27 protein-coding genes and 1 pseudogene are annotated in these 40652 nt (G+C 42.1%); 12 read left to right on the top strand and 16 right to left on the bottom strand.

Annotated elements, in window-relative coordinates:
* Window positions 1-710 precede the first annotated feature (710 nt).
* The 7 genes from mutT to pilB all read right to left on the bottom strand — a co-directional run bounded on the left by mutT (window position 711) and on the right by pilB (window position 6779).
* Window positions 711-1097, bottom strand: coding sequence for an 8-oxo-dGTP diphosphatase MutT (mutT, locus tag Q4557_RS07905; protein ID WP_303411933.1), 387 nt, complete (start codon window positions 1095-1097; stop codon window positions 711-713).
* Window positions 1098-1126: 29 nt separating this feature from the next.
* Window positions 1127-1336, bottom strand: a complete 210-nt coding sequence (gene yacG / locus Q4557_RS07900; protein ID WP_102440041.1) for a DNA gyrase inhibitor YacG — start codon at window positions 1334-1336, stop codon at window positions 1127-1129.
* A gap of 40 nt (window positions 1337-1376) precedes the next feature.
* Entirely contained in the window at window positions 1377-2114 is a 738-nt protein-coding gene (gene zapD, locus Q4557_RS07895) for a cell division protein ZapD (protein WP_102475434.1), read from the bottom strand.
* An 8-nt stretch (window positions 2115-2122) separates the two neighbouring features.
* On the bottom strand, window positions 2123-2728 hold the full coding sequence (gene coaE / locus Q4557_RS07890) for a dephospho-CoA kinase (RefSeq protein WP_303411929.1): 606 nt from the start codon (window positions 2726-2728) through the stop codon (window positions 2123-2125).
* A gap of 31 nt (window positions 2729-2759) precedes the next feature.
* The gene (locus Q4557_RS07885) at window positions 2760-3686 is read right to left on the bottom strand and encodes an A24 family peptidase (protein ID WP_102475436.1); all 927 of its coding nucleotides are present in this window, start codon (window positions 3684-3686) and stop codon (window positions 2760-2762) included.
* A 45-nt stretch (window positions 3687-3731) separates the two neighbouring features.
* Window positions 3732-4994: a type II secretion system F family protein gene (locus Q4557_RS07880; RefSeq protein WP_102475437.1), complete on the bottom strand. Its 1263-nt coding sequence runs from the start codon at window positions 4992-4994 to the stop codon at window positions 3732-3734.
* Window positions 4995-5066: 72 nt separating this feature from the next.
* Window positions 5067-6779, bottom strand: a complete 1713-nt coding sequence (pilB, locus tag Q4557_RS07875) for a type IV-A pilus assembly ATPase PilB (RefSeq protein ID WP_102475438.1) — start codon at window positions 6777-6779, stop codon at window positions 5067-5069.
* Between the two features lie 403 nt (window positions 6780-7182).
* On the opposite strand from pilB, the gene Q4557_RS07870 reads away from it, so the two are divergent.
* The gene (locus Q4557_RS07870; protein ID WP_303411925.1) at window positions 7183-8547 is read left to right on the top strand and encodes an O-antigen ligase; all 1365 of its coding nucleotides are present in this window, start codon (window positions 7183-7185) and stop codon (window positions 8545-8547) included.
* 74 nt (window positions 8548-8621) lie between these two features.
* Window positions 8622-9799: pseudogene (locus Q4557_RS07865) on the top strand (IS3 family transposase).
* A gap of 159 nt (window positions 9800-9958) precedes the next feature.
* On the opposite strand, the gene Q4557_RS07860 reads toward Q4557_RS07865, so the two are convergent.
* On the bottom strand, window positions 9959-10411 hold the full coding sequence (locus tag Q4557_RS07860; RefSeq protein WP_303411923.1) for a pilin: 453 nt from the start codon (window positions 10409-10411) through the stop codon (window positions 9959-9961).
* 1089 nt (window positions 10412-11500) lie between these two features.
* Window positions 11501-12379, bottom strand: a complete 879-nt coding sequence (gene nadC, locus Q4557_RS07855) for a carboxylating nicotinate-nucleotide diphosphorylase (RefSeq protein WP_102440033.1) — start codon at window positions 12377-12379, stop codon at window positions 11501-11503.
* Between the two features lie 321 nt (window positions 12380-12700).
* Between nadC and ampD the strand changes: the two genes are divergently transcribed.
* The 8 genes from ampD to Q4557_RS07815 all read left to right on the top strand — a co-directional run bounded on the left by ampD (window position 12701) and on the right by Q4557_RS07815 (window position 28551).
* The gene (ampD, locus tag Q4557_RS07850; RefSeq protein WP_102440050.1) at window positions 12701-13255 is read left to right on the top strand and encodes a 1,6-anhydro-N-acetylmuramyl-L-alanine amidase AmpD; all 555 of its coding nucleotides are present in this window, start codon (window positions 12701-12703) and stop codon (window positions 13253-13255) included.
* A gap of 50 nt (window positions 13256-13305) precedes the next feature.
* A complete protein-coding gene (ampE, locus tag Q4557_RS07845) occupies window positions 13306-14157 on the top strand; it encodes a beta-lactamase regulator AmpE (protein ID WP_102440032.1) in 852 nt (283 codons plus the stop codon).
* 360 nt (window positions 14158-14517) lie between these two features.
* Window positions 14518-15270: a pyruvate dehydrogenase complex transcriptional repressor PdhR gene (gene pdhR / locus Q4557_RS07840; RefSeq protein ID WP_076538482.1), complete on the top strand. Its 753-nt coding sequence runs from the start codon at window positions 14518-14520 to the stop codon at window positions 15268-15270.
* 76 nt (window positions 15271-15346) lie between these two features.
* A complete protein-coding gene (gene aceE / locus Q4557_RS07835) occupies window positions 15347-18010 on the top strand; it encodes a pyruvate dehydrogenase (acetyl-transferring), homodimeric type (protein WP_102440031.1) in 2664 nt (887 codons plus the stop codon).
* Window positions 18011-18021: 11 nt separating this feature from the next.
* Window positions 18022-20004: a dihydrolipoyllysine-residue acetyltransferase gene (gene aceF / locus Q4557_RS07830; protein WP_303411918.1), complete on the top strand. Its 1983-nt coding sequence runs from the start codon at window positions 18022-18024 to the stop codon at window positions 20002-20004.
* 158 nt (window positions 20005-20162) lie between these two features.
* Window positions 20163-21593 carry a dihydrolipoyl dehydrogenase gene (gene lpdA, locus Q4557_RS07825; RefSeq protein ID WP_102440029.1) on the top strand — a complete coding sequence of 477 codons (1431 nt, stop codon included), beginning with the start codon at window positions 20163-20165 and terminating at the stop codon, window positions 21591-21593.
* A gap of 194 nt (window positions 21594-21787) precedes the next feature.
* A complete protein-coding gene (locus Q4557_RS07820; protein ID WP_303411916.1) occupies window positions 21788-26230 on the top strand; it encodes an EAL domain-containing protein in 4443 nt (1480 codons plus the stop codon).
* A 107-nt stretch (window positions 26231-26337) separates the two neighbouring features.
* Window positions 26338-28551, top strand: coding sequence for a patatin-like phospholipase family protein (locus Q4557_RS07815; RefSeq protein WP_102440027.1), 2214 nt, complete (start codon window positions 26338-26340; stop codon window positions 28549-28551).
* An 82-nt stretch (window positions 28552-28633) separates the two neighbouring features.
* Here Q4557_RS07815 and hxpB read toward each other — a convergent pair whose 3' ends face one another.
* Window positions 28634-29296 carry a hexitol phosphatase HxpB gene (gene hxpB, locus Q4557_RS07810; protein ID WP_303411912.1) on the bottom strand — a complete coding sequence of 221 codons (663 nt, stop codon included), beginning with the start codon at window positions 29294-29296 and terminating at the stop codon, window positions 28634-28636.
* 436 nt (window positions 29297-29732) lie between these two features.
* On the opposite strand from hxpB, the gene acnB reads away from it, so the two are divergent.
* On the top strand, window positions 29733-32330 hold the full coding sequence (gene acnB, locus Q4557_RS07805) for a bifunctional aconitate hydratase 2/2-methylisocitrate dehydratase (RefSeq protein ID WP_303411910.1): 2598 nt from the start codon (window positions 29733-29735) through the stop codon (window positions 32328-32330).
* 138 nt (window positions 32331-32468) lie between these two features.
* Here the strand turns inward: acnB and Q4557_RS07800 are convergent, their stop codons facing one another.
* The 6 genes from Q4557_RS07800 to priA form a co-directional block, all read right to left on the bottom strand.
* On the bottom strand, window positions 32469-32861 hold the full coding sequence (locus Q4557_RS07800; protein WP_076538497.1) for a gamma-butyrobetaine hydroxylase-like domain-containing protein: 393 nt from the start codon (window positions 32859-32861) through the stop codon (window positions 32469-32471).
* A gap of 174 nt (window positions 32862-33035) precedes the next feature.
* Window positions 33036-34361 (bottom strand): ATP-dependent protease ATPase subunit HslU, encoded by a 1326-nt coding sequence (gene hslU, locus Q4557_RS07795; RefSeq protein WP_102440020.1) that lies wholly within the window; start codon window positions 34359-34361, stop codon window positions 33036-33038.
* Between the two features lie 22 nt (window positions 34362-34383).
* Window positions 34384-34908, bottom strand: coding sequence for an ATP-dependent protease subunit HslV (gene hslV / locus Q4557_RS07790; protein ID WP_076538501.1), 525 nt, complete (start codon window positions 34906-34908; stop codon window positions 34384-34386).
* Window positions 34909-35083: 175 nt separating this feature from the next.
* Window positions 35084-35668 (bottom strand): SPOR domain-containing protein, encoded by a 585-nt coding sequence (locus tag Q4557_RS07785; RefSeq protein ID WP_102440019.1) that lies wholly within the window; start codon window positions 35666-35668, stop codon window positions 35084-35086.
* Window positions 35669-37414 (bottom strand): arginine--tRNA ligase, encoded by a 1746-nt coding sequence (gene argS / locus Q4557_RS07780; protein ID WP_102440018.1) that lies wholly within the window; start codon window positions 37412-37414, stop codon window positions 35669-35671.
* A gap of 154 nt (window positions 37415-37568) precedes the next feature.
* A complete protein-coding gene (priA, locus tag Q4557_RS07775; RefSeq protein WP_303411903.1) occupies window positions 37569-39764 on the bottom strand; it encodes a primosomal protein N' in 2196 nt (731 codons plus the stop codon).
* 77 nt (window positions 39765-39841) lie between these two features.
* Between priA and Q4557_RS07770 the strand changes: the two genes are divergently transcribed.
* Complete coding sequence (locus tag Q4557_RS07770) at window positions 39842-40606, top strand: FimV/HubP family polar landmark protein (protein ID WP_303411901.1); 765 nt, start codon at window positions 39842-39844, stop codon at window positions 40604-40606.
* Window positions 40607-40652: the final 46 nt, after the last annotated feature.

The following is a 40652-nucleotide window of genomic DNA, read 5'->3' as shown; positions in this document are numbered from 1 at the left end:
CTCGTAAGAGAGTCGATAAAGCCCTGACTTAACAGTCAGGGCTTTTTTCGTATTGGGGCAAAAAGAATAAATCCTAACGCTGATATCTTGAGTTATTAGCTGCTAGATAATATCGTAAGTGGTGAGTGGTGAGTGGTGAGTGGTGAGTGGTGAGTGGTGAGTGGTGAGTGGTGAGTGGTGAGTGGTGAGTGTGGACGAATGCCCATGTGAAAGTAGGTCATCGCCAAGCGCCTAATATCTCTCGTAAGAGAGTCGATAAAGCCCTGACTTAACAGTCAGGGCTTTTTTCGTTTGGGGCAAAAGAATAAATCCTAACGCTGATAACTTGAGTTATTAGCTGCAACATATCAGCGTGAGCGATGAGTGTGGACGAATCCCCATGTAACAGTAGGGGGTAATGTCTGTGGTTATAAAGCAACACTTTATACAAACATGAAACGCGAAATACTTATCCGCAGCTAAATAGCGCCAAGCGCTTAATCTGGATTAAGAAGGCTATTGTTGTTCGCTTTTAGGATAATAGTGAACATGAGTTAGTGGCTGATATCTATTATGATTTTTTTGCTATATACAATTGTTAGTGGTGTCTGTGAATTACATAGCTAGAGCAGCTAAAGGATTGTGGTTTCACTGTTGTTTAGAATAATTGATTAAAGCACTCATTAACATAGTGCTTTATATACTTTCTAATAGCGATGGAACTGTTGCTGTTACGCGAGTAACCTCTTAAGGATGGGGATATTAGCTTCAGGGAATTCAAAATTGGCTAGATTAGTTTTATCAACCCATTCAATTTGTTGGCCTTCAACACCTGTAGCTGTACCTGTAAAGTCTTTTACTAGGTGGATCTGAAGAAGTACTTGTTTATCAGGATAGTCGTGTGAAATGACCATAAAAGGTTCAGTTGTGTTAACTGTTAAATTTACTTCTTCTTTAAGCTCTCTAATTAACGCTTCTGAGACCGTTTCATTCGCTTCTACCTTACCACCAGGGAATTCCCATTTATTACCTTGGTGCAGGTGTGCTAGCCTTTTAGCTAACAAAACTTGTTGTTGGTCATTGATAATTATGCCGACGGCAACATTGACTCTTTTCATGAGAATGCTCTTTTGGATAGAGGAGGTGATTAGTGTTTAAAGAAGTCGCCTTCGTCAAAACCTTCAGAATCTAACATTTCATGGTCAAACTCAGGCTTGACAGGAATAGCATGTTTTTCGCTGGCCCAATCGCCGAGGTCGATTAATTTGCAACGTTCACTGCAAAATGGTTTGAATTTAGATTCTTGACTCCACTCTACTTGAGTCTGGCAGATTGGGCATTTAACTGAAATAGACATAAGATTCCTCGCTGTAAAATTCTTGGTGATATTAAAGAATTTAGTTGCAAGTAGCCAGTTTGAATTTTACTTTTTTGTCAGTATGTTTTTGGTTGTCAAAATTGACAAAATGAATGGCATAGCGATTTTTGTGACCACTAATTGTGGGGTAACAACCTTCTTTGCTTTTGATTTTTACTCGAACAAGTGTCAGAGGGTGTGGACTGTTTCCTTGCAAGAAACCTTGTTCAGCTTCAGCGCTTCTAAATTCTGCAGTACTTCTCGTTAAATCGAGGAGTATTTTAATGGGTTCTAAAATGGGCAGGTAATGGGCTATCCATGTTTTTAAATCTTGCTGTCTTTCATCCCATGGTTTTGATAACCAGAAATGCAGTTGCGGTAAGTCGAAATTACAACAAGCACCTGGCATACCAAATCGTTGTTTTAGTGCGGCAATAAATCTGTCTTGCTTTAAATGGCAACCTATTCTTTCGTTGGTTTGTAGCGGTGCTTTTGCTTGAATCAGCTGATCAATAATACGTTGGATTTGAATTTTATTAACATGAGGTAAAGCATGCCACTTTTCTAACAAGATAAGTTGTTTGTCGATATCTTTTAAGATGTCGGAACGATAGTCACAGCGATCTGTTAGTTCTGATAATGAAAATAATGGGTAAAAACAATGATGTTGATGATCTGATTTTAAGTGCAGCTCGAGTTGATCTGCTAAATACTCAAGGCGTAAGTAGCTTCTAGTTTTTTCGTTTAATGGTTGCTCATAAATCAGGTCATCATTCATTATTATTATTATCTTGCAGATGCTTTATCTAAATATTGCTGATGTAATAACTGAACAGTGTGACGAAGTGCTTCAGGTGTCTGGGTATTATCAATGATAGCGTCAGCTTTTTGTAATCTTTGCTCTCTATCTATCTGACTATTAATTATTTGTTCAACTTGGGTTGAATCAACACCATCTCGCTTAGCTGTTCTTGCTATTTGTTGGTGTGGTGGAATATCCACCACTAAAGTTGTATTGACTAACCTATCTAACCCATTCTCAAATAGCAAGGGTACAACCATAATTACATATATTGATTTAGCATCTGCTACTGCCTGAAGCATTTGCTGGCGTATCATGGGATGTAACAGATTATTGAGCCATAATCTCTGTTCGGGCTGATTGAATACCTTTTCACGCAGCGCAGGGCGATTAAGTTCGCCAGTGTCGAGTAATACACTGGCGCCAAAATGCTGCTGTATTTGTTGTAAGCCTGCTGAGCCTTTGGCGACCACTTGCCGGGCAATGATATCGGCATCAACGAGTTCGATGTCTAAATCTGCAAATAAGTTTGCCACGGTGGTTTTACCTGAACCAATACCACCAGTTAGGCCAACAATGAAGTTACTCATAATTTTTTCTCACACAGGATTTTTTGGTGGTCTATAAAGTACTGAGGTACCAATTTATGATGTCTTGTCCCCAGATTAATGCTACCCAGCCAGCAATGGCAATATAAGGCCCAAATGGAATTGGTTTGTCTTTGGCTAACTTTTTAAAAATGATTAGGGTGATACCCACAATAGCACCGACTAATGATGATAGTAAGATGATAAGGGGTAAATACTGCCAGCCAAGCCAAGCGCCAAATACGGCTAATAATTTGAAGTCACCATATCCCATGCCTTCTTTGCCTGTTGCCAGCTTAAATAACCAAAAAACTGACCACAAACTTAAATAACCTGCCGCAGCGCCAATAATGGCATCGGTAGGGCTGGTAAATACGCCATTGAGGTTAATGATTAAGCCTAACCACAAAATAGGTAGTGTGAGTTGATCTGGCAGCAGCATTTCATCTAAGTCGATACCAGTAAGGGCAACTAGCACAAAGGTTAATATGGAGGCGAATAAAAACTGCCATGTTGGGCCAAAATGCCAAGCTAAGGTGGCAATGAGGGCTCCGGTAATAAATTCAACGATGGGATAGCGGGGGCTAATTGCCGTGTTACAACTGGCGCACTTGCCTTTAAGTAGTATCCAACCCAAAACCGGTAAATTATGCCAAGCCTTAATGTTAGTTTTACATTTGGGGCAGGCAGAATTTGGCACCACTAAATTGTATTTTTTAGGGAAGTGGTCAATGGGCTTAGTGAATCTTTTTTCACCTATCTCTTTTACTATGTCAGGGTGATATTCAGATAAGTAATAATTACATTCAGACTGCCATTCGCGCTTCATCATTACCGGAAAACGATGAATGACAACATTTAAAAAGCTGCCAATGGTGGCAGCAAAAATAAAGCTAATCAGCATAAACAGCCAAGGATATTGGCTCATGCTAGCGGTAAAGGTTTCGATAAATTCGGTCATTTTATTCTTATTTTAATTTTAATTTTACATTATTACATTGTGGTATTAACCAACAACATTACCCATTTCAAATATTGGCAAGTACATACCGATAATTAAGCCGCCGACGATAGTACCAATAACTACCATCATCATGGGCTCAATCAGGCTTGATAAACCATCAACAGCATCATCAACTTGCATTTCATAGATGTTGGCGACTTTATTGAGCATTTCATCTAGGCCGCCAGACTCTTCACCGATCATCACCATTTGAATGAGCATGTCAGGGAATAAACCTGTGGTGCGCATAGCCACATTCATTTGCATGCCTGCCATCACTTCTTGGCGGACTTTTAATAAGGCTTTTTTATAAACTGCATTGCCGGAGGCGCCTGCAGCAGATTCTAAGCCATCAATAAGGGGAACACCGGCGGCAAACGTGGTGGCTAAGGTGCGGGCAAAACGTGACATGGCCGCTTTATGTAAAATGTCACCAATAACGGGAATTTTTAGCAGCAATTCATCCACTCGGTCACGGAATGCTTGTGAGTTTCGATGGGCTCGTTTAAACAAGTAAATCCCAACGATTATGGCAATGGCAAAATAATACCAAGAACTTTGCAACCACTCTGAGATGTTAATAATCAATTGAGTGAATGCAGGTAATTCAGCGCCAAAACCATTAAAAATCTCTTCGAACTGTGGCACTACAAATAATAATAATAAAACCGTTACTGCAATTGCAACAATGACTACTGCCGCAGGGTAGAACATGGCTTTTTTAATTTTTGATTTTAATTGTTCAGCTTTTTCTCGATAGGTGGCAATCCTGTCAAACACCGCATCTAGTGAACCTGAGTGTTCTCCTGCAGCGACTAAATCCACATAAAGGTCATCAAAATACTGTCGGTGTGGTCTTAATGCATCGGATAATGGTATGCCTGATTGAACGTCAGTAACAATTGTGCCAAGTAGCTCTCGCACTTTGGCCTTTTCATGGCCACGGCCAAGTAGTTCAATGGTAGTCACTAGCGGTACACCTGCTGACAGCATAGTGGCAATCTGGCGGGTGATCATGGCAATATCCATTGCAGTGATCTTTTTCTCAGACTTAAATAAAGAGGCTGACTTTTTTCTGACCCCTTTGGGGGTGACGCCTTGGGCTTTTAAAACACTGCGAATTTCAGCAATACTACTGCCACGTAATTCTCCTGAAGTACGTTGACCATCACGATTGACACCTTTCCATTCAAAAGTGAACACCTTAGGTTGGTGCTTGATATCTTTTTTGCTCTTTTGCTTTCTTCTTAGGGTTGCAGTTGCCATCAAGCAAATCCTTTTTGTTTTTATTTGACAATTCTGTTGTTAAGCAATTTTTTATAAAACTGCTTGGTTGCTTTAGTTAAAACTGGTAACACGATTCACTTCGGCAATGCTAGTAATGCCTTGGGTGACTTTAAGTAAGCCTGAGAGTCTTAAATCACGCATACCATTGGCCTTGGCCTGTTTGGCTATTTGCAGTGAGTTGCCGCCTTCCATAATGGTTCTGGCAATCTCATCGGTCATTTTCATCACTTCATATATACCCACACGGCCTTTATAACCGCCAGAGCAATGCTCACAGCCGACAGGTTTATAAACCGTAAAGTTAGAACTTATATTTTCGTCAGTAAAGCCTAGGCGTTTTAATTCTGCCTCGGGCACATCTTCAGGTGCTTTGCATTCAGGGCATAGGCGTCTGGCAAGGCGCTGAGCAATAATCAGGTTCACCGAACTGGCGATGTTGTAACCCGGTACGCCCATATTTATTAGGCGAGTTAAGGTTTCGGCAGCTGAGTTAGTATGCAAGGTGGATAACACCAAGTGACCAGTTTGGGCAGCTTTAATGGCAATTTCGGCGGTTTCTAAATCACGGATTTCACCCACCATGACCACATCAGGGTCTTGACGTAAAAATGAGCGTAATGCAGATGCGAAGGTTAAGCCGGCTTTTAGATTAATGTGAACCTGATTAACGCCTTCTAAGTTAATCTCTACCGGATCTTCAGCGGTGGAGATATTACGTTCTTCAGTATTGAGGATATTAAGGCCAGTATATAGGGATACGGTTTTACCAGAACCCGTTGGGCCTGTTACTAATATCATTCCCTGAGGTTTGGCGAGCATTTGCTCATAAAGCTCACGTTGGTCATCGTCATAACCGAGCTTTTCAATGCCTAATTGCGCTGAAGATGAGTCCAAAATACGCATTACAATTTTTTCGCCCCAAATAGTGGGCAGGGTGCTGACACGAAAATCGATTGATTTGGTGCGTGACAGTTTCATTTTTATGCGGCCATCTTGGGGCACGCGGCGCTCGGCAATATCAAGCTTTGACATCACCTTTAAGCGAGCGGATAGCCTGTTAGAAAGATTAACCGGTGGTTCAGATACTTCGTGCAAAATACCGTCGATGCGAAAACGAATGCGATAGCGCTTTTCATAGGGCTCAAAATGTAAATCAGAGGCGCCTTTACGAATAGCGTCAGTAAGGATTTTATTAATATAAATGACTATTGGGGCATCATCACTGCTTTCAGCTTCTGGTTCTTCATTGCGTTTATCATTGTCAGAGACCTCAATGCCTGCTAGTGCTTGTTCATCCATACCATCTAGGCTTAAGCCTGATATATCATCTTCAAGGACTTTTTCTAGGGCTATATGTAATTTGTCGTCTTCAACAATAATGGCTTCAGCGTGTAAACCGAGACTGAATTGAAAGTCTTCTAGGGCGGCAATGTTAGTTGGATCAGAAGTGGCGATATATATGCGATTACTGCGCTTAAATAACGGCAGGCAGCGATGATTAGCGATGAGTTTTTTATTGATTATGTCTTCGGGGATATTGGCTAAATCAAACTCAGCTAAATCTAATAGTGGCGAGCCATACTCTTCATAACACAATTCAGCAATTGCTCTGGCGGATATGACTTTTGAATCAACTAAGGTTGTTACCAATGAATGTTTAGATTTACGGGATTGAGTAATAGCAGAAGATACCTGCTCATCAGATAATATCCCTTTACGGATAAACAAGGTTGATAAACCAAGATGTAAGCCGTTAGATGGCATGGAGGCTCCAGTTGAAACTAAGTATTAAATGATAACGTCTTTTTCAGAATTTGTCATAAATTAGAAGATTAAAAATATATCAATTTCAACAATAAATAGATATCTGTAAGAATAATATTTTTATTCCTATTTTAAGTGAATATTTCATTTGTGAATGACTTGCGTTAACAACCTGTTTAAACTGCGTTACCGGTCGATTGGGGCTGCCTGTTGTGAAGTGTCTGTATTTTATAGATAATTCAATTTGTATTTACTTATGGGTGTTTATAAATTGAAATTTTTACAATGGATAATGTTGCTCAAGTAATGCTGGGCAGGATATTAATTTTGGCAAAACATGTGAGTCAACAATGGATAATGAATTGAACTTCCAAAGTTTGAATGTTCAAGGGGTGGTTAGCTGATGTACATTCAATTAAAAACTTATTCTAAATTGGTATTCATTAGCTTTGTATGCGTATTACTTCTTGGAACTGTATTTGCGGGTGATTTTACACCTTTTGTTGGTGTCGATAGTCAATACGATATAAAACGCATGCTGGTAGTGTTTTTTATATGTTTGTCCTCTCTTGGTTTGTGTTTCGTTAAAGAAGTCGAATTCATCAGAGTATCTAAAGTAACAGCATCTTTTTTGGGGATATTTCTTTCATTAGCTATTTTATCTGCTTTGTACAGTAAGCATCCATTTTGGGGGATGCTTGAAATTGCCAATATGGGATTATTGTTGTGTGCATTCTTAATTTTTACTACCAGCATTAAAGCCCTTAATAGAGAAAAGTTTTTTTTAGGTCTTTACCTTTGTGCTTTACTATTCTCTATATTTACATTTATTAAATATATTTTATTTTTACTGTTTTCGTATGCTGATGCGCAAAGTTTTGACATTCATGGCCTAATTTCTGGCTATGCTAATGTTCGTTTTTTTAACCAATTACAAGTGATGGTTATACCACTGCTTTTTTTACCGTATTTTTGTCAAAATTTAACTAAGTTCAAGCGGTTTTCATTCATTGTTTTATCGTTACATTGGCTAGTATTGCTACAGACGCAAGCGCGCGGTGGCATGCTATCCCTAATCCTTGCATCTAGTTTGATCGCATTTTTTTTATCGCAACATACTCGTCAACAATTTATCTCAATTGTACTTAAAACAATCATGGCTGGAGTAGTTTTATGGCTAGTATTTATCATTGCTATCCCTCATTGGTTAATGGAGAGTTCAAATTTTCAATTAAGAACGACTAGTTCAGGGCGGGTAGATTTATGGCTTTATATTCTAACTCATATTCCTGAAAGCCTTTGGCTTGGGTTTGGGCCTATGAGCTTTACGTGGGCAGAAGCAAAACCACTACCGCATGCACATCCACATAATCTTATTATGCAAATATTATATGAGTACGGTGCTATATCATGTGTAGCATTTACGGCTTGGTGTGTTAATCGGTTATACAGCAGATTAGATTCTATACAGCAACAGACAATTCCAGGGATTACCCCTATAGTATTTGCCGTATTATCCGGTCTTATATGTTCGTTATTTAGCGGTGTAGCTGTGATGCCATTTGCACAGTTAGCTTTAGTCTTTCTAGTTGCAATACTGGCACAGTTTGATTCATGTCATGTTTATAAGGCTGCATTACATACTAGAGTTGTGTTGTTTGTTTCAGTTGTTCTTATGGGCAGTTTACTTTTTATGACGTATAAAAGTGATGAATTATTGTCAGCGTTATTTCCTAGGATATGGGTCAACGGGTTGATTAGTTACTAACTAAGGTTGTTCTGGTCTAATTCCATCGGACACTTAATTTTGAGACAGTATGGTCAATAAATTAAGAGGTCTATATGAGTCAAAAAAAATCACATAAGAGTTATCCGCAAGCATATAAAGATGAAGCCGTCTTGATGGTGCTAGAGCAAGGTTATAGCGTTGCTGATGCAGCAAAGTCTCTTGGGGTTAGCACCAGTTTGCTTTACAACTGGAAGGAAAAATACCAAGCCCTACAACAAGGTATCGCTTTAGAAGAGTCAGAACGTGATGAGTTGAAGAGATTGCGTAGAGAAAACAAAGAATTACGCATGGAGAAAGAAATCCTAAAAATACCCAAGGGGCACACCGAGGCAAGTGCCTTCTTTGCGAGAGAAATGAAGTAAAATTTCGCTTCATCAAACAGCAATCAAACCTGTTTCCTGTAGCACTGTTATGTCGAGTAATGAGTGTGAGTAAGTCAGGCTATTACGATTGGCATAAACGCCCTGCACACGTGATAAGCCTTGAAACACTGAAGCTTTATCGCCTTGTTCGACAGCTATTTAAGCAAAGTAGAGGCAGCTTAGGGAATCGTGAAATGGTGAAGAAGTTGCGCAAGGAAGGCTACCAGGTTGGTCGCTATCTCGTTCGTAAAATTATGCATCGCCTTCGACTCAAAGCTACCCAGCGACGAGCTTACAAGGTGACGACACAGCGAAAACACTCTGATGCCGTGGCTGATAATCTGTTAAACATGAACTTTAACCCAGTATCCGCAAATCAGGTTTGGGCAGGTGACGTGACCTATTTAAAGACAGGTGAAGGCTGGATGTATTTGGCAGTTGTAATGGATTTATATTCACGCCGGATCGTTGGATGGCACATAGACAAGCGTATGACCACGGATTTGATATCTAAGGCATTAATGAAAGCTTACAATCTGCGCCAACCGGCCAGAGGGCTGGTATTTCACAGTGACCGAGGATCACAGTATACCAGCAAGCAATTCGGCAAGCTGCTTTCTAGCTATGGTATTCGAGCTAGTATGGGGGATGTCGGTGCGTGTTGGGATAATGCAGTCGTTGAACGTTTCTTTGGTAGTTTGAAACACGATTGGTTTTTTAAAGTTTCTCAACCAACAAGGGAGTTTATGAAGCAAGATGTGACTGCTTACATGAAATATTACAACTTGGAGCGACTTCATTCTGCTAATGGTGATCTGTCACCTGTAGAGTTTGAACATTCTCAACTAAAAGTGTCCAATTTGAGTTGACCAGTACAGTCGCAGTTATTATCTGAATTTAGGGCTTTATAATTGAGAAATAAAAAATCCAATAACCATGGTTATTGGATTTTTTAACATAGATTGGCCCGCTAATTCATTTTTGTAGATGAGAAGTTAAAATGAATTAAGGCTTTCGATGAAAACTTATTAAGAAGCAGTACATTTGCCTGGTAAATATGTTGCATCAAGATCTGAACTACAGCTCCAAACACCATCAGAATTTCTTGTTAGAGTAATGTTCTTAGTATTAAATTTACCAACATTACCACCACCGGTGGTACAAGAAATTTTAGCACCATCACCACTGGTATTAGGTGGGGTGAGCGCAACTGTACTACAATATGTAGTGCTCCCGCCTACACCGATGAAGCCAGCGGCATCTCTTGTAACTGTTGCGGTTTTACCTTCATTTATCGCTTGCTCAAAACCAACCTTACCTGCAGATATTTCACTTAAAGCTGATGCTGCTTGTGAACGTACTGTGTAATCTTGATAAGCAGGCAATGCGATTGCTGCAAGAATACCGATAATCGCGACTACGATCATTAATTCAATAAGAGTAAAACCCTTAGCGTTTTTGATTTGGTTAATGCTTTTCATTTTTATCTCTCTCTTATGATGCTTAAGTGTTGCGTCGGGTTTGTTGTCATCCTTGAATCTCATAACAGTTAAAGGCCCTTAATTGTTATGAGTGGTGTCCTAGTCACCACAACCTGTCGGCATTAATTTACTAGTGTTGTTTTGCATTACAGTCTACTGGGCAGAACTTACGGTTTAACTAGCTTGGCCCAATTGACTGTGATAACTGTTAAAAACTACAAAGGGTTTTAAATGAATGATTTCATCAAGAACAATCAAGCCGTTCTTGTAAAACGGATCAGTAAAACCAATATGTCCAACTAAATACCTCGAAAGCAGAATAGGCTAGTCATTAACAAATTGCTATCTAATCTGTAACTAGGGTCAACAAAGTGCTGCAAGGTCAGTTTGTTAACAAAATGTTTGATTTATCATTGTTCTTTTAAAAATCATTTTTCGCTCACTCAATGTTACATTTGTAACATGTTGAAAAGCTGATTATTAAAAGTTAAATCTGATACTTCATTCATCCAAGCTAAACGTTAGTATAAAGTTGCTGAAAATGGAATAGCTTGTGGCGAGTTTTTTAACTAAAAAGATAAAAAGGTTGTTTTAAGCTGCTGTTTGTAATGATTTTGCAGCACATTATTGACACTTTTAGTCGGTTATTTAGTCAATTTGACTTTGGTTGTTGTTTGTCAAAAAAATGACACCATAGAGAATGTAAGGTTATAGCGCTTGGTTTATGTAGGTATTTAAGCCCTGGTGGTAAGGTTATTTGAGCTTTTAAGGGAGGTTATTTAAGCCCTTAGGGGGAGATAGTTGTCAAAGGTCAAAAGGTCAAAAGGTCAAAAGGTCAAAAGGTCAAAAGGTCAAAAGTGGGTATCAGTTTAATCTTTGTGGCTATTGATTCAAGCTACAGGGCTTATAGTAAGGCTACAATTGTTGTAAGGCTGCCATTGCGCTATCTATTTAGTCAGCCTTATTTAGCTAAGCTTTTAGTGCGAGCAAAAAAACCAGCTATAAATAGCTGGTTTTGATTGTTATTAGCGATTACTGACTTATCTTGCTATTTAACCGGGCTAATGATTTATCAAGCTCAGCTTAACATTAGTTTTTAAAGCGTAAGGATAAATCCAAGGCTTTAACGTGCTTAGTGAGTGCGCCAACTGAGATGTAGTCAACACCGGTTCTGGCAAAGTCTGCAATGGTGTCGATGGTGACATTACCGGATACTTCCAGCTTTGCGCCTTTACCTTGATCTAAATAGCTGGAATTAAGCGCTACTGCTTCTACCATCATGGTGACATCAAAATTATCGAGCATGATGATGTCAGAACCTGCTTCTAACGCTTGGGTTAGCTCGGCGATTGATTCTACTTCCACTTCAACTGGTTTGTCAGCGGCTACTTGTCGGGCTGTTTTTATTGCAAGTTCGATATTGCCGCAGGCCATAATGTGGTTTTCTTTAATTAAGAAGGCATCAAACAAACCAATGCGATGGTTTTTACCGCCACCACAAGCGACGGCATATTTTTGCGCGGTGCGCAGGCCGGGAATGGTTTTGCGGGTATCGAGCAGTTTAGTGTGGGTATCAGCTAACTTGTTAACATAAAGCTTAGTGAGACTGGCAACACCAGATAAGGTTTGGATGAAGTTCATCGCGGTGCGTTCACCGGTTAAGATGGCTCTTGCTGGGCCTGATAATTCACATAACACCTGGTTGGGAACCAATAAGTCGCCATCATCCACATGCCAATGCAAGGCTACATCACCGCCGAGCTGATTAAATACTTGTTCTGCCCATGCTTTTCCGCAAAAAACGCCTTCTTCACGGGTGATTAACACCGCTTCAGCATGTTTATCTGCTGGAATAAGTTGCGCGGTAATATCGGCATTAAGCATATCTTGCGGGGTTTGGGCTGGCGTATGGCCTAGGTCTTCATCAAGTGCAGCTTTAACGGCATGACGGATGTCATTTTCAATCATGTGAATGTCCTTGAAATTACAACTAAATTGAGTTGCTTGGGCCAACTCAATGTTTAAAAAATGAGAAACAATATGCCTATTACTTTATCACAGTTGTTAATTTAAAATATAGCAGTCAAACTGTTACTGTGTTGGCTGCTAGGGCAATATTATTTTAAGGTTTTACAGCGACGAGCCTTGGTGCTTTTTTATCTTTTATCGCAGGTATTTGTTGCTTGCTTTTTGGGCACTGATAATGGTGACTTACTGATGGTTACTTGAGATGCAAACTGCAGCCACGCTGGCATGGTTAATTCATTACTTGAGATTTTATTATTAATTATGGATACACAATTGAAATCAGGCTGGCATCAAGGTGCACGACTATGCCCATCACCGCATTTTAACCCGCGCCCTAATAATGAGGTTAGCGGCTTAGTTATTCATAATATTAGTTTGCCTGCAGGTTGTTATGGCTTGCCGCACATTGATGGTTTATTTCAGGGCTGTTTAGCGGTGGATGCAGATCCAAGTTTTGCTGATATTGCCGGGCTTGAAGTGTCGGCACACTTTTTAATTCGCCGCGATGGTGAGTTAGTGCAGTATGTTAGCTGTGATGACCGAGCGTGGCATGCTGGGGTTTCGTGTTTTAATGGTCGAGAAGGTTGTAATGATTTTACCATTGGCATTGAAATGGAAGGCACAGATAGCGACCCTTATACCGATGCGCAATATCGCGAATTAGTGCAATTAACCTTGGTGTTGTTTGCGCAATATCCTATGCTTAATCAAGCAAATATCGTCGGACATTGTGATATTGCTCCTGGACGCAAAACCGATCCTGGTGATAGTTTTGATTGGCAAAGATATTTAACTGCATTAACGGCTAAGTCATGATGTTAGTGTTACTTTAATCCAATATTTTTTAGATTGTTTGCAGAGGTCCCATGGCACTATTTTCATTGTTAATTGCAATTATGGTTGAGCGCTTAAAGCTGTTACCCGCACATTGGCAATTTGATGATTTACTTTCTAAATACCAGCAATTATTTTGGAAAGATAAAGCATTAGATTCTGCTGGCTGGGTTGCCTTTGTGGTGCTACTGCCAGCAATGACACTGTTTTTGGTGCTGCTGTTACTAGATGGTGTTTTTTTCGATGTGATCACCTTATTGATCTGGATGCTGGTTTCGATTGTGTGCTTTAGCCACCAAAGTTTACGGGCGGCATTTAAAAAATATATGCTGGCGGCTTGTCGCGGCGATGTTCAAGCCTGTTATCACCATGCAGAAAAGCTCGATTGCAGTGAATGTTTAGATGCGGTTGATGAAAAAGACTTAGGTCAGCAGATTGGTAAAACCGTGGCTTGGGTTAATTATCGCTATTATGGCGCGGTGGCATTATATCTGATTTGTTTTGGCCCTGTTGGCGCAGTGCTTTATTGTTCGGTGCGTTTTTATCAGCAATACAATCAGCAGCAGCAATTGGATATGCCATTTATTGATCAATTATTATTTTTATTCGATTGGTTACCGAGCCGAGTATTTAGCTTTGGGTTTGTATTAAGTGGTCACTTTGCTGCAGGTATTTCACAGTGGCGGAAGCAGGTTTTTAACCCTAATAATAGCGCCAAAAATATTGTTACCTATACCGCTTTAGCCGCTGAAGTGATGCCTGAGCAAAGCGATGCCCCTGTTTGCGCACAGCCCACATTGGCACTGCTTGCATTGAGCAAAAGAAACTTTATTTTACTGGTTACGGTATTATCGGTGCTGACTATATTTGGTTTGGTTAGCTAATAAGTTTTAATTGCGGTGATGGGCGGCCTGAGCCGCCGAAATAATGATCATAAGTTAAAACAGTGTTTTTATAAATTGTGCTGTGTAAAACGGATTTTTATAGCTACAATCTAAGCTTAAAATGAGTTTGTTATAGCGATAATAAGGCAATCAATGCTTTAGCGCGATAACACCGAGATGGTCAAACCTCTTAGACGTTTTTTTTCGTTATGCTCTTGCTCAAAGTGCGTAGCGATGTTTGAAACCTTCAATTAACACCCATTCAACGCTCGTCTAACTAGACATCAATTGTTTGATTTGATAAAGTGCGCTATATCATATAAATTGGTAAGACCAATTGACAACGGAGCCGAGCCCCAAATGGCTTATAGCAAAATAACTCAGCCTAAAATTTCAGATGTGATCATGGAGCAATTAGAGCGCATGATCCTCGAAGGAAGTTTACAGCCTGGGCAAAAATTACCGCCTGAGCGCGAGCTTGCTTTGCAATTTGAAGTGTCACGCCCTTCATTACGTGAAGCGATTCAAAAGTTAGAAGCCAAAGGCTTACTAATGCGCCGCCAAGGTGGCGGAACCTACGTTAAAGAACAACTTTGGCAAAGTCTTGCCGATCCTATCGTTGAATTAATGCATAACGACTCAGAAAGTCAGTACGACTTACTGGAGTTTCGTCATGCCACTGAAGGCATGATGGCTTATTTTGCTGCGCTGCGTGGTAATGATGCCGATATGCAAAGCATTAAACGTTCAATTAACGAAGTTGAAGCGGCTGTTGATGTAGAAGCGCAGGCTGATGCCATTGTGCGTTTTTACCGTGCGGTAGCCGAAGCGTCACACAATGTGGCGATGTTACACCTTGTACTCAGTTTAACCCCTGTGCTGCACAAAAACGTGGCACAAAATTTAGAGCTTTTAAGCCGTCGCGAAGAAGCATCTACCATGGCGAATGAACATAGGCGAGCACTGCTTGCTGCCATTATTCGTCGTGATCCTGAAGCGGCACGTGAAGCCTCGAACGAACATTTAAGTTATATCGAGGAAGTCATGTTGTCAGTGAGGGAAGAAGACAGTCGGTTACAGCGTAGCTTGCGCCGCTTAAAAAGTGGTGTTTGATACCGATTTATAATCAAACGCATTATAAATATACCGAAACACATTAATTATCTGTATCTAGAGAAAGGACAGCGACATGTCTGAAGGTATTCTACAAGACTTAGATCCATTAGAAACTCAAGAATGGGTTGATTCACTGCAAGCCGTATTAGAGCAAGAAGGCCCTGAACGTGCACATTATCTACTTGAACAATTAATCGATAAAGCGCGCCGCAATGGTACACATTTACCATATAAAGCGACCACTGCTTATTTGAATACGATTCCATCTGGCCAAGAGCCACATATGCCTGGTAATCAGGAAATGGAACGCCGCATTCGTGCTATCGTTCGTTGGAATGCACTTGCAATGGTATTACGTGGTTCTAAGAAAGATTTAGAGCTAGGTGGTCACATTTCAAGTTTTGCTTCTAGTGCGACTATTTATGATGTGTGTTTTAACCACTTCTTCCGCGCTCCAAATGAAAAAGACGGCGGCGATTTAGTTTATTATCAAGGGCATATTGCACCTGGTATTTATTCTCGTTCTTTCCTTGAAGGCCGCATCACTGAAGACCAAATGAATAATTTCCGTCAAGAAGTTGATGGTAAAGGTTTGTCTTCATACCCGCATCCCAAGTTAATGCCTGATTACTGGCAGTTCCCGACAGTATCTATGGGCTTAGGTCCTATTCAAGCGATTTATCAAGCACGTTTCCTTAAGTATTTGACTGACCGTGGTATTAAAGATTGCTCTGAGCAAACGGTTTACTGTTTCTTAGGTGATGGTGAGTGTGATGAGCCTGAAACATTAGGTGCAATTGGGCTTGCAGCTCGTGAAGAATTAGATAATTTATGTTTTATTGTTAACTGTAACTTACAGCGTCTTGATGGCCCTGTACGTGGTAACGGTAAGATTATCCAAGAGCTTGAAGGCGAGTTCCGCGGCGCAGGATGGGAAGCTGTTAAAGTGATTTGGGGTCGCTACTGGGATCCATTACTTGCACGTGATACTAGCGGCAAGTTATTACAGTTAATGGAAGAAACCGTAGATGGTGAGTACCAGAACTGTAAAGCTAAAGGTGGCGCATACACTCGTGAGCATTTCTTTGGCAAATACCCTGAAACCGCTGAAATGGTGGCTAACATGTCAGATGATGACATTTGGCGTTTAAACCGTGGTGGCCATGATCCAGTTAAGATTTATGCTGCGCTGCAACATGCTAAAAACACTAAAGGCCGTCCTACAGTAATCCTTGCTAAAACAGTTAAAGGTTACGGAATGGGCGATGCGGGCGAAGGTAAAAACATTGCCCATAACGTGAAGAAAATGGGCATTGAATCGCTTAAATACTTCCGCGATCGTTTTAATATCCCGATTAGCGATGATCAGTTAGAAGACATTCCTTACTATCATCCAGGTGCTGATTCTGAAGAAGTTAAATACTTAAAAGAGCGCCGTGCTGCCCTTCATGGTGCTATGCCGAAGCGTCTTGAGAAGTTCTCTAAAGATATTGAAGTGCCGCCATTAAAGATCTTTGATTCAGTACTTAAAGGCTCAAATGGTCGTGAAATCTCAAGCACTATGTCATTTGTGCGTATTTTAACGGCATTGCTTAAAGACAAGAAAATCGGCAAGCAAATCGTACCGATCATTCCTGATGAAGCGCGTACCTTTGGTATGGAAGGTTTATTCCGTCAAGTGGGTATTTACGCTCATGAAGGGCAAAAATACGAGCCACAAGATTCTGATCAAGTTGCTTACTACCGTGAAGATAAAACCGGTCAAGTATTGCAAGAAGGGATTAACGAGTTAGGTGCAATGTCATCTTGGGTTGCTGCGGCAACCAGTTACTCAGTTAACGATACCCCAATGATCCCGTTCTACATCTACTACTCAATGTTTGGTTTCCAACGTATTGGTGACATGGCATGGGCTGCTGGTGATATGCGTGCTCGCGGCTTTATGGTCGGTGGTACTTCAGGTCGCACAACCCTAAACGGTGAAGGCTTGCAGCATCAAGATGGTCATAGCCATGTATTAGCTAACACGATTCCTAACTGTATTTCTTATGACCCGACTTATGGTTATGAAATCGCAGTGATTGTACAAGACGGTATTCGCCGCATGTATGGCGAGCAAGAAGACGTGTTCTACTACTTGACTACCATGAACGAAAACTATGAGCAGCTTGCGATGCCAGAAGGCAGCGAAGAAGGTATCGTTAAAGGTATTTATAAGCTTGAAACTCTTAAAGGTTCAGGTAAAGGCTCTGTACAGTTAATGGGTAGCGGCACGATTTTAGAGCAAGTACGTAAAGCGGCTGTGGCATTATCGAAAGACTTCGGTATTACTGCTGACGTTTACAGCGTGACTAGCTTCAATGAGCTAACCCGTGATGGTCAGGCTGCAGAGCGTTACAACATGCTGCACCCAACTGAAACGCCTAAAGTGCCTTATATTTCTGAAGTGTTATCAAGTGATGCGCCAGCTATTGTAGCAACGGATTACATGAAGATTTATGGTGAGCAATTACGTGCTTACATTCCAACTGATTATAAAGTACTAGGTACTGACGGCTTTGGCCGCAGTGATAGCCGTGAAAACTTACGTCACCATTTTGAAGTTGACGCTAAGTTCATTGTCATCGCGTCATTAAAAGCCCTTGTTGACCGTAAAGAGTTACCTGTAGAAGTGCTAACGAAAGCTATCACTGAATACGGTATCGACGTTGATAAGATCAATCCACAGTTCGCATAGGGAGAAACAAAATGGCTGAATTAAAAGAAGTTTTGGTTCCTAACCTTGATACTGATGCTGTGCAGGTTATTGAGATCTGTGCTGAGATTGGTGAAGTGCTTGAAAAAGAAGCATCAATCATCACAGTTGAAACGGATAAAGCGACTATGGATATTCCAGCACCCTTTGCTGGGAAATTAGTTGAGCTGAAAGTGGCTGTGGGCGATAGCGTTTCTGAAGGCTCGCTAATTGCGGTACTTTCTGTAGAAGCGGCTGGCGATGCGCCAGCGCCTGCAGCTGAAGTGGCTGCACCGGTAGCGGCGCCTGTTCAAGCCGCTGCTGCTCAAACCGCGGCTCCAGTAGCAGAAGCGCCAGCAACCGTTGCGGGTGGCACTGAAGTTATTGAAGTGCATGTGCCTGATATTGGTGATGCTGATAATGTTGATATTATCGAAGTGTTAGTGAGTGTGGGTGAAACCATTGAAGCTGACACAGGGCTTATTACCTTAGAAACTGATAAAGCAACCATGGAAGTGCCTGCGCCAACCGCAGGTGTGGTGAAAGAACTTAAAGTGAACGTTGGCGACAAGGTTTCACAAGGCTCTTTAGTGCTGATGCTTGAAGTAGGCACTAGTGCTAGTGCGCCTGTTGCTGAAGCAGTATCAGCGCCTGCAGCTAGCTCTGCTCCTGCAACATCGGTTGTTGAAGTTAAAGAAGTTGCAGTACCAGATATTGGTGATGCCTCTGATGTAGATGTGATTGAAGTGCTAGTTGCTGTTGGCGATATGCTTGACGTGGATACAGGTTTAATTACCTTAGAAACCGATAAAGCCACCATGGAAGTACCAGCGCCATTTGCCGGAAAACTGGTTGGTTTAACGGTTAATGTTGGCGATAAAGTATCTCAAGGTAGCATTATTGCTACGGTTGAGACGCAATCAACCGCACCTGCAGCTCCATTGCAAGCCGCTCCGGCAGCTAGTGCTCCTGCAGTTACTGCAGCAACACCAGCACCAGTTACCGCTGCGCCAGCAAGTAAGCCGCCTGTGCCGCATCATCCAAGTGCTGGTAGCCAACCTAAAACCGGTGCTGTACATGCATCACCTGCAGTTCGCCGCTTAGCGCGCGAATTTGGCGCTGATTTAACCCAAGTGAAAGGCTCTGGCCGTAAAGGACGTATTCTGAAAGAAGACGTTCAAGCCTTCATTAAATATGAACTTAGCCGACCTAAAGCGAGTGCTGCCACAGCGGTTGCTGGTGGCGCGGGTGGCTTGAATGTGATTGCAGCGCCTAAAGTTGATTTCAGTAAGTTTGGTGAAGTGGAAGAAGTGCCATTAAGCCGTATCCAGAAAATCTCTGGGCCTAACTTGCATCGTAACTGGGTGACGATTCCACATGTGACTCAATTTGATGAAGCTGATATCACTGAATTAGAAGCATTCCGTAAACAACAAAATACACTTGCAGCTAAGAAGAAAGCGGATTACAAAATTACTCCGTTAGTATTTATGATGAAAGCCGTGGCGAAAACACTGGCAGAATTCCCTGTATTTAACTCAAGTTTAAGCCCTGATGGCGAGTCGTTAATCCAGAAGAAATATTTCCATATTGGTGTAGCGGTTGATACGCCAAACGGATTAATGGTGCCAGTGGTTCGTGATGTCGATAAGAAAGGCATTGTAGAGCTTTCTCGTGAGTTAACGGATATTTCAATTCGTGCCCGTGATGGCAAGCTGAAGTCAGCAGACATGCAAGGTAGCTGTTTTACTATCTCTAGTTTAGGTGGCATTGGTGGTACAGCATTTACCCCAATCGTTAACTATCCTGATGTGGCTATTCTTGGGGTATCAAAATCAGAAATGAAGCCGAAGTGGAATGGCACTGATTTTGAACCTAAGTTGATGTTGCCACTATCGTTATCATACGACCACCGTGTGATTGATGGGGCAATGGCTGCCAGATTTAGCGTGACATTATCAAGCATTCTTAGCGATATTCGTACGCTAATTTTGTAAACAAAAAGGCTGCTCATATTGAGCGGCCTTTTTATTCTTATCACTAGGATTGTGATCAGTATCAAACAAAGGGTAAAATGCGGCCACCTTACAAGATTTGACCACATTTTGCAGTTTGGACGGTTTTTCCGCCAACGATAGATAAAATAGAGGAAAACATGAGTAACGAAATCAAAACTCAGGTAGTAGTACTAGGTGCCGGCCCAGCAGGTTATTCAGCAGCTTTCCGCGCTGCAGATTTAGGTCTAGAGACTGTGATTGTAGAACGTTTTAGCACCCTTGGTGGTGTATGTTTGAACGTGGGTTGTATCCCATCAAAAGCACTTTTACACGTCTCTAAAGTCATTGAAGAAGCTAAAGCCGTTGCCGATCACGGTGTTGTTTTTGGTGAGCCTAAAATTGATTTAGACAAGTTACGCGGCTTTAAAGAAAAAGTAGTAGGTCAACTGACTGGCGGTTTAGGCGGAATGTCTAAAATGCGTAAAGTTGATGTGGTAAATGGTTTAGGTAAATTCACTAGCCCAAATACAATGGAAGTGACAGCTGAAGATGGCACTGTAACAGTGGTTAACTTTGACAATGCCATTATTGCAGCGGGTTCTCGTCCAATTAAACTGCCATTTATCCCACATGAAGACCCACGTATTTGGGATTCAACTGATGCTTTAGAACTGAAAGAAGTTCCTGAAAAGTTATTAGTGATGGGCGGCGGTATTATCGGCCTAGAAATGGGTACGGTTTACTCGTCTTTAGGTAGCCAAATTGACGTAGTTGAAATGTTCGACCAAGTTATTCCTGCTGCTGATAAAGATATCGTTCGAATTTATACTAAAAAGATTAAGAAGAAGTTTAACTTAATCTTAGAAACCAAAGTAACTGCAGTTGAAGCGAAAGAAGACGGCATTTATGTTTCTATGGAAGGTAAGAAAGCCCCATCTGAGCCAGTTCGTTACGACGCAGTATTAGTTGCTATTGGTCGTACACCAAACGGAAAAGGCCTAGACGCTGAAAAAGCTGGCGTAAATGTAGATGAGCGTGGCTTTATCAATGTTGATAAGCAAATGCGTACTAACGTACCTAATATCTTCGCTATCGGTGATATCGTTGGCCAACCAATGCTTGCGCACAAAGGTGTGCATGAAGGTCATGTTGCTGCTGAAGTTATTTCTGGTCTTAAGCACTTCTTTGACCCTAAAGTTATTCCTTCAATTGCATACACAGACCCTGAAGTCGCGTGGGTTGGTCTTACTGAGAAAGAAGCCAAAGAGCAGGGCGTAGCCTATGAAACTGCATCATTCCCATGGGCTGCAAGTGGCCGCGCAATTGCTTCTGATGCAAGTGACGGTATGACCAAGCTCATCTTCGATAAAGAAACTCATCGCGTTATCGGTGGTGCTATCGTTGGTGTTAATGGCGGTGAATTACTTGGCGAAATCGGCCTAGCAATTGAAATGGGTTGTGATGCTGAAGATTTAGCCTTAACCATCCATGCTCACCCAACGTTACATGAATCTGTAGGTCTTGCGGCTGAAGTTTATGAAGGTTCAATTACTGATTTGCCAAACCCGAAGGCAAAAAAGAAAAAGTAACATGTAGTTATTTGTAGCAATTTGTATCAAAGCACCTTTCGAGGTGCTTTTTTTTGCTCTAAATTTACTTTTAGGTGATATATTCAAATATAGTATTAAATTTAATTGTTTTTGTTGTTGCAGGCATAAAGCCATTTAGGTTCACATAGAAGCGCTTAGCATAATAAAATCAATAAAAGAGTAACCCAGTCATAATGATAAAAGGCATTAAATCGTTTCTCACCTTGGTCGTTCTTACCCTTAGTTGCAGCTTTCCAAGCGTGGCTGACGATCTTGTCCAACGTTTATTTAATATCAAAGATGGCCTGGTTAATTACACTATCAATGACATTGCATTTGATGATTATGGCTATGTTTGGCTGGCAACTGAGCAGGGAGTATTTCGTGTTAGCGATACTGTTACCCGCCGCATTGATCAACCTGATAGTGATAATGCATTAGCTGCAGAAAACATTCATCTTATCGCTAAGGTGACTTCTCAGCGCCTTCTAGTCGCTTCTGGCACATCGCTTTACCTCTACGATATTAAACTCAATCGTTTTTCAGATGACATTATTGCCGGCCTCATAACTAGTGATGATTCTATTGTTGACGAAACACGTCTAGATAATGGTAACTTAATTCTGCTTACCCGTTTAGGTCAGGTGCTTGAGTTTGATGTGAATTCATTGTCAATCTCAGCGCTAACAGCCCAAGAATTGGATAAGACATTGCAATGGAATAGTGTTAATCAGCTAAGTGATGGCCGCTATATTTACTCATCCGCCTATGAAGTTGTGATAAAAAATGCCTGGGGCGAATTGATAAAACAAGTTAAGCGACCTATAGATAATATGTTGATTAAAAAGCTATTTGTAGATGCTGAACAGCGTATTTGGATCTTAAGTAACAAAGGCTTATATGAGCTAACCCTTCAAAGCTATCGGATGACTGCTACCACAGCGCTTCCTTTTGATATTCGTGGCGCGGTTGAAGGTAGTCGTGGTCATTTGTGGCTTAATACCAGAAGTGGGCTATTTTCATGGGATAAGCAATCATCGAAGGCAATTTCATATAAAGAGGAATTAAAAAATGATGCTGACGTTGATTATATCGACGATATGGCTGTTGATGACGATGGTTTAATTTGGCTTGGCGGCGCAGGCGAAGGTTTAGCGTTACTGGCAATAGCTCCTGAATTTTTATTGGAAAGTTACACTCATTCATCAACTTATCAAATTGAAGATGACATGATTTGGAGTATTTATGCCGAGCAAGATAAAGTTTGGCTCGGCGGTGATGGTGGCTTGACCATTGTTGATAAATCAACCAAGACTTCAAAATATCTTATCCCTGCAGGCTTTGAAGCGAGAGATTCAATTTACGGCGTTAATGAGCTTGATAATCAGCATATTGTGGTAACAACAACCAGTGGACTGTTTGTCATTAATAAACAAACTGATCAGCAAGTTGATTTTAGCCATTTTGCTGCATCAAGTGACTCGCTAAAAGGTAAATTATTATTTAACTCCTATGCAGACCCACTGTTTAGCGGCAGGGTTTGGTGGGGAGCAGATAATGATGTTTACTATTGGCAGCCAGGGTTAGACAATATCGTCACTGTGTCACCGACAGAGCATATTCTTCTATCCCACTCAGTGAACATTCGAAGTTTTTTCCGTGAAAATCATGATCGTCTGTGGATCGGTGGCGCAGGTCTATTTGGCTATATAGATAGCAATAATAATGTCACTTCATTAAACGCAGCGTTAGGCATTAACCACAAGGATATTATGATTACTAATATCCACCAAGTTGATAATACAACCCTGTGGTTAGGGACTCGCCAAAATGGGGTCATTGTTTTTGACACCCAAACCCATGAGATTTCATCCATGAGTGACTATTGGCATGTTGATTGCCCGACGATTTACTTTATCGAGCAAACTGAAAAAGATCATTTGGTTGGCTGCAGCTCTTCGGTCATTAGACAAAATAAACAGACAAAAGCCATTGATGTATTTTTTACTAGCGATGGATTTATTGGTAATGAGTTTAATGAGTCAGCAGCTTATTATGACCCTAATGCAGGCTTATATATTGGCGGCCCTAATGGGGCGATGTTAGTTGATATTGATAAGCTTGCACCTCGAGTAAGTAATGATGATATCGCCCTTGAGTCCATTGCGATTTACTATGAGGACAATACAGAGTATCACTTGATACCTGAATCCTTTAACTTAGTGCGCCCTGGGGCTAACTTAATCAGTTTTCAAATAACCACTTTCGACTACGTGAATGAAACGCCAATCAGCTTAAAGTACCGTTTGCTTCATGAGCATAATAGCTTAGATAGCCAGTATATTTATCTGCAAGGCCAAACTCAGATTAATATTGCTGACTTAAAAGCGGGTAAATATACCCTAGAGCTATTGCATAAACAGCATGGGGTGTGGGCAAGCAGTCCGTTTCAATTTAGTTTTAAGGTTGAACAATTTTGGTGGGCGTCACAGTGGTTTAAAGCCTTAGTGCTTTTTGCCATTCTTTTTGGGGTATTTACCTCTTTATGGCTTCGTAAAAAACAAATAAACCGTGTTATTGGTATTAATCAGGCATTAAGGGAAAGTGAAGACAAATTACGTCAATCACTGCGCGGTAGCGATTCAGATTTATGGGAGTGGCAAGCTAGCACTAACCAAATCCAATTTGATAATAAATCGGGTCTGTTGGGTGAGAGAAGAAAGTTATCTTATCTCGTGCCTGATATACCGATTGTTGCCGCCGATAAAGATAACCTCCAGCAGCAATGGCGAGCTTTGTTAAAGGGCGATAAAGAAACCATTGATGTAGAATTTAGGTATCACCGTGGTGAAGAGGCTATTGGTTGGCTGCGCATCAGAGGCCGCGCAGTTACCCGCAATCAGACTACAGGGCAATTAGAGCAAGTTGCCGGTATTTATACTGAGGTGTCTGAGCAACGTGAGCTTCAAAATGAAATTGATTTGTTTGCCAAGGCATTTGAAAACACCTCAGAAGGCATGTTAATTCTTGATAGTCGCAAGCGGGTGAAATTACTAAATACCGCAGCTGCAACTATCTTTACCAGCAAGCATGAAGCACTTGATGGAAGGGGGTTTGAGTCATTATTGTATGTGGATCATGGCTCCAAAAATATCGATGATTTATTGCAAAATAGCCGCTCATGGAATGGCGAGTTAAGCTTTAAACGGGGGAATAATGAACATTTTCCTGTTTGGGCTAATATCTCTAAAATGTCTGATAAGCGCGATATCTCACAGCACTATGTGGTGGTGTTTTCAGATATTACCCAGCGAAAACAATACGAGTCTAATTTACGGCACTTAGCCAATAATGACGTGCTTACAGGCCTTGCTAATCGAGCGATGTTTACTCGTCAGTTACAACAGATTATTGAGCAAGCTAGCCACACTAATGAAAAGTTAGCATTATTGTTTTTGGATTTAGATCGCTTTAAGCACGTCAATGACTCTTATGGTCATAGCATGGGGGATGCTTTACTCGTTGAAGCGGCTCAACGCTTAAAAAATAGTGTTGGTGATGATCATCTGGTTTGCCGTTTTGGTGGTGATGAGTTTGTCATATTGGTTCGAAATGCTGATTCTATTGATCAGATAAATTTGATTGCTGAGCAAATTTTACAAAGGTTTGCTACGCCGTTTAAATTATTTGGCCGTGAGTTTTTTGTTTCAACCAGTATTGGTATCAGCATGTGGCCTGAAGATAGCCAAGATTCTGAAACCTTAATTAAAAATGCTGATTTAGCCATGTATCACGCCAAAGAAGAAGGCCGAGGTAACTTTCAATATTACTCTGCTGAGCGCAATGCTGAAGCGCAATATCATTTGAAAATTGAAGCTGACTTACGTAGCGCCATCGAAAATAACGACTTTGAGCTTTATTACCAACCTCAGGTAGACATACTCCAAGGTGATAAATTTGTAGGGATGGAAGCGCTGCTCCGCTGGCGTCACCCTATCGAGGGCTTTATTCGGCCAGATATCTTTATCAAGGTGGCTGAATCTTGTGGATTAATTATTGATATAGATCGCTGGGTGCTGCGCCAAGCCTGTATCGATGGTGCAAGATGGCATGCCCTTTACGACCAGCCTTTTCAGCTGTCAGTCAATGTGTCTGCAGTGCAGTTTAGACAAGTTGATTTTATTGAGAATTTAAAAGCGACCTTAGCCGATACTGGTATGCCGGCAAAGTGCCTTGCTATGGAAATTACCGAAGGGGTGTTGATGAAAGAGCTGCAGGTGGCAAGATCGCATTTAACCCAGCTTAAGCAGCTTGGTATTGAGGTGGCCATCGATGATTTTGGCACCGGTTATTCATCACTGGCGTATTTAAGAAGCTTTGAGGTGAATACCTTAAAAATCGATCGCTCCTTCTTAATTGATATTGCTACTAATGAAGCTGATCAAGCCATTGTGAGCAGTATTATTGAACTGGCAAGAAACCTAAAATTACAGGTGGTCGCAGAAGGGATAGAGTCTCACGCACAAATGGAGCAAGTTTTTAGCCGAGGTTGTTATATCATCCAAGGGTATTTCTTTGCCAAACCTATGCCAAAGGCTGAGCTGGATAAGTTTATCGGGATTGGGAAAAAGCTGTAATAAAGCGAAGTTCGCATGGTTAACAGTAAGTTATAAAGGTTTTATTCATGTGAGTTTTCTCTGTTAGAATGACGCGGTAGATCATGATTAAAGATAGGATGCTTTATATGGGCCGTAAGATTGCACTGCTGTTACTACTCAGTTTATTTTCACACAACTTAATGGCTAAAGAACGCCAGTCAGTGGGATTAGTATTAAGTGGTGGCGGCGCAAAAGGCGCGGCGCATATTGGGGTGCTTAAGGTGTTAGAGCAGCATCGCATTCCGGTTGATTATATTACTGGTACCAGTATCGGCTCCTACGTCGGCGGCATGTATGCCTTAGGTTATAGCGCCGCAGAAATCGAACACATTATGCTTAACTCCCCTTGGGCTGATGGCTACTCAGATACCATTCCTCGAGAAGTACTTACTTACCGCGATAAACAACACCGCGACAAATTTAATATCCCCATTAACGTAGGTTATAAAGATGGCGGCTTAGCCGTCCCCAGTGGCTTATTACTTGGCCAAACCATGTCGCAACTATTACGTTCATCAACTGATGTGGTAGAGCAATTTGGCGATTTTGATGATCTAGCTATTCCTTATCGCGCTGTGGCAACTGATCTAGTTACTAGTCATGCAGTGGTATTAGCTCAAGGCAGTATCGTTAAAGCCATGCAAGCCTCTGCAACGGTACCCGGGGCATTACAACCGGCTGAAATAGACGGCAAGCTACTGGTTGATGGTGGCATCTCAAATAACATGCCTGTCGATGTCATTAAAGCCATGGGCGCAGATGTGGTCATTGCCATTGATATTGGCTCACCATTGGCCAGCAAAGAGCAACTTAATGGCACGATTGCGGTGTTGGAGCAGCTTTCAACCATTTTGACCAAAGCCACCACAGAGCATCAAAAAACATTATTAACCGATGATGATGTGCTGATCCGTCCTGCGATTGATGACATGAGCACCACTGACTTTGATATCATGCCTGACGCATTAGCTGCCGGCACAGTGGCGGGCGAAGCAGCGCTGCCAATGTTGACACATTTAAGTGTCAGCGCTGAAGAATATCAGGCCTATCAAGACAATAAACAACGCGCCAAATTACTACTAGTTAATCAAGTTAACCGTCCAGTGATTAAGATTGTATTTGATAATCAATCTAGAGTGAGTGAAAGCCTGTTAGATGAAGAGTTAGCTCTTAAAAAAGGCACAGTAATCACCAAAGAAGCCTTAGACGAGGGCATAAAACGGCTTTATTCCCTTAATAAGTTTCAGCGTGTTGATGCCGAGTTTGAAGACACAGAAGCTGGACGCATATTAACAGTGACCACCCATGCCAAATCCTGGGGGCCAAATTATTTTGACGCCGGTTTTAACTGGGAAGATGACTTTACCTTAGATTCAGCCATTACCCTTAGTCTGGCTTATACCATGGGTGAGCTGACTGATAATGGCGGTGAGTGGCGTAACGAAGTTCAGTTAGGTTACGACAAGCGAGTTAGCTCAGAATTTTATCAGCCATTAGACAGAGACCAAGACTTCTACATTCGTTCTAAATACGAATTCGAGATCAAAAACTGGGATTATTATGATGATAACAACCGAGTCTTTGAGCTTAAAAACACCCTAAATCAATTGGCATTTGGAGTGGGTTATAACTATTCCCACGCTGGATTAATTGAGATTGGCGCAGTGGGTGAAATAGGTGATTTAAGTAATAAAGCCGTTTCTGCCCAAGATCTTGAATATGGCTCTTATGGCGGCTATTTTTCCTTTAGTTTTGACACCTTAAATAGCATTAGTTTCCCTACAGAAGGGCAGCGGTTAACGTTTACGGCCTCGGTAAGAAATGAAGATTATAAAGGCGCGGTTATTAATGACTCTGATGAACTATCTTGGCAGTTTGAAGCGGATTGGAAAGGGGCGCTTAAGCTAGGTAACCATGCCATTGTAGGTAAAGTCGCTTTAGCCACCGTTGATGTGGACCGTGATTTTACTTTACATGTAGCAGAGCTCGGTGGCTTTTTAAATCTGTCAGGTTTTCATAAAGGCGCATTGGCAGGTGCCCATAAAGCCTTTGGCGCCTTGATTTATCAATATGATTTAGGCCGAGATGTGTTACTCAGTGATGTGCCGTTATACATAGGTACTAGCTTTGAAGCGGGTAATGTGTGGACTAATCGTGATGCAGTGGACTTTGATGACCTTATCTATGCAGGTAGCTTATATTTAGGCACTGATACCAGCTGGGGTCCTGCCGCACTTGGCTTTGGTTTGACAGATACTGGCGAGCAATCGTTTTACTTATTTTTAGGTAAAAACTTTTAATTGTTCAGTTTGAATATAAAAAGCTGCCGTATCTTTAGATAAGGCAGCTTTTTTTATGGCAGATGTTAGCAAGACACTACTACTAGATATTTTCAATCAATGATTTAAGCTGATCTAAATGTGCTAGCTGGTGGTGAGCCACTTGCCAGCGAGACTGACCGGCGAATTCAGTCGCAGGGATTGCCACCGTTTGCATGCTTGCCGCTCTTGCTGCGATCAGGCCATTAAATGAGTCTTCAATAGCTAAGCACGTTGCGGGCTCAACGCCTAAGGCCGTGGCACAATTTAAATAAACCTCAGGGTGGGGTTTGCCATATTGCAGCTTTTCGGCAGAGGCTATGGCCTCAAAATAATCCCTAATAGCCAGTTTATTCATTACTGCAGCAATTAAGTCACTGGACGATGAGGTAGCTAAGCCAATTTTTAGCCCTTGCTGCTGACAAGCTTGTAATGCTGCCACTACCCCCTGCATCGGCTTGCCTTCAGTTTCAATAAAGTGAATAACCCCATCAATAATTTGTTGGGAAACCGCTTGATTATCATACTCAGGCCAAGGGTATTTTTGATACCAATAGTGGACCAGAAGATCAATTCTCATGCCGGTGGTTTTTTCGGCATCAGCAAGAGTGATAGGCACACCCAATTGACTTAATACTGCCACCTCGACTCGTTGCCAAGCGGGCTCGGTATCAATAATGACCCCATCCATATCAAAAATAACCGCGTTAATTTTTATCAATGTCATAATAGTCCTGTTTACTGTTTTGAATATCTAAGCAATAGGGTTGAATAAGTATGTTGGTGGGTGCAAGTGATTAATATTAGCCAAATAACTATGCCTAACAGTCAAAATAATTGCAAAAAAATAGCGACAATTTGCTGAAGTAGACTCGGTTAAGTTTAAATTGTATGTATTACTTAATATATTGAATTAAATCATTTTTTATAATATTTTAAACTATCGTCTAATTTTATTTGTTTAAAGTGAGCTGTAAATTAGCCATCGAACTCAAAATTCAGATAGATTTCGCCTCCGATAGAGTGTGATCTAATTCATACTTTTGCAAACCTGTAGTATACTACGGGTCGGATTTCAAGCCCGAACCTGTGGAATGGTCATTCTCTATATTGAATGACGTTCAGTTTCGCTGTTAGGCGCAATAACAAAGAGGAATGTTGCCGTGCTAGAAGCATATCGTAAACACGTCGCAGAACGTGCTGCAGAGGGTGTTGTCCCTAAGCCATTAGATGCACAACAAGTGGCTGAATTAGTGAAGTTAGTTGAGACGCCGCCTGCTGGTGAAGAGGCCGTGATTCTTGACTTATTAGAGAATCGTATTCCCCCAGGTGTTGATGAAGCTGCCTACGTAAAAGCAGCATTCTTAGATGCAGTGGCTCAAGGCACTGTATCGTCACCCATCCTTTCAGCTGAGCGTGCTACCGAGCTATTAGGTACCATGCAGGGCGGTTACAACATTGAACCGCTTATCGCTCAATTAGATAATGATGCACTTGCGCCAATCGCGGTTACTGCGTTATCAAACACCTTGTTGATGTTTGATGCCTACCACGACGTGGTAGAAAAAATGCAAAAAGGTAATGCTTTTGCTAAGCAAGTTGTTGAGTCTTGGGCCGAAGCAGAATGGTTCTTAAACCGTCCTAAATTAGCTGAAAAGATCACCTTGACCGTATTTAAAGTATCAGGCGAGACAAACACAGATGACTTGTCTCCGGCTCCTGATGCATGGTCTCGTCCAGACATCCCATTACATGCTTTAGCGATGCTGAAAAATGCCCGTGACGGTATTGTACCTGATGTTGCTGGCACTGTTGGTCCAGTTAAAGAAATCGAAGCCCTTAAAGGCAAAGGTTACCCGCTTGTTTATGTGGGTGATGTTGTTGGTACCGGCTCTTCACGTAAATCAGCGACTAACTCAGTACTATGGTTCATGGGCGATGATATCCCTTATGCGCCAAACAAGCGTGCAGGTGGTTTCTGCTTAGGTGGTAAAATTGCCCCTATCTTTTTCAACACCATGGAAGATGCAGGCGCGCTACCAATCGAGCTTAACGTAGACAAGATGAACATGGGCGATGTTATCGACATCTATCCATACGAAGGCGTCGTTAAGCGTAACGGTAGCGATGAAGTTATCTCTACGTTCGAGCTAAAAACCGAGGTACTGCTTGATGAAGTACGTGCTGGTGGCCGTATTCCATTGATCATTGGCCGCGGGTTAACTGACCGTGCCCGTGAAACATTAGGCCTTGCGGCTTCTGAAGTGTTTGTTCGCCCACAAGATGTGGTTGCAACCAATAAAGGCTTTACGCTGGCACAAAAAATGGTTGGTAAAGCATGTGGTGTTAAAGGTATTCGCCCAGGTCAATACTGCGAACCTAAAATGACTTCAGTTGGTTCACAAGACACCACAGGCCCAATGACCCGTGACGAACTGAAAGATTTAGCATGTTTAGGCTTTAGCGCCGATTTAACCATGCAGTCTTTCTGCCACACTGCGGCTTATCCTAAACCTATTGATGTGAACACTCACCACACCTTACCTGATTTCATCATGAATCGTGGCGGTGTTGCACTGCGTCCAGGTGACGGGGTTATTCACTCTTGGTTAAACCGTATGTTACTACCTGATACCGTTGGTACTGGTGGTGATTCACATACCCGTTTCCCAATCGGTATTTCATTCCCAGCCGGTTCTGGCCTAGTAGCATTTGCTGCTGCAACAGGTGTTATGCCTCTTGATATGCCTGAATCAATTTTGGTGCGCTTTAAAGGTGAAATGCAACCAGGTATCACCTTACGTGACCTAGTTCATTCTATCCCGCTTAAAGCCATTGAAATGGGTCTGTTAACGGTAGAGAAGAAAGGCAAAATTAACGCTTTCTCTGGCCGCGTATTAGAAATTGAAGGTCTTGAGCAACTTAAAGTTGAACAAGCATTCGAATTATCTGATGCATCAGCAGAACGAAGTGCTGCAGGTTGTACGATTAAGCTAGATAAAGAGCCAATCATTGAATACCTAAACTCTAACATCGTGATGTTGAAGTGGATGATTTCTGAAGGTTATGGTGACCGCCGTACCATCGAGCGTCGTATTACAGCGATGCAAGAGTGGTTAGCAAACCCAGAGCTAATGGAAGCAGATGCAGATGCTGAATATGCTGAAATTATTGAAATCGATTTGAACGATATCAAAGAGCCAATTCTTTGTGCGCCAAACGATCCAGATGATGCGGTATTACTATCATCAGTTGCAGAAACAAAAATTGACGAAGTGTTCGTTGGTTCTTGTATGACTAACATTGGTCATTTCCGCGCAACCGGTAAAATGCTAGAGAAGTTTGCCACGACCTTGCCGACTCGCTTATGGATTGCACCGCCAACTAAGATGGATAAAGACCAGTTAACTGAAGAAGGTTACTACGCGATCTTTGGCCGTGTTGGTGCGCGTATTGAAATCCCAGGTTGTTCACTGTGTATGGGTAACCAAGCACGTGTTGCTGAAGGTGCGACCGTTGTTTCAACGTCAACACGTAACTTCCCTAACCGTTTAGGTACAGGTGCAAATGTGTACTTAGCTTCAGCTGAGTTAGCAGCAGTAGCGGCATTGTTAGGCCGTCTACCGTCACCAGCAGAGTATCAACAATACGCTCAAGAATTAGATGCAACTGCAGCTGATACTTACCGTTACTTGAACTTTGATCAAATTGATTCTTACACTAAGAAAGCTGACAGCGTGATTTTTCAAGCTGCAGTGTAATCTTTAAAAAGTAACAATCGATATAAAAAATGCCAGCGATTAAGCTGGCATTTTTGTGTCTTGGAATTGGGATTTTGAGCGGATAGCCATTACTTTTTGATGACTAAAAATGCCCAAACCAAGTTTGGAAATACCAAACTAAGAGTATTTGATATTCATATCAATCAAGGGTTCACGTGAACCTTTTTCGGCACGAAGTCGTGCTAAATACCGTTCCCAGATTTCCACTTGTTGATTACCCAGTTCAAATAAAATCTTCCACGAAAACAAGCCGGTATCATGACCATCATCAAAAATGATTTTTACTGCATAATTGCCTACAGGCTCAATGGCAGTGATATTGACGTTTTTCTTGTGGGTGACCAAAATTGGATTGCCGTGGCGCTGCACTTCAGCTGAAGGGGAGTGAACACGTAGCATTTCGCAGCTGATATTAAACACTTCACCGCTTTCAAAGCTCACTTCAAGTAACTTAGATTTACGCTTTAATTTAAGATTGGTTACAACGGGGCTATTGGCTTGCTGGTTCATGGCATTGCTCTCTTTAAAATACTGTCAGCAACGTTAAGATACTCTTGGCTGGCAATGATAGACAATAAAAAAGGTGATAGTCCATTGTGGCACTATTCACCTTTAATTTCCTAATATCTGTGAGGCTAAATTAGTAATAGATCACAGCTAGGTTGAGATAAGCTTAAGTAATCACTACAAAATGAAGCGGCTTAAGTCTTCATCTTCTACTAGGGCATCTAAGTGATCATTGACATAGTCGGCATCAATTACAAAGGTGCTACCTGATTTTTCTGAAGCGTCATATGAAATCTCTTCCATCAGCTTTTCCATCACAGTATGCAGGCGACGAGCACCGATGTTTTCAGTGGTCTCGTTCACTTGCCAAGCCGCTTTAGCAATGCGTTCAATACCACATTCACTAAATTCAACTTTAACGCCTTCAGTCCCCATTAACGCCACATATTGCTCGGTTAATGATGCATGTGGCTCAGTTAGAATACGTTTAAAGTCATCAGCGGTGAGTGCACTTAGCTCAACACGGATTGGTAAACGACCTTGAAGCTCAGGGATTAAATCCGATGGCTTAGACATCTGGAATGCACCTGAGGCGATAAACAAGATGTGGTCGGTTTTGACCATGCCGTGTTTAGTGGTCACAGTACAACCTTCGATTAATGGCAGTAAGTCACGTTGTACCCCTTCACGTGATACGTCAGGGCCTGAGCTTTCGCCGCGCTTACAAATCTTGTCGATTTCATCTAAAAATACGATACCGTTTTGCTCTACCAAGTCGATAGCTTGCTCTTTCATGTCTTCTTGATTGACAAGTTTTGCAGCTTCTTCTTCGATAAGCAGCTTGAAGGCTTCTTTAATTTTAACCTTTTTACGGTTTTCTTTAGTTTGCCCCATGTTTTGGAACATACTTTGAAGCTGATTAGTCATCTCTTCCATGCCTGGAGGTGACATGATCTCAACACCCACTTGCGGCGCGGCTAAGTCGATATCAATTTCTTTATCGTCTAGCTGGCCTTCTCGTAATTTCTTACGGAAGATTTGACGGGTATTTGAATCATCTTTCTTTTCAGTATCCCAGTCTTCTTTTGGCTTAGGCAATAGGGCATCAAGGATGCGCTCTTCTGCAAGCTCTTCAGCGCGATGACGGCCTTTTTTCATTTGCTGTTCGCGGGTCATTTTCACGGCTGAGTCAGTTAAATCACGGATGATTTGCTCAACTTCTTTACCGACATAACCCACTTCAGTGAATTTAGTGGCTTCTACTTTAATGAAAGGCGCATTAGCTAGTTTTGCTAAACGGCGGGCAATTTCAGTTTTACCGACACCGGTTGGGCCAATCATTAAAATGTTCTTTGGCGTCACTTCTTGGCGAAATGAGGCTTCAAGTTGCATGCGTCTCCAACGGTTACGAAGCGCAACGGCTACAGAACGTTTAGCATTTTTTTGACCAATGATGTGCGAGTCTAGCTCATGGACAATCTCGCGTGGGGTCATTTCAGACATAGATAATTCCTTACGTGCTAATTTAGTAGTCGATTTGCTCAACGGTTTTATGTTGGTTGGTGAATACACATATATCACCGGCAATCGTTAATGACTTTTCTGCAATGTCACGGGCACTTAAATCGGTATTTTGTAATAAGGCTAGCGCAGAAGCGTGGGCATAGTTGCCACCAGAACCAATTGCAATTAGGTCATGCTCAGGCTGAACCACATCGCCGTTACCGGTAATGATTAATGATTCTTTGGTGTCGGCGACAATAAGCATGGCTTCAAGGTTGCGGAGCATTTTGTCGGTGCGCCAATCTTTGGCGAGTTCAACGGCTGATTTTAATAAATGGCCTTGATGCATTTCGAGCTTGGTTTCAAAACGCTCAAAAAGAGTAAATGCATCGGCTGTGCCGCCAGCAAAACCTGCGATAACTTTATTTTGGTATAAGCGACGCACCTTACGTGCATTGCCTTTCATGACGGTATTGCCAAGGGATACTTGGCCATCACCTGCGATGACAACTTGATTATTGCGGCGAACGGAAACGATAGTAGTCACGGTAAATCCTCTTAACGACTGCAGCGTAAAATAGTCTGCTGCTGGTTGATAAACTAGATATGGGGGTGGTTAATAGAAATTCAAGGGAATAAAAAAGACGCTAACAATGTTAGCGTCTTTTTTGAGTTGTTTATAAGTTCTTGGCTACTGAGGCTGAACTCTCACTTCGCTAAGTTTAGTATTCCCATAGCCAAATTTGGCAGCCATTAATGCTAGCACGCTGCAATTTATGTCTGGCACGCTCTGCGGCACGTTTTGACTCAAATGGCCCTAAGATCACTTTATGCCACACGCCAGTCGTGCCTTGGGTCGCTCTCACTTGGGCTTCTAGACCTTGAAAGGCAATCACGGCTTTCATTTCTTCAGCCTGAGCAAGCTTTCTAAATGAGGCGCATTGCATTTGGTAAGGGCCTTGAGACTTCATCGCACCTTCTGGCACTTCAATATCAATACTTTTATTTTCTAGCTCTTCCAAATAAGTCCACTGCTCCGTTGGCTTTGGCGGCAGGGCATTAGGGTCTTTTTTCGCAGGTTTTGGCGTTGGCTTTTCAACCACTTGGCTTGCTGGTGCTGACTCAGGCGTAGCATCATCAGAACTACCACTGATAAACCACAAGAAATAACCAAAACCGCCTAACAGTAAAATGACCACCAAGGTCGGCAAATAAGGAATAGAGCGCTTTTGCTGAGCTGCGCCTCTCTTTTTAGATGCCGAACGTTTTTTGGGACTAGGCTTTTTATTAGCGTAATCTCGGCTCATTTACATACGCTCTAAGGTTTCGATGCCTAACAGCGACAAACCGGTTTTTAAGGTTTTTGAAGTTAACTGCGCCAATAATAAACGGCTTTGTTTTTGCGCTTCAGTTTCAGCGGCAAGTACAGGGCAAGCTTCATAAAAACTTGAGAATTCACTGGCTAGCTCATAAACATAGGCACACATAACATGTGGCAAGCCTTTTTCTGTCATGCGAGTTAATACTTCGCCAAACTGAGCAAGCTTAGTGCCGAGTTGCTTTTCTTTATCGTGTTCAAGCACGATTTTAGCCTGACTTAAGTCAACATCTGCTGCACGTTTAAAGATGCCTGCAACACGGGTGTAAGCATAAAGTAGGTACGGAGCGGTATTACCTTCAAAGCTGAGCATTTGCTCAAAGCTAAAGATATAATCGCTGGCGCGGTTTTTTGAAAGGTCAGCATATTTAACTGAGCTAATACCCACAACGCGAGCCACTTCAAGGAGTGTCTCTTCGTCCATATCAGGGTTTTTGCTACGCACTAATTCAACGGCGCGAGTGTTTGCTTCATCGAGTAAATCCACTAACTTAACGACGCCACCACTACGGGTTTTAAATGGACGACCATCAGGGCCATTCATGGTGCCGAAACCTGTGTGCTCTAGCGATAAACCTTCACGGACGAAACCGGCAGTTTTAGCCAGTTTGAATACTTGTTGGAAATGCAGTGCTTGGCGCAAGTCGACAAAGTACAGGGCGCGATCGGCTTTTAATACATTTGAGCGGTAACGCATTGCCGCTAAATCAGAGGTGGCATATAAATAACCGCCATCTGCTTTTTGAATAATAACCGGTAGAGGCTCGCCTTCTTTGGTGCGAAACTCTTCTTGGAATACCACTTTAGCGCCATTACTTTCGCTTAATAATCCTTTAGCTGCTAAGTCTGTAACCACTTGGGCTAAATCATCGTTGTAAGCACTTTCGCCATGAACATCTTCACGGGTTAAGGTCACCCCAAGACGTTTGTATACCTCATGACAATGGGCTAACGAAATATCATTAAATTCACGCCACAGTTTGTTGCAGTATTCATCACCTGATTGCAGTGATACGACTAAGTTACGGGCGCGGGTAGCAAAGTCGCTTGATTCATCAAAACGTACTTTTGCTTCACGGTAGAAGGTTTCTAAATCAGATAGCTCAAGATCAGCTTGTTCGCCATGAGCTGCGCGAAGCTCTTCCATATATGCCAGTAACATGCCGAACTGAGTGCCCCAGTCACCCACATGGTTTTGACGAATGACCTTATGGCCTAAAAATTCTAGTGCGCGTACTACACTGTCACCAATAATGGTTGAACGTAGATGACCTACGTGCATTTCTTTGGCAAGGTTTGGTGATGAGTAATCAACTACAATGGTTTGTGATTCAGGTAAGGTGATCCCTAAATGCTCACTGTTTAATGCATCTTGCAGTTGATTCGCTAAGGCATTTTCATCAATAAAGAAGTTGATGAAACCAGGGCCTGCAATTTCAACTTTAGCCACATGGCTAGATGCCGGTAGGTTGTCGATGATTAGCTGAGCGATATCGCGCGGGTTCTTTTTAGCAACTTTGGTTAGCATCATCGCTAAGTTAGTGGCTAAATCACCATGAGTTTTATCTTTAGTGCGCTCAACTTGAATGCGAGCCTGAAAATCAGCTGGGACAATGCCTTGTTGCTTAAAAGAGTCGACGGTTTGTTCTAGTAAAGATGCAATATGTGATTTCATGGGCGTTTATCAGCACTAACTTAAAGTAAAAGACAGGAGTAACCGACTATTTTAGCCGCTTTTGATACTCGAATGCTATCTCGATAGTGTTTTTATTCGAGATTTTTTTTAAATTTCAGCAAAGCGAATTTTATCGCAGAATAAGCCAAGCTGATTACATTAAATCTTGCGGGTCGCGGTCAATGCTCCAACGGCATTTTTTACTTTCAGGCAATGCCTCAATGGTTGGCAATACTTGCTCAAAAACCTGTTGTAATCGTTGTCTATTTTTAGCTTGGAATAATAACTGGCGGCGGTATTTGCCCGCTTTACGATCCAATGGAGCAGGCATTGGGCCAATGACTTCAAACTCTTTATCTTGGGGTAATAAGCTGGCCACCTGATTGAGAAAGCTATCGGCATCTTCTGCTAAATGGGCATCGGCTCTAAGCAGCACCATGTGCCAAGCGGGTGGTAACAGGGCTTGTTGGCGCTCAAGTAATTGCCCGCGGGCAAACTTACCATAACCGTGCTGCAGTAAATCCCTTAATATGGGGTTATCACTTTGATGGGTTTGTAGTAATACTTTACCGGGCTTATCAGCACGGCCGGCGCGGCCTGAAACCTGGGTATATAGCTGCGCAAAGCGCTCTGGGGCTCGAAAGTCAGCGCTGAATAAAGCGCCATCGACATCCATTAATCCCACTAAAGTCACATCTGGAAAATGATGCCCTTTAGCTAGCATTTGGGTGCCCACTAAAATTTTATATTCACCTTTTAAAATGCCGTTGAGCTGTTTTTCTAATGAGCCTTTTCTGCGGGTGGTGTCACGATCGATCCTCACTACCGGATATTGGGGAAACTCTTGTTCTAAGGCTTGTGCCAATTGCTCTGTGCCGGTGCCATGGCCCATTAACATGGTGCTGCCGCACTCATGGCATTGATGAGGAATAGCATATTGATTGCCACAATGGTGACAGCAGATTTCATTTAAACCTTGATGAACAGTAAAAAAGGCATCGCAGCGATCGCATTCATGCAAATGTCCGCACTCATGACAAAGTAGGGCTGGCGAAAAGCCACGGCGGTTTAGAAATAGTAATACTTGGTTGCCCGCATCTAGGTGCATACGCATTTCATTGATCATTGAGGCGCTCATGCCGGCCTTAAGCGGATGGGAGCGAATATCGATAATTCCTTGCTTCACTTTTTGGGCTGCACCTGCGCGTTCGCCGAGTTCTAAGTGGGCATAACGGCCTGAAATGGCATTCTGTAGCGATTCTAGCGATGGCGTTGCCGAACCTAAAATCACTTGAATATCTTCTAAGTGGCCGCGCATAACAGCTAAATCGCGGGCGTGATAACGCACCCCTTCTTGCTGCTTAAAGCTGCTGTCATGTTCTTCATCAAGAATGATAAGCCCCGGATATGCCATTGGGGTAAATAATGCCGAGCGAGTGCCGATAATAATCGCGGCTTCACCGCTACGGGCCTGACGCCAAGCCTCTAAACGCTGGTTGTCAGTTAATGCGGAGTGAATAACGGCAATATTGACATCAAATCGGCGCTTAAAGCGGTTAATGGTTTGCGGTGTTAAGCCTATTTCAGGCACCAAAATCAGCGCTTGTTTACCTTGCTTTAGGATAGTTTCTAATACTGACAAATAGACTTCGGTTTTACCAGATCCAGTAATGCCCTCTAATAAACTGCAATGAAACCCTTGCTGCTGATTAAGGATAGATACTGCCACTGCTTGCTGTTTATTAAGTTTAAGTGGGGTTTCTGTCATGACCAATTGTTGACGCCAGCTTAAGTCGGCGGCATTGGTGATGTGTTGGCGCTCAACCCAGCCTTTATCTTCAAGGGCTTTTAAGGCCAATTTACTGAGCTCTTGGGTGGTAAATTCATCTTGGCTGATGGCCGACTGCTGCAGTAATTCGAATAATTTCTTTTGTGCTGGCGCTCTTTTGAGCACGCTGATATCGACTTGCTTGCCTTGCTCGTTTAACGCAAATACAGTCACAGTCTGCGGTTGAGCACTTGACCCTTTACGCAGGGCAACCGGTAAGGCTTGGCTGAGCATTTGCCCTTGGCTGGCAAAGTAATATCTTGCCGCCCAAAGTGTTAATTTGTACAAACTTTCAGGCAGTAACGGTTTATCATCCAGCAGTTCAGTGATAGCTTTAATCTTGTTTGCTGGCACGTCGCAGTCATCTTTAATGGCAGTAATAAGCCCAATTAGTTGCTGTCGACCAAAAGGCACTTTTACCCGCAGTCCAAGCTTTATTTGTGCTACGTTGGCTTCAGGGATTTGGTAACTAAAGGTTTGCCGCATGGGAACGGGCAATGCAACCTCAACAAACACAGGCATAAGTCATCATCATTCAGAATTGTGAAGCTCTAGTTTACTCCAGCTAGACCGTAAATAAATAGGATAAGAGAAAATTGATGTTAAAAGGATTATTTAGCAAACATACCCTAGCACTGTCTGTGTTTTTATTTTCGTTTAGTGCCCAAGCAGCGCTGAGTCATATCAGTATCAATAGCCGCCATTTTAAGCTAGATCAGCATCCGCAATTAAAGCTTAATATTGTGGCCGCTAACGATGATCTTTCACGGCTGAGTTTTCACTTACGTCAAACCGTTGGAGCAAATGAGGTTGTTGAGGAGTTAATGCTGCAACCAGTGAGTCGCTTTATGCTCTATGCCATAGGTCTTGATGATGTCAGTGACTCTAATGCTAAGCTGATTGTCAGTGAATATAAGGGCAATAGCTGGCAGCAGTATGCGGTATTGTCGGTATTTGATGCCCCTTACATAAAGCAAAATGGTCGCAGTGATATTAAAATCGATGCCGCTAAAGCACTCAAAAAAGTCCCGTTAGCTGCAACACCAGCCGAAAAGGATCCTATTATTGTAACGGCGAGTAATAACAGCAATAACAGTCAAGCTTGTATGGTTGAGCGTAATAACACTGAGACCTTATGGGGGATTGCGTCACGTTATGCTACATCGTGGAATACCCATGTTTATGGGGCGATGTTAGCGCTTTATGAGGCCAATCCTCAGGCGTTTTCACAGCAGAAAATTCACTTAATCAAACAAGATGTGCCATTGCGATGCCCGACAAAAGTTCAGTTGAATCAATATATAACAAAGGCTGATGCGAAGCTTGAATTTGAGTCGATAGAAGCTAAACACCGTAGCCAATAAATAGCACTTGTTTGGTCTGGACACATACTGTACTATTGCGCGCCTA

The organism is Shewanella sp. 5_MG-2023 (assembly GCF_030547465.1).
In the GTDB taxonomy this organism is placed as follows: domain Bacteria; phylum Pseudomonadota; class Gammaproteobacteria; order Enterobacterales; family Shewanellaceae; genus Shewanella.
Note: the sequence above shows the minus strand (reverse complement) of the source record. Positions and strands in the feature narration are given on the sequence as shown.

Excerpts from the sequence above, each read along its gene's own strand:
- Q4557_RS07870 (WP_303411925.1), top strand. The coding sequence starts at position 7,183 with ATGTACATTCAATTAAAAACTTATTCTAAATTGGTATTCATTAGCTTT.
- Q4557_RS07885 (WP_102475436.1), bottom strand. The coding sequence starts at position 3,686 with ATGACCGAATTTATCGAAACCTTTACCGCTAGCATGAGCCAATATCCT.
- coaE (WP_303411929.1), bottom strand. The coding sequence starts at position 2,728 with ATGAGTAACTTCATTGTTGGCCTAACTGGTGGTATTGGTTCAGGTAAA.
- hslU (WP_102440020.1), bottom strand. The coding sequence starts at position 34,361 with ATGTCTGAAATGACCCCACGCGAGATTGTCCATGAGCTAGACTCGCAC.
- aceF (WP_303411918.1), top strand. The coding sequence starts at position 18,022 with ATGGCTGAATTAAAAGAAGTTTTGGTTCCTAACCTTGATACTGATGCT.
- Q4557_RS07860 (WP_303411923.1), bottom strand. The coding sequence starts at position 10,411 with ATGAAAAGCATTAACCAAATCAAAAACGCTAAGGGTTTTACTCTTATT.
- argS (WP_102440018.1), bottom strand. The coding sequence starts at position 37,414 with ATGAAATCACATATTGCATCTTTACTAGAACAAACCGTCGACTCTTTT.
- Q4557_RS07770 (WP_303411901.1), top strand. The coding sequence starts at position 39,842 with ATGTTAAAAGGATTATTTAGCAAACATACCCTAGCACTGTCTGTGTTT.
- Q4557_RS07880 (WP_102475437.1), bottom strand. The coding sequence starts at position 4,994 with ATGGCAACTGCAACCCTAAGAAGAAAGCAAAAGAGCAAAAAAGATATC.
- Q4557_RS07820 (WP_303411916.1), top strand. The coding sequence starts at position 21,788 with ATGATAAAAGGCATTAAATCGTTTCTCACCTTGGTCGTTCTTACCCTT.
- nadC (WP_102440033.1), bottom strand. The coding sequence starts at position 12,379 with ATGATTGAAAATGACATCCGTCATGCCGTTAAAGCTGCACTTGATGAA.
- priA (WP_303411903.1), bottom strand. The coding sequence starts at position 39,764 with ATGCCTGTGTTTGTTGAGGTTGCATTGCCCGTTCCCATGCGGCAAACC.
- pilB (WP_102475438.1), bottom strand. The coding sequence starts at position 6,779 with ATGCCATCTAACGGCTTACATCTTGGTTTATCAACCTTGTTTATCCGT.
- Q4557_RS07815 (WP_102440027.1), top strand. The coding sequence starts at position 26,338 with ATGGGCCGTAAGATTGCACTGCTGTTACTACTCAGTTTATTTTCACAC.
- aceE (WP_102440031.1), top strand. The coding sequence starts at position 15,347 with ATGTCTGAAGGTATTCTACAAGACTTAGATCCATTAGAAACTCAAGAA.
- hxpB (WP_303411912.1), bottom strand. The coding sequence starts at position 29,296 with ATGACATTGATAAAAATTAACGCGGTTATTTTTGATATGGATGGGGTC.
- yacG (WP_102440041.1), bottom strand. The coding sequence starts at position 1,336 with ATGTCTATTTCAGTTAAATGCCCAATCTGCCAGACTCAAGTAGAGTGG.
- pdhR (WP_076538482.1), top strand. The coding sequence starts at position 14,518 with ATGGCTTATAGCAAAATAACTCAGCCTAAAATTTCAGATGTGATCATG.
- mutT (WP_303411933.1), bottom strand. The coding sequence starts at position 1,097 with ATGAAAAGAGTCAATGTTGCCGTCGGCATAATTATCAATGACCAACAA.
- ampD (WP_102440050.1), top strand. The coding sequence starts at position 12,701 with ATGGATACACAATTGAAATCAGGCTGGCATCAAGGTGCACGACTATGC.
- ampE (WP_102440032.1), top strand. The coding sequence starts at position 13,306 with ATGGCACTATTTTCATTGTTAATTGCAATTATGGTTGAGCGCTTAAAG.
- lpdA (WP_102440029.1), top strand. The coding sequence starts at position 20,163 with ATGAGTAACGAAATCAAAACTCAGGTAGTAGTACTAGGTGCCGGCCCA.
- Q4557_RS07800 (WP_076538497.1), bottom strand. The coding sequence starts at position 32,861 with ATGAACCAGCAAGCCAATAGCCCCGTTGTAACCAATCTTAAATTAAAG.
- Q4557_RS07785 (WP_102440019.1), bottom strand. The coding sequence starts at position 35,668 with ATGAGCCGAGATTACGCTAATAAAAAGCCTAGTCCCAAAAAACGTTCG.
- zapD (WP_102475434.1), bottom strand. The coding sequence starts at position 2,114 with ATGAATGATGACCTGATTTATGAGCAACCATTAAACGAAAAAACTAGA.